Annotated in this window: 41 protein-coding genes; 32 read left to right on the top strand and 9 right to left on the bottom strand. The window is 34.7% G+C overall.

Annotation, left to right across the window (positions count from 1 at the left end):
- Positions 1 to 22 precede the first annotated feature (22 nt).
- Positions 23 to 1,228 carry a transposase gene (locus ACKI32_RS09750; protein ID WP_407415915.1) on the bottom strand — a complete coding sequence of 402 codons (1,206 nt, stop codon included), beginning with the start codon at positions 1,226 to 1,228 and terminating at the stop codon, positions 23 to 25.
- 214 nt (positions 1,229 to 1,442) lie between these two features.
- Here ACKI32_RS09750 and ACKI32_RS09745 point away from each other — a divergent pair, with 214 nt between their 5' ends.
- The gene (locus ACKI32_RS09745) at positions 1,443 to 2,081 is read left to right on the top strand and encodes a flavodoxin family protein (protein WP_407415913.1); all 639 of its coding nucleotides are present in this window, start codon (positions 1,443 to 1,445) and stop codon (positions 2,079 to 2,081) included.
- Positions 2,082 to 2,224: 143 nt separating this feature from the next.
- On the top strand, positions 2,225 to 3,013 hold the full coding sequence (locus tag ACKI32_RS09740; protein WP_407415911.1) for a hypothetical protein: 789 nt from the start codon (positions 2,225 to 2,227) through the stop codon (positions 3,011 to 3,013).
- 27 nt (positions 3,014 to 3,040) lie between these two features.
- Here the strand turns inward: ACKI32_RS09740 and ACKI32_RS09735 are convergent, their stop codons facing one another.
- The 3 genes from ACKI32_RS09735 to ACKI32_RS09725 form a co-directional block, all read right to left on the bottom strand.
- Entirely contained in the window at positions 3,041 to 4,960 is a 1,920-nt protein-coding gene (locus ACKI32_RS09735; RefSeq protein ID WP_407415909.1) for a glycosyltransferase, read from the bottom strand.
- 2 nt (positions 4,961 to 4,962) lie between these two features.
- On the bottom strand, positions 4,963 to 6,099 hold the full coding sequence (locus ACKI32_RS09730) for a glycosyltransferase family 2 protein (protein ID WP_407415907.1): 1,137 nt from the start codon (positions 6,097 to 6,099) through the stop codon (positions 4,963 to 4,965).
- A 128-nt stretch (positions 6,100 to 6,227) separates the two neighbouring features.
- Positions 6,228 to 6,716, bottom strand: a complete 489-nt coding sequence (locus ACKI32_RS09725; protein WP_407415905.1) for a DUF308 domain-containing protein — start codon at positions 6,714 to 6,716, stop codon at positions 6,228 to 6,230.
- 78 nt (positions 6,717 to 6,794) lie between these two features.
- Between ACKI32_RS09725 and ACKI32_RS09720 the strand changes: the two genes are divergently transcribed.
- Complete coding sequence (locus ACKI32_RS09720; RefSeq protein WP_407415903.1) at positions 6,795 to 7,955, top strand: MalY/PatB family protein; 1,161 nt, start codon at positions 6,795 to 6,797, stop codon at positions 7,953 to 7,955.
- On the opposite strand, the gene nudC is transcribed toward ACKI32_RS09720, so the two are convergent.
- Positions 7,935 to 8,726, bottom strand: a complete 792-nt coding sequence (nudC, locus tag ACKI32_RS09715; protein WP_407415901.1) for an NAD(+) diphosphatase — start codon at positions 8,724 to 8,726, stop codon at positions 7,935 to 7,937. The genes ACKI32_RS09720 and nudC overlap by 21 nt on opposite strands.
- 707 nt (positions 8,727 to 9,433) lie before the next feature.
- On the opposite strand from nudC, the gene ACKI32_RS09710 reads away from it, so the two are divergent.
- From ACKI32_RS09710 to ACKI32_RS09695, 4 genes are all read left to right on the top strand, one after another.
- Positions 9,434 to 9,934 (top strand): ferritin, encoded by a 501-nt coding sequence (locus tag ACKI32_RS09710; protein WP_407415899.1) that lies wholly within the window; start codon positions 9,434 to 9,436, stop codon positions 9,932 to 9,934.
- Positions 9,935 to 9,974: 40 nt separating this feature from the next.
- Positions 9,975 to 10,625 (top strand): adhesin, encoded by a 651-nt coding sequence (locus ACKI32_RS09705; protein ID WP_407415897.1) that lies wholly within the window; start codon positions 9,975 to 9,977, stop codon positions 10,623 to 10,625.
- A gap of 281 nt (positions 10,626 to 10,906) precedes the next feature.
- On the top strand, positions 10,907 to 11,890 hold the full coding sequence (locus ACKI32_RS09700) for a beta-ribofuranosylaminobenzene 5'-phosphate synthase (RefSeq protein WP_407415895.1): 984 nt from the start codon (positions 10,907 to 10,909) through the stop codon (positions 11,888 to 11,890).
- Positions 11,891 to 11,920: 30 nt separating this feature from the next.
- Positions 11,921 to 12,622 carry an alpha/beta hydrolase gene (locus ACKI32_RS09695; RefSeq protein ID WP_407415893.1) on the top strand — a complete coding sequence of 234 codons (702 nt, stop codon included), beginning with the start codon at positions 11,921 to 11,923 and terminating at the stop codon, positions 12,620 to 12,622.
- A gap of 20 nt (positions 12,623 to 12,642) precedes the next feature.
- Here the strand turns inward: ACKI32_RS09695 and ACKI32_RS09690 are convergent, their stop codons facing one another.
- Both ACKI32_RS09690 and ACKI32_RS09685 read right to left on the bottom strand, forming a co-directional pair.
- On the bottom strand, positions 12,643 to 13,083 hold the full coding sequence (locus tag ACKI32_RS09690; protein ID WP_407415891.1) for an acetolactate synthase: 441 nt from the start codon (positions 13,081 to 13,083) through the stop codon (positions 12,643 to 12,645).
- Positions 13,084 to 14,385 (bottom strand): phenylacetate--CoA ligase family protein, encoded by a 1,302-nt coding sequence (locus ACKI32_RS09685; protein WP_407415889.1) that lies wholly within the window; start codon positions 14,383 to 14,385, stop codon positions 13,084 to 13,086. It lies immediately after the preceding gene.
- Between the two features lie 242 nt (positions 14,386 to 14,627).
- Between ACKI32_RS09685 and ACKI32_RS09680 the strand changes: the two genes are divergently transcribed.
- The 8 genes from ACKI32_RS09680 to ACKI32_RS09645 all read left to right on the top strand — a co-directional run bounded on the left by ACKI32_RS09680 (position 14,628) and on the right by ACKI32_RS09645 (position 19,828).
- A complete protein-coding gene (locus ACKI32_RS09680) occupies positions 14,628 to 16,382 on the top strand; it encodes a hypothetical protein (protein WP_407415887.1) in 1,755 nt (584 codons plus the stop codon).
- A gap of 206 nt (positions 16,383 to 16,588) precedes the next feature.
- Entirely contained in the window at positions 16,589 to 17,299 is a 711-nt protein-coding gene (locus ACKI32_RS09675) for a DUF2162 domain-containing protein (RefSeq protein ID WP_407415885.1), read from the top strand.
- A 20-nt stretch (positions 17,300 to 17,319) separates the two neighbouring features.
- Complete coding sequence (locus ACKI32_RS09670; RefSeq protein ID WP_407415883.1) at positions 17,320 to 17,961, top strand: MotA/TolQ/ExbB proton channel family protein; 642 nt, start codon at positions 17,320 to 17,322, stop codon at positions 17,959 to 17,961.
- 11 nt (positions 17,962 to 17,972) lie between these two features.
- Positions 17,973 to 18,296, top strand: coding sequence for a DUF2149 domain-containing protein (locus tag ACKI32_RS09665; RefSeq protein WP_407415881.1), 324 nt, complete (start codon positions 17,973 to 17,975; stop codon positions 18,294 to 18,296).
- Positions 18,297 to 18,407: 111 nt separating this feature from the next.
- The gene (locus ACKI32_RS09660; protein WP_407415879.1) at positions 18,408 to 18,830 is read left to right on the top strand and encodes a hypothetical protein; all 423 of its coding nucleotides are present in this window, start codon (positions 18,408 to 18,410) and stop codon (positions 18,828 to 18,830) included.
- A gap of 29 nt (positions 18,831 to 18,859) precedes the next feature.
- Positions 18,860 to 19,282, top strand: coding sequence for a hypothetical protein (locus ACKI32_RS09655; protein WP_407415877.1), 423 nt, complete (start codon positions 18,860 to 18,862; stop codon positions 19,280 to 19,282).
- Between the two features lie 30 nt (positions 19,283 to 19,312).
- Positions 19,313 to 19,630: a transcription factor S gene (locus tag ACKI32_RS09650; RefSeq protein ID WP_407415875.1), complete on the top strand. Its 318-nt coding sequence runs from the start codon at positions 19,313 to 19,315 to the stop codon at positions 19,628 to 19,630.
- A gap of 9 nt (positions 19,631 to 19,639) precedes the next feature.
- On the top strand, positions 19,640 to 19,828 hold the full coding sequence (locus ACKI32_RS09645; RefSeq protein ID WP_407415873.1) for a hypothetical protein: 189 nt from the start codon (positions 19,640 to 19,642) through the stop codon (positions 19,826 to 19,828).
- A gap of 265 nt (positions 19,829 to 20,093) precedes the next feature.
- Here ACKI32_RS09645 and ACKI32_RS09640 read toward each other — a convergent pair whose 3' ends face one another.
- On the bottom strand, positions 20,094 to 21,104 hold the full coding sequence (locus ACKI32_RS09640) for a LytS/YhcK type 5TM receptor domain-containing protein (protein WP_407415871.1): 1,011 nt from the start codon (positions 21,102 to 21,104) through the stop codon (positions 20,094 to 20,096).
- Positions 21,105 to 21,261: 157 nt separating this feature from the next.
- Here ACKI32_RS09640 and ACKI32_RS09635 point away from each other — a divergent pair, with 157 nt between their 5' ends.
- From ACKI32_RS09635 to ACKI32_RS09585, 11 genes are all read left to right on the top strand, one after another.
- The gene (locus tag ACKI32_RS09635) at positions 21,262 to 21,837 is read left to right on the top strand and encodes a sugar O-acetyltransferase (protein ID WP_407415869.1); all 576 of its coding nucleotides are present in this window, start codon (positions 21,262 to 21,264) and stop codon (positions 21,835 to 21,837) included.
- 229 nt (positions 21,838 to 22,066) lie between these two features.
- Entirely contained in the window at positions 22,067 to 23,623 is a 1,557-nt protein-coding gene (locus tag ACKI32_RS09630; RefSeq protein WP_407415867.1) for a chloride channel protein, read from the top strand.
- Positions 23,624 to 24,124 (top strand): nitroreductase family protein, encoded by a 501-nt coding sequence (locus ACKI32_RS09625; RefSeq protein ID WP_407415865.1) that lies wholly within the window; start codon positions 23,624 to 23,626, stop codon positions 24,122 to 24,124.
- 166 nt (positions 24,125 to 24,290) lie between these two features.
- Entirely contained in the window at positions 24,291 to 24,971 is a 681-nt protein-coding gene (locus ACKI32_RS09620; RefSeq protein ID WP_407415863.1) for a hypothetical protein, read from the top strand.
- Positions 24,971 to 25,165, top strand: a complete 195-nt coding sequence (locus ACKI32_RS09615) for a hypothetical protein (RefSeq protein ID WP_407415861.1) — start codon at positions 24,971 to 24,973, stop codon at positions 25,163 to 25,165. Before ACKI32_RS09620 ends, ACKI32_RS09615 begins: the two co-directional genes overlap by 1 nt.
- A 123-nt stretch (positions 25,166 to 25,288) precedes the next feature.
- Positions 25,289 to 26,260 (top strand): methenyltetrahydromethanopterin cyclohydrolase, encoded by a 972-nt coding sequence (gene mch, locus ACKI32_RS09610; protein WP_407415859.1) that lies wholly within the window; start codon positions 25,289 to 25,291, stop codon positions 26,258 to 26,260.
- Positions 26,261 to 26,389: 129 nt separating this feature from the next.
- Positions 26,390 to 27,223, top strand: a complete 834-nt coding sequence (locus ACKI32_RS09605; protein ID WP_407415857.1) for a DUF4013 domain-containing protein — start codon at positions 26,390 to 26,392, stop codon at positions 27,221 to 27,223.
- Between the two features lie 107 nt (positions 27,224 to 27,330).
- Positions 27,331 to 27,876 (top strand): rubrerythrin, encoded by a 546-nt coding sequence (gene rbr, locus ACKI32_RS09600; RefSeq protein ID WP_407415855.1) that lies wholly within the window; start codon positions 27,331 to 27,333, stop codon positions 27,874 to 27,876.
- 94 nt (positions 27,877 to 27,970) lie between these two features.
- Entirely contained in the window at positions 27,971 to 28,516 is a 546-nt protein-coding gene (gene rbr / locus ACKI32_RS09595) for a rubrerythrin (protein ID WP_407415853.1), read from the top strand.
- Positions 28,517 to 28,654: 138 nt separating this feature from the next.
- Positions 28,655 to 29,632 (top strand): choloylglycine hydrolase, encoded by a 978-nt coding sequence (bsh, locus tag ACKI32_RS09590; RefSeq protein ID WP_407415851.1) that lies wholly within the window; start codon positions 28,655 to 28,657, stop codon positions 29,630 to 29,632.
- 114 nt (positions 29,633 to 29,746) lie between these two features.
- A complete protein-coding gene (locus ACKI32_RS09585) occupies positions 29,747 to 34,165 on the top strand; it encodes a C1 family peptidase (protein ID WP_407415848.1) in 4,419 nt (1,472 codons plus the stop codon).
- Positions 34,166 to 34,176: 11 nt separating this feature from the next.
- On the opposite strand, the gene ACKI32_RS09580 is transcribed toward ACKI32_RS09585, so the two are convergent.
- Positions 34,177 to 34,875, bottom strand: a complete 699-nt coding sequence (locus ACKI32_RS09580; protein ID WP_407415846.1) for a thymidylate synthase — start codon at positions 34,873 to 34,875, stop codon at positions 34,177 to 34,179.
- A gap of 318 nt (positions 34,876 to 35,193) precedes the next feature.
- Between ACKI32_RS09580 and ACKI32_RS09575 the strand changes: the two genes are divergently transcribed.
- The 6 genes from ACKI32_RS09575 to ACKI32_RS09550 all read left to right on the top strand — a co-directional run.
- Positions 35,194 to 36,057, top strand: a complete 864-nt coding sequence (locus tag ACKI32_RS09575) for a hypothetical protein (RefSeq protein ID WP_407415844.1) — start codon at positions 35,194 to 35,196, stop codon at positions 36,055 to 36,057.
- Positions 36,058 to 36,088: 31 nt separating this feature from the next.
- A complete protein-coding gene (locus ACKI32_RS09570) occupies positions 36,089 to 38,056 on the top strand; it encodes a hypothetical protein (protein ID WP_407415842.1) in 1,968 nt (655 codons plus the stop codon).
- Between the two features lie 336 nt (positions 38,057 to 38,392).
- Positions 38,393 to 38,701, top strand: coding sequence for a nucleotidyltransferase domain-containing protein (locus ACKI32_RS09565; RefSeq protein ID WP_407415840.1), 309 nt, complete (start codon positions 38,393 to 38,395; stop codon positions 38,699 to 38,701).
- A complete protein-coding gene (locus tag ACKI32_RS09560) occupies positions 38,691 to 39,080 on the top strand; it encodes a HEPN domain-containing protein (RefSeq protein ID WP_407415838.1) in 390 nt (129 codons plus the stop codon). Before ACKI32_RS09565 ends, ACKI32_RS09560 begins: the two co-directional genes overlap by 11 nt.
- Before the next feature lie 149 nt (positions 39,081 to 39,229).
- Positions 39,230 to 39,802 (top strand): helix-turn-helix domain-containing protein, encoded by a 573-nt coding sequence (locus ACKI32_RS09555; RefSeq protein ID WP_407415836.1) that lies wholly within the window; start codon positions 39,230 to 39,232, stop codon positions 39,800 to 39,802.
- Positions 39,803 to 39,960: 158 nt separating this feature from the next.
- Positions 39,961 to 40,885, top strand: a 925-nt coding sequence (locus tag ACKI32_RS09550) for an AMP-binding protein (RefSeq protein ID WP_407415834.1), incomplete at its 3' end; no start/stop codon positions are given.

The following is a 40,885-nucleotide window of genomic DNA, read 5'->3' as shown; positions in this document are numbered from 1 at the left end:
GAGTCTGTAAAATTTTATAGGCTTATTTGATTTTTATATGTTTTTGTGTCCAATTTTGCATTTGGAAGTCTAAAAATGTCAGAATTCCTTTTTTAGTTTTGTATAATTTCTTTATTATTTCTGGATTGGTTTGTCTGTAGTAATTTTCGACTTTATTGGATGTTTTTTCTATATTTTCATCATCTAGGTGTTCTACGTATCTATGGAAGTGATTGATAATGTGTTTTCTTATAAAATCTTTTAATACGACTGGAATGGCTCTGTAATTCTTTAAATATTGTTTAAATTGTTCGATTGCTTCTTGTTTCGAATTTTGTCTGAAGCAATTTTTTAATTCTTGCGCATTTTCGTAAATATAATCTCTTTTTTTACCATTTATCTTATTTCGCCTACAATACACTTTTAATTTGTGATTTATTGTTTGGAATAAATGAAATGTACATAATTGATGTTTTACTCCTATTTCATCTGCTACATTACGATACATTGGGAATAAATCTGTTGTTAAGCAAATAAATGGTTTATTTGCCGTTGAATCGAGGATAAATTTTTTCGTGTTTTTTGGTATTCTGCGTCGTACAATTCTTTCTGAGATTGGAACATTGAGTATTGCATCATATAATGTTAATCTGTAGTGTCTGACTCCATTGAGTCTTAAAAATTGCTCATCGTATAAATAGTAGCCAGAATATTCGAATTCCTCATTGGCGATTGTTTCTTCGTGATTTTGGTTTGACCAATTTCGGATTGTTTGGTGAGATATTCGTATTCCAAGGAATATTTGGAAGTATTTACTTATTTTACGTAGCGATTGATATCCAATTTTCATTATTTCTGGAATTTTATCAATTATTTCTTGTAAATAGTGTTTGTTGTTTTTTATTAGTGGATTGTTGCTTATTCCGAATTTTTTGTTGCATTTTTTGCATTGATATTGCTGTTCTCTGAATTCTATGATGTTTTCATTGATATTTTGTTTGTTTTTTGTTATTGTGCCTTTTTTGATTATTTTGTGGCTTCCACAAACTGGGCAAATTGGATTATCATATTTAAAAGTATTATTTTCATCTAAAAATAGTTTTTGATTTGTATTTTCAATTTTTGGGTTTTTATTTAGTCTTTCTGAAATGATTTTTTTATGATCAATTTTTTCGTCAGAAAAATCGTAAAGTTTAAGTTGTATGAAGTCTAAATTATTATTGAGGACGGATTTAGTTTGTTTGGTCATAAATTATTATTTGTCCTCACTTATTTAAGTAATTTACTATTTTTTAACAATTTATTTTGTAATTAAAGAAGAATTAGAACGAATTTTCATCGAAGTGAAATTTCAAGTGTAAAAAATTAAATTTGAAAGAAGCCTATAAAATTTTACAGACTCCTTTTTTTTAATTTTTTTATACTAGTTTTCACATAAACTTAATCATCTTTTAGGTGATTTGATGAAAACTATTGTGATTAATGCCAGTCCGAGAAAGAAATGGAATACTGCTGAAGTGCTGGAGTCAGCCCAAAAGGGTGCGGAGTCAGTTGGAGCTGAAACCGAGTTTATCAATCTATATGATTTGGTTTTTAAGGGTTGTAGAAGCTGTCTTGTATGTAAACTTAAGGATAAGCCAAAAGGCAAGTGCTATTACAATGATGAGGTCGCCCCATTAATAGAAAAGATTCTGGATGCAGATACCCTTTTAATAGGCTCTCCAATCTATTTTGGAGAACCCACCAGTGAGTTTCGGGCATTGCTTGAGAGATTGATTTTCTGTTTGATGTCCTATGATGATGGTTCAAGCTATTTCACAGGCAAGGTCAACGTTGGGATATTCTACACAATGAATGCACCTCGTGAGTTCTACGAGGAGTCCATGAAGGATAGTTTATCCAGCATTGAGTTTCTTTTTTCCTATCTTAATGGTGAAATTATCTCATATCCTGTTTGTGATACCTTGCAAGTTGGTGACTATTCCAAATACAACATGGCCGGGTTTTCACAGGAGCTAAAGGAAAAACAGCTTGTCCTTCAGTATCCAAAGGACATTGAAAAGGCATTTGAGATTGGTGCTGAATTGTCCAAGGGATTATGATTGTGGCTGACTTTAATAGTAATTCGGCCATTATTTTTTTCGTATACTTTTTTTAAAAATGAATACATTTATATACTACTTCTTTTCAATAGTATATTGTATACAAAAATCAATTTTGTAATACAAAATTATGGGGTGAAAAAATGACAAACCAAAAAAGAACTAATGACCCAAGAAAATTTGTATTCGGAAATGAAAGATTTGGAGGATCATACACTCCAGGAGAATTTGAATTCAATTTCCCTGAAGATATGACTCGTGAAGAATTCGAAAGAATGTTTACAAGAAAAATGAATGCATTCCACAAAAGAGGAAACGATTTTGCAGAAGAATTTTTCGATACAAAATCTAGAAAGGAAAAACTCAAACCATTAAGCATACGAGTAAAGCCACATACAAAGGAGTTTTTCAAAAAACATTCAATCCTCTCTGCAAGGGATGTCCTTGAGATGTATGAAAACTTCAACAACAGCAGTGATGCATTTATAAACTCTTTAATAGAAGATGAAAAACAGCTTGAAAAGGAATTGGCTGAAATTCAAGAAAAATTACACAACGCCAAACTTTTCAAAGAAAAATTAAGTGAAATGGAAATTGAAAGAGACGATTTAACTGATGAGGATAAGATCCTAAAATTAAAACAGGTCTATAAGGACTCAGAAGTAAAAATAATCGGAAATGAGATTTCACTTGGAAAAGCTCAAAGCGATATCATAAGAGACATTCAAATATACAATACTTTAATCATACGAGTATTTGCAAAAGAATTCTTAACAATTGGAGTATACACCAATGCAACACCAATTGTTTATTACTTTAAAAATGAATACTCAAATGATGATATCGAAGATATTTTAAATCGCATTGAAGAGTACTGCAGTGAACATGACATTGAATACAACGAAAATGAGATGTCATGCTTTGAAGAATAGGTGTGAATGACCATTCACACTTTCCAATTATTTTCTGCATTCAAAAATGTTCTCGTCTTTGATGAGGGCATATCTTTCTATTTTTTCATAACCTAACTTTCTGATGTAATCATCGGATTGGACTTTAAAGCCACATTCAATCAATCTGTCTTTAAAATCGGTACCATAAAGCCTTACATGGTCAAATTGGCCATAATATTTATCCCTAAGCTCCGGAGTATCATATGACTCATCCTCTACTGTTTTTGAAACGTCAAAAGGCATGTCAAATGCAACTCCATTAATCGGAACTAGAATTAATGCAGTTCCACCAGGTTTCAATACACGATATAACTCTCTTATAGCTTTCCTGTCATCCGGAACATGTTCAAGAATATGTGAGCAGTAAATCACGTCAAAATAATTGTCCTCATATGGAATGTCTTGGACATCAAACTGTTCAATTATGTAGGGATTTTTGGAGCTTATATCTACTGGATGATATTCCAAATCGCAACTTTTAAACAGCTTATTGAATGTCACTTCAGGTGCGAAATGAAGTATTTTGTTTCCCTTTTTAAGCAATTGTGGATTGTCCTTAAAGTATAACCAAAGTGCTCTGTGACGTTCATGGCTTTTACAGTTAGGACATTCAACTTCTTTATGGGTAATTAAAGGATATGGGGTGAAGTCAACGCCTTTATAACCACATATAGGACATTCCCTTTCATATTCCTTAAGTTTTGAGTTTAATTTTTTATTTGCGCTTTGCAATTCTTTATTTTGAGATTTCATGTGTTGGAAACTACCGCTTCTGTTTAATAAATAACCTTTAAAACTGAAATTGGATATTTTTCTAAATTTCTCTGTCATTTTCCAGCTATTGGAAGTTAATAGCTCTTTTTTAATAGTTTTTTGTTTTCTTTTTTCATTTTTGAGCTCTCTATTTTCATCCCTTAAGCCATCGTTGATTCTTTTAAGTCTCTCATTTATTTGCCTTAGAACTTCCAGTTTAAGGTTTTCCTGATAGATTTCAACTGTCAGTGAGTCAAAGAATACCTTAAACCTTTTTTTCATATTTTTTGAGATTTTTGGATTGTTACATACATCTATTCCATCTAAGGTGGATTTTGCTTTTTTAAAGTAATCCTCATCAAGTGACTGGTTAATGTGAGTGGTGATTTGTTTGACCTTGAAATATTCGTATTCGTCTTTGAATTCTTCAAGATATCTTTCTTTTTTTAGAAATTCATGGACGGTTTCGATAACCTTAAAAATCTCAGCATCAGAGCTTTCATCCTTTGAAAGTGATGATGGATTGTCTGTTCTGTAGTAATATAAATATTCGGGGATGAATGAAATCCTTGGGGCCCTCAATATAGATTTTATGTGGAAGAGAACGTCTTCATAAGGTAGTGTTTCGTCAAAGGTAAAGTCATCGTACTTTTCAAGAAACTCCTTCCTATATACTTTCATCCAAGGGGCAAAATATAGGTTCATCACGTATTTTCTTACGGATTCATAGTTAAATGTGTAATTGGAAAAGTCAATACTTCTGGTTGGCACTGAAAATATTTTATAAGGGTTTATATGAAGTTTTTCATCATTTTCGATGTTGCCGATTTTATACAATACGATATCTGAGTCATTGTCTGTAAGGTTTTTGTAAACCTTTTCAAGAAACATTGGATGAATCTGATCATCGGAGTCCATGAAGAATACATAGTCCCCGCTGCTTTCCTTAAGCCCACGGTTTCTGGTTGCTCCGACTCCCTTGTTTTCCTGTGAGATAACTTTGATGCGCCAGTCGGCATATTCATTTAAAATATTTAATGAATCGTCAATGGATCCGTCGTCAATACAGATGAGTTCAAAATCCTGAAATGTCTGATTAACAATGCTGTTTAATGTTTCCTTTATGTAATTCTCTGCATTGTAAACCGGCATTATTATTGAAATCTTTACCATTTTTAACCCCTGAACATGTTAGTTATTTTCCTTATAGGCTTTGTTATTTTCCAGCTAGTTGAGTTAAGGATATCATTATTGAATCGGGTAATCTTATTGACTTCCTGTTTTAACTGTGAGTTTTCGTTGGTTAGCTTATCATTATTCAACATGTAATTGTTATTTAGAACCTTAAGTTCATATTCCTTGTATTTTTCACACTCAAAAATGCAGTTGAAAATGAATTTGGCCTTGTCGTCCAGATTCTGGAACTCCTCATCAACATAGTATTCATCCTTATGGTTTATGAAATCCTCTTTCATTTTTTTGAAGAATCCAGGCTTATGCTCTTCGTTAAGTGCATGGAAATTGTTGAAAAGGTTCTTGATTTTGAAATTATAGGATTTTCTTATATAAAAAGGGTTTTTGGTGATTTTGGCTGTAATGTCACACACCATATTGAAAATCTCTATGTACTCAGCGTATCTGGGAGTTGAAACCTGTGTGATGGAATCTGATCTCACGCGTCTGTTGTACAGGTATTTATCATAAAAATACATCCTTTTTGCACTGAACATGGTTTGCGCATAAAATACGTTGTCTTCAAAAAGTAGGCCTTCGGGAAAACGCATGTCTTTAATGAATTCGTGGTTGTATAGTTTTCCGGTTGCTGTTACTGCAAGCTGAAAGACAATCTCTGATATTTTCTTATAATGAAATACCTTGTTTTTGACAATCCTTTTTAGGTAGGGCATGTCGAAATATCTGACCCTTTGCTTTTTTCTGGTTTCATCGTCAAAATTGATTATCTTAAAAATCAAAAAGTCCAGGGATTTTTTGGTTGCGATTTTGTAGGTTTCCTCAAGTGCAGTCAATTCAAGGTAATCGTCTGAATCTATAAAGCAGATGTATTCACCGCAAGAGTTATCCAAACCCACATTCCTGGAAGCTGAAAGTCCACTGTTTGGCTGTAGAATTAGTTTTATGCGGTTGTCCTTGTTTGCATAGGATTTTAATATTTCCGGTGTATTATCAGTTGACCCGTCATCAATGCAGATTATTTCAATGTCTTCTAATGTCTGATTTATGATGCTGTCGAGACATTCCTCAAGATATTCTTCTACATTATAGCATGGAACGATAACTGATATTTTAACCATAAATTTCACCAATTAAGTTAAATAAAACTGTATTTAGCATTTATAATATTTGTATTTAATAATATATAAAATTAAGTAATACTAATGTTTTTAAACATTTTTTTAAAAAAGAAAAAAGGAGTTTTACCCTAATCAGATAAGATTAAGGCTATTCCTTCAATGATTAAAACAATACCTATAATTATTGCAATATAGATTGGTTGGTCCATTGCAAAGATACCTAGGGCAAATGCAATGATACCCATAATTAAAACAAGTATTGATGTAAATTTGGAAAAAGTAGTAATTCCGGATATCAATCCGCTTATTCCAAACAGGACCATTATAAATCCTACAAGATAGAATTGTATGCCTATAAGGAATGGTAATGCATCGATATAGAATATGAATATGAATCCGAATATCACTGCAATTATCCCGACTATGATTTCAACCATACCCACTGTTTGATTTGCATGCCTTATGTTGGAGCCCAAAAATATTGTTGAAATACCAAAGAACAGTAGACTGAGTCCCACGATAATTGAGATGAGTTCTGTTGAAAACATTGGGAACAATATGAATATCAAACCAATAATTATTGTAATTATCCCTGAGGTTTTTTCAAAAGCCATCATGCCACCTCCGTTTGTTTAAGCTATATTTTATATATAAGTAATCTATTATTTATAATATGTCGAAAAGGGTGGAATTAAATGAAATATGATTTTGACAGTATAATTGAAAGAAAGGGTACCAATTCACTTAAATGGGATTTGTTTGATGACGATTTGCCGATGTGGGTGGCTGATATGGACTTCAGGGTTGCACCGCAAATCGAAAATGCAATACAAAAAAGGGTAGAGCATCCGGTTTACGGTTATAGTATTGTTCAGGACTCATTGTTTGGCTCTTACATAAATTGGTGGAAACGCAGATATGATTTTGAAATGTCACGAAAAGACATGCTTTATGCAACAGGTGTAATGCCTTCCATTTCATCCATGATTAGGTGCTTGACCGATGTCGGAGACAATATTCTGATTCAGACTCCTGTTTATCACGTGTTTTTCTATGTAATCGAAGACAATAATCGTAATGTTGTAGAAAACGAGTTGATATATGAGGATGGTGTCTATTATATTGATTTTGATGATTTGGATGAGAAATTATCCGAAGTTAAAATGATGATATTGTGCAATCCACACAATCCAGTCGGTAAAATATGGTCCTGTGATGACCTGGCAAAGATTGGTGATTTGTGCCAAAAACATGATGTCATTCTGATTTCTGATGAGATTCACTGTGACCTGACAGATCCTGGTGTTAAATACAATCCCTTTGAAACATCAAGCAGCTATGAAAAAGTAATAACTTGTCTATCTCCTTCAAAATCATTCAACATTGCCGGTTTTCAAAGTTCAATCGTTCACACCACAAATTCCGAGTTGTTGTTAAAAATCAAGACTCAGATGCATGTTGATAATTCCGATTCATGCAATGTTTTTGCCACAACTGCAGTAACTGCAGCATATGATGAGTCAGAAGAATGGTTGGAAGAACTAAGGGAAGTTCTATATGAAAACAAGCTGATTGTCAAGGATTATTTGGCCAATGAATTGCCGATTATAAAATTAATAGAATGCGATGCAACTTATCTCTTGTGGCTTGACTGCTCTGCTTTGAGTGTTCCTTCAAAGGTTCTTTCCGGATTTTTGCGTGAAAATCAAGGACTATTCTTGTCTGCCGGAATTGACTTTGGTAAAAGCGGTGACAATTTCTTGAGAATGAACATAGCATGCCCTCAAAAGCTATTGAAGGAAGGTTTGGGAAGGCTTAAGGCAGGAGTGACTGCATTAAGCATCATCAATGAATGACTGTATCAGCCAGTCGGATATGCTGATGTCTGAGTCATATCTTGTAATTTCATCCTTTTTAAACCATTTTGCATCTACTATCTCCTCACCATCCACTTTTATTTCACTGGAGTCATACTCTGCTGTAAATCCAAGCATCAGTGAATTAGGAAACGGCCAGGATTGGCTTTTTTGATATTTGAGGTTTTTAATTTTAATGCCTATTTCTTCAGCCACTTCTCTGTGGACGGTTTCTTCAATGCTTTCACCCATTTCAACAAAACCTGCAACAAGTGCATATCTGTCGGTATTGTGGTAGCTGTGTTTTGCCATGAGCAATTCATCACCTTTTCTAACTGCCACAATAATTGCAGGAGCGATACGAGGATAGTGCATTTGACCACATGAAGGGCATTTTAACATCATGTCCTTTTCATCTAACACGGTCTTGGTTGCACACCTGCCACAAAATTGGTTGGAGATATACCAGTCACGCACCAAAACTGCTCTTGTTGCCATTAAATAGATGTCCTTATCAATGCCATAAATTTCTTTTAAATCAAAAAATGAATTGTTGGTGTTGACATTAACGACAAAAGTGTCTTTACCTTTGTATTTTCCTATATATAATTTGAAATCAATATTACTCTTTATAACTTCTGTTGGTATTGTATTGTCCTTTGTCAGGTATAATTCTCTTTCATTGTTAAAAATTAAGTAATAAGCGTCATCACTTGTGTATGTGTCGCTGAAATCGATTTGGTAATCTTCGTAAATTGATTTTTCTATCATGGATAATAATTGGTTTTGAAATTTTATAAATTAATTGATTTTGAAAGAGGTGATGGCGTTGTATTATGTTGGGTTTTTTGGATTAGCTTGACTATGAAAAGTAATCTAAACACCATTCATTGAGTTTTCACCTCTTCTTTAAAAAATTATACAAAGTTCATCAAGACTCATTCCATTACTTTAGCCTAAGCCAAAGTAATTTTAAAAACCCAATAAATGTCTTAATAAAAAGACATAAAACCCATAATAGGTTCGCCATTGGCAACACCTCTTTTTTAATTACTTGTTGTTTAATTAACATATTTTCATCATAATGGTTATTAGGTTTTAAATCTCTTTTCAACAATATATGTTGTTTATTTTATTTATACATATTTATTAATGCTTTAAAATTAATTTTATTTGTTTATTACTATTTTATTGATGTAATATTGAAAAATTGTTTTCATATCATATTTTTGACTTAATTTCGTAGGATATTTTAAGTTTTAAATGATTTATGAATAGAATAGTTTAAATAATAGTTAGTTAAATATATTTAATCACACACCAAGTGTGTTTCTTGATTAATGAAAGTTTTTTAATTTTCATTTTTCATTGTATTGGTTAAATGAGATGGTTTTTTCCATCTCTTTATAATTAATTTTCTCTTTTTTTGCTTAAACTATATAAGAAATTATTTACATAGTTTATTATGGTGATATTTAATGGTATCTGAAAATATGGAAAAAGCTTTAAACGGTCAATTAAATGCTGAAGTCTACTCAGGATACTTGTACTTATCCATGGCAGCTTACTTTGAAGATGAAGACCTTGCAGGTTTTGCAAATTGGATGAGAGTACAAGCTGAAGAAGAATTAGAACACGGAATGAAATTCTATGACTACATCATAAGAAGAGGCGCTTCTGTAACTTTAACCGCTATTGAAGGTCCTCAAACCGAATGGGATTCTCCTGTAGCTGCATTCGAACATGTTCTTGAACATGAAAGAAAAGTTACCGGCCTTATCAACGATTTGGTCAACTTGGCTATTGAAGAAAAAGATCACGCAACCAACAACTTCTTGCAATGGTTTGTTGAAGAACAAGTTGAAGAAGAGGAAAACGCAATGGAATTGGTTGCTAAAATCAAACTCGCCGATGGCGACAACAGATTAATTTACGAATTGAACAAAGAATTGGGTGCACGTGCACCTTCCGCTGACTAGATTAAATTCTAGTCACATACTTATTTTTTTTGGTGTTTATATGAACTATCCAGATGAGCCTACAAGTCTTGCTCAGGTTGATTCAACTGATTTTGACTCTGAACTATTGGGTGAAAATGATTTGGGAAGTGTACATATTCACGGTCCTTTCGGAAATCTTGAGTCAAATGTTAAAATAGCCTATCTGATTGGTATGCATCCTCTTGAGAGCAAATCCCACAGGGCACTGTTCGACAAGCTGACTTCTAAAAAGGATTTGAAATACTGTTATTATGTCTATAACATCAATGTTTCAAATAAGACATCTCCCAGTGAGGGGCGTGATGAAGGCCAGCTATTGGCTCAGGAGTTTGTAGCACCGCACATTATTGATGAAAAATACGATTTGTTTTTGGATATCCACTCCAATAGGGGAGCTAATGGTCCGGGTGACTATAGGATAACCAACTTTGTCTTTGCACCGGGCTTTGATGACAGGTCAACTGAACTGATGAATGCTATTTTAGCAGATATTCCTGAAATCATGTATTATGCTCCGGAGTTTAGATCAAGTCCTCCATTCATTACCGAGCCGACATCTGCTGCAGGCATTCCGACAATCGTCTATGAATGCTATTCCTTTGAGCCGATTGATGTAAGTTATGATTTGGCTTTGAAACTGATTAATTCGGTTGATGGTCTTAGTTTTTAAAAAAAGGGAAAATGAGAACAGTGTTCTCAAAGGTTTTAGAATGCATAAATCAATGTAAATATCAATGGCAATATTAGTGTAAGGTATACTAGTGCTATTGTTACATCGATTTCATTCGATTTAGGAATATAAGTTTTGATATCCATAGTTATTATTATTGTAATATGATATATAAAATACTTTTTATTTTTTATAAAGTTTATTTGATTAAATATAATAACATTTATTATATATTGCAATCAAAAAATTAATTGTTTATTTAATTAAATGGAAGTGAAAAAATGATTATCAGAGCACCTGCAAGAATACATATGTCCCTCATTGATTTAAATGGGTCATATAGAAGAGTCGATGGTGGAATCGGTTTGGCACTAGCTGACCCACAGTTTGTACTTGAAATCGAGCAGACTGAAAGCGGCATCGTACTTGAATTTGCAGACACAGTAACAGATACAGAAGCTATAGCAGAATGTGAAGAAAAAATTCCTGATGCAGCTCAAAAGACAATTGAACATTTTAACATTGATTCTGGTTTTAAATTTACCGTACATCAAACATATCCTCCACATTCCGGATTTGGAAGTGGAACACAGATTGCAGTTTCAACAGCTCACTTGATAACAGAAACAATGGGAATCGAAGTTGAAAGTAAAGAATTAAGTACCATTGTAGGAAGGGGAGGAACCTCTGGAATTGGAACATACACCCACGATTTAGGCGGATTCATTGTAGATGGCGGTCACAGTAAAGAGGAAAAACCATTATTCTTACCTTCAGGTGCTTCAAAGGCAAAACCTGCAACACTGATTGCAAGATATGATTTTCCTGAAGAATGGAATATCCTAATTGCAATTCCTGAAATCGAAACCCACATGGAAGGAGACGACGAAGTTGATGTGTTCCAGACATATTGTCCTATTCCAAAAGAGGAAGTGGAACAGGTATCCCACTTGATTTTAATGAATCTCATTCCGTTCATGCTTGAAAAAGATATCAAAAACTTCGGATGGGCTGTAAGCAGACTTCAGGATGTTGGATTCAATAAACTTGAGCATTCACTTGACGCAACTTACTTGCCTACTATGAAAGCTATTGAAAAGGCTGGCGCATATGGTGTGGGTATCAGTTCATTCGGACCGGTATTGTACACAATATTTGATGAGTCAAATGCAGATATCGTAGAAAAAACCAAAGAAATCATTGGAGAAAAAGGTACTGTATTTGTAACAAAAGCACAAAACCATGGATACGTTATTGAAAAATAACCATCCACATTTTCTATTTTTTTAGGGATTATGAACAAGAAGATTAAAATTGCTATAATAATAGTCATTCTGCTTGTAGTTGGCTATGCAACATATTATTTCACTGATTATTATCATGCAGAGAGTACTGCAACTGATTATTTGAACGGAACTTCTAATGTTACTGTTTCAAAAATAGATAATGGATTGTTCTTGGACGGTCCTGGTTCTGATAATGCATTGATATTCTATCCTGGGGCAAAGGTTGAATATACATCATACCTGCCTATGTTTGTAGATCTTGCAAGTCAAGGTGTGGACTGCTATCTTGTGGAAATGCCATTCAATATTGCATTTTTCGGCCAGGACAGTGCAGATTCAATTATTGATTCATCCAATTACACACATTACTACCTTTCAGGCCATTCTCTTGGTGGTTTGGTTGCATCTTCATATGTGAACAGCACGGGTAATGGTGACGGATTAATCCTATTTGCTTCTTATCCAACAGATGAAATCAATAAACCTGTTCTCTCAATTTATGGAACTCAAGATAAAGTATTGAACGTAAATAAGTATGATGAGTCAAAATCCTTAATGGCTAATTTTACTGAAGTTGTAATAGAAGGGGCAAATCACGAGCAATTTGCTTATTATGGTACTCAAGAAGGGGATGGTGTAGCCAGCATTTCTCCTGAAAGTCAACAGAAACAGTGTGTTGATGCTATTTTAGAGTTTATAAATAAATTTTAATAAAAAAATAAGATTGAAGTTTACAAATTGTAAACTTCTTCAGCACTTACTATAACGATATCATTTTTCTTTAAGGCAGATATCAATCCATCAATGTCGTCTGCATGGAGCAGCAATATTGCCTTTCCGGCTTTTTCATGTGTAAATGCGTATAAATATTCCAAATCGATTTCGTTATCCTTAATGATTTTTAAAACGCTTGTAAGTCCGCCTGGTGCATCATTCATTTCAACACCAATGATTTCTGTAATCTTAACAAGGAAGTTGTTTTCTTCCAGGGCCTCTTTTCCCTTTTCGGGATTGTCTACAACGAGTCTTAAAATTCCGAATTCTGAAGTGTCTGCCATACACATTGCTCTTATATTAACATCGGCATCGGTAAGCACTTCCAGTGGTTTTGATAAGCTTCCCATTCTGTTTTGTAAAAATATTGATAATTGTTTGATTTTCATCCCTATCACCTAATGTAAGTTTCTCTTATCTATTACTCTTTTTGCCTTTCCTTCAAATCTTGGCAGAGTTTTCGGTTCAACAAGAGTTACTTTTACTCTGATTCCAGTTTCATTTTCTATGTATTTGCCGATTTTATCTTGGATTGCCATCATTTCTTTCACGCCATCAAAGAAGATGTCCTGTGACGCTTCCACTTTGACTTCGATTTCATCTAAAGTTCCAGGTCTTGTAACTATTATCATATAATGAGGCTCTACATCACCTGCCTTAAGCAGTGCTTTTTCGATTTGTGATGGGAAAACAGCTACTCCTTTAACTTTAATCATGTCGTCAGATCTGCCTGTGATTCTACTCATTCTTGCATGGGTTCTTCCGCATTCACATTTTTCATAGGTGAGTTTGGTTAAATCCTTTGTCCTGAATCTTATTACTGGCATTCCTTCACGCTGTAGGTTGGTTAGGACAAGTTCTCCTGGTTTTTCTGCTCCGATTACTTTGCCTGTGTTAGGGTCAATGATTTCCGGATAGTAGATGTCTTCTGCAATGTGGAGGCCTTTTTGGGCGCAGCATTCCACTCCGACACCAGGTCCCATGAGTTCTGTTAGTCCATAAATGTTGTATGCTTTGGCACCGAAGATTTGTTCGATTCTATCCCTCATCTCTTCAGTCCATCCTTCAGCTCCAAATCCAATTGCTTTAAGGCCTAACTCTTTTGGGTCGATTCCATCTTCAAGAGCTATTTCACCAAGGTGGATTCCGTATGAAGGGGTGAATATTAAACAGGTACTTCCAAAATCGCTCATGATTTCGACTTGTCTTCTGGTTTGTCCTGTTGAAATCGGTATGATTGCAGCTCCGATTTTATGTGATCCGTAGTGGACACCAAATCCTCCGGTAAACAGTCCGTATCCATGTGTGTTTTGGATGATATCGTTTTCACCAATTCCCATCATGGTGAGTCCACGTGCTATTGTTTCAGCCCATGTATCAAGGTCTTTTTTGGTATAGCCTGATACTACTGGTTTTCCGGTGGTTCCTGATGATGAGTGTAGTTCTTTGATTTCGGATATGTCAACTGCAAAAAGTCCGAACGGATAGCTTTCCCTTAGGTCATCTTTTGTTATGAATGGAAGTTTTTCGATGTCTTTTAGAGTTTCTATATCTTCAGGATAGACTTCTGCTTCACTGTATTTCTTATTATAATAAGGAATTTCATTAAATGCTCTTTTGACAGTACTTTGAAGCTTTTTTAACTGCAATTCTTCAAGGTCCTGCCTTGGCATTGTTTCTATTTCTTCGTTCCAATACATGTTTTGCCTCATTAATTTTTCAATATTAAATATATTTAGAATATTATGATTTATAATTTTTTCATCTCAATTTTTCCATTAACAGTAAATTTTTTTAATTACTAACTTCAATAAATTAAAGTGGTAATGCTGTTTGATATTTTCTTTTGTTCATGGGGAAGATATTGCATAAATGGGGTTACTGTAAATCTTTAGTGGGTATAATTGAGCATTTATTATATATCAAATTATTAGGGGAATTCATGAAAAGACATAGCTTAGCTATGGTTTTTTTATTGATTACAATACTAAGTTTGATTGGAGCTGTCTCAGCAAGTGAGAATCTCGCTGCCGTGGATGTTGACAGTTCTATATATAACGTTCAAGATTATGCTCAAATTGAAATATCTGACGAATACGTATCCGAAAGTGTCGGTGAGACTGTTTCGATTTCACATTGTGATGTAGAAAAGCTGGATGAGGCCTGTCAAAGGTCAGTGTCTTATAATAGCTATTCGCCACAATATCTTTCTTCAAGCGGTCAGGGACAATATTCGGATGAAGGCATTGATGACAATGTCGGTGAGTTTATTTCAATTTCAGGAGAAACGCTATCCTTTAGTGATAATGAAAATGACCTTTTAGTGTCATCTTACAATGATTTAGAAGGTATAAATCTTGATGATTCTATCTCGCACTTTCAAACGATAGGCCCTGATTCGACGGGTTTGGTCGGTGAATGTGAGTTTGGATATGGTATATCAAATATCTTAGGTAGCTTATTAGATTTAAACACTGCTAATGAAGTTTTAGATGTCACAATCGACTTGACTAAAATTGATAAATTGGCCATAGAAAATGTTTTAAATGAAATAATAAGTTCTTCTAATGGATATGTAAAAAATGGTTACGATAATCTTTTAGAATTATCCTCAATTAAAACGGGTTTAATAAATGTTAAATTTATTAAAGATGCTGGTCTTCTCACTATTTCATTATGCGATAAGAATGAAACAATTCTGTATAATGCTGGTCAGGAAATATCCGCTGGTCTTTGGGATATGATTATAGGTTCCTGGGCCAATGGAATTATAAAACCAAGTGATGTGCTTGGAAGTGATTCTGGACAAAGTGGTGATGAATCAAGCAGATTAACACGACATCCTACTGAATTTGATTTACCTCTTGAAGATACCTCCGATTATGTATTAGGTGTTCCAAGAGACTCTGATGCTGATGCCTTTATTTGGTCTGTAGATAATACATCAGGTAAAAGAGCGTGCATAGGTGTTGCTTTGGTAAATGAATCCACAAATGGATTGCTTAAATCAAGCCTTAGTGATACTGCTTTAGAATCGCAAAATAAAATTGATTTAAAACAGATTGGTGTTGATGCTACTAATAAAGCGTTAGCCTACTTTAAATCAATAGGCATTGATATTAAGAAGGGTTATCCGAAATTTTATGTTTTAACCTCTGCAAGTTACGTTAAAATTAAGGGAACAAGCACCGAAAGTGTTCTTAATGGAATTTCAGAAGTACTTGGATCTAAAAAGAATATTTATCCTATACATACTCCATTATGGAAGGATTTAGTATTTTATTACATATGGGTAAACAACGCTAATAATAGGGATATGTCATCCTATGCATTGGTATATGATGAATCCACTGGCAAATTCATTGTTTCAAGTGAGGCAAGAAAACAAGGAGATGACATGGCTTATAAGATGGGTTTATATGAGAAATCTCAGCCATATCACGGACATGGCCACAAAAGTATAATTAATCCATTCGTTGGAGATATCTCTTCAGCTGGTGTGGTTAATGATACAAATATCACAGGTAATTTGAAGGACAATGAGACTGTTAATGACACTGTTCTTGTTGAGATTTCCAAAAAAATTATCGATGATATGCCAAAGGCCGATTCAAATCCTTTAAGTATAGTGGTGGTTATATTATCGATTGTAGCGGTATACATATTCTTTAGGCTTAGTTATACTAGAAAAGATTAGTTTAAATATTTCACATTTGTGAAATATTTTTTTTATTTTTTTTTTTAAAGTTCTTGTTTTTGCAAAATATTTAAATTGATTGGATGTAATATATTATTGATGGTTGTTTTATTACACATCGCTTTTTAAAAGATTTATATATTTTATCAAACTAATAATAATTTGTAAATTATTAAAATTTATTTGAGTTACATGGAGAATTTAATATGGATATGATGAGTGTTTTATGGCAAGTGGGTATTTTTGCTTCAGTTCTTGTATTCGGTATAAAAGTGGGACTTGCTTCAGGATTAGCCAATTTGCCTAAAAAGTTGTTTGCAGTAATCTGTATTTCTTATGGTGGAGGAGTATTGATAATTTCATATATTGCTTCATTTTTCGCAGATCAACTGGTTCAGGCGATATACAGTTATAATACAATCTTTTATATTATAATGGCTTCAATCATGATTATTGCTGGTTTAGTTACAATAAGAGAATGGAAAATACATGATAAGAATACCTCTACAGCAACTTCTCTAGCTATTATTGCTCCTTGTCCATGCTGTTTTGGTTCTATAATCGCAAGCGTATTAATCGTTGCTCCAACAATCGGTGTCAGTTCACTTAATCTTAGTGGATATGCGGCAGCAGCCCTTGTTTTGGTCATGATTATAACTTATTTTGCATCCAATACCATTGTAAGGTTTATCAAACGTCCATATCCTGTTGTTTTGGGTAACTTCATGCTGCTTTTAGGTGCATATTTCCTGCTTTCAGCCATTGTAATTCCAAACATCGCAGGAGTAATGACAAAAACTTTAACTCCTGTTTCCATTAGTTCTCCTCAAGACATACTAATGATAGTTCTCGCATTTGCTATTTTGATAGTTGGGGGCGTAGTATTAACTAAAAGAGGTAGAAACTTCTTAGAATAAAAATTTTTGGTGAAAAGATTATGGTTTTAAATATTCCAGGCGGAGAATTTCTAACAGGATCTCTTGATGTTATCTCACAAAGCTTAACCATTCCAGTACTTGTTATTTTGCTTATTATTGTCATTATAAGTATTGTCACATTAGGGGGGGCCATTGCCGAGTATACCTCAAGAAAAAAGGTTCCAGTTGGAACAATCAGAGACTTGATTTATGACATTAACGCTGCAGAATCTGTAGATGCATTGCAGAATGTGATTTCTAAAGCTAAAATCCCAAAATCTCAAAAGAAGGTTTTAACAGAAATTGCATCTTCCCAAAAGTTGGGTTCCACTTCCAGGGAAGCTCTTGCTCGTAAGCTATTTGAATTTGAAGAAGAAAAAACTATGGAGTCATTAAAGAAAACAGACATCATTACCCGTATCGGACCGACTTTGGGTTTGATGGGTACATTGATTCCAATGGGTCCGGGACTTGCCGCATTGGGAGCGGGAGACATTAACACTCTTGCAAGTTCACTTACCGTTGCATTCAACACAACAATCGTAGGTATCGGGTCCGGTGCACTCTGTTATGTAATCGGTAAAATCAGATCAGGATGGTATGACAGATATCTGTCTGATTTGGATGCTTTAATCGATGCCGTTTTAGATAAAATGAATTAGACAGTGGTTTTATGGTTAGGAAAAATGGTAGGCGCAGGTCCAAAAGGGTAGAGGAAGACCCGATGGCAGGTACAGCAAACCTTGTTGATGCAATGCTTGTAATTGCAGTGGGCTTTTTGGTTTTTGTAATCATAAGCTGGAACATGCAGGCCATGATTGACCCTGATAACAGTATTCAGGAGCAAATGCAACAGCAGCAAGTCACAGAAGTGGACCAGGGCCAGCAACTGAACGAAACACCTGACACTTCAAACAGTTCAGGTCAAGGTTACACCGAAATGGGCAAGGTGTATAAAGACCCCGCAACGGGAAAGCTGATAATGGTGGAAGGTTAATCCTTTCACATTTAAACTTTTTTTTTAATTTTTACTAATTTTTAAATAGTATTATCAATATAGTAATACTATAGAACTTTATGATTTTTTTCCACATGTCGGTGATTTCTAATGAACAATAGTGAGTTTTCAAGGGTTATAATTATCAATTTCATTTCAGCACTAATTGTAACATTGGTAGCTTGCCTTTTTTTAGACTCATTTGATTTAATGGACATGATGTATGTTGCAAACATATTCGGTATTTACTTTTTGGTTGTTTACGGAATAGAGATGCTGGTCCAGTCAGGTCAAATACCAAACGATTACAGAAGGTTTATCATTGCCTTAATCTTTATAGTTATCTTTGATTTGATATTTCTATATCTGATTCCACTTCTCTTTGGAGCAGACGTGTTTTCCGCAGTAAACTATTTTTCAATGGATTTGGATGGATTTAAAATGAACTTCATTTTCAATGCAAAATTCTATCTAGCGGTATTTGCAATAATAATGCTGTACTTCAACTATAAGTTATTCAAAATCCACGAATGATTAGATAATTCTTTTTTTGGTGATTTTTTATGGACTACTATGGGTTTTCAAGGTTTATGTTAATTAATTTCATATCATCTATTCTAATAACAATTATAGTTTGGTTTTGTCTGTATACCATTCAACTTCCTGATGTAATGTATCTTGGAGCATTCTTTGGAATGTATGTGTTTGCATATTTCGGCGTAAATCTCATTGTGGATGATGAAATAATCCCGAATAATTATTATAGAGTGTTATTGGCGGCAATATGTTTGTTGATATATCTAATTGTATTCATGTATATGATGCCTTTAATCTTCGGTCCAGGTGTCTTTCCAGCAGACCATACAATATCAAGCATCATTCCTTATGGTGGTTTTGGAAGTGATTTCGTATTGAATACAAATCTTTATCTAGCAATATTCACAATAATAATATTGGCCCTGAATGTCTATCATATGGATTTTTAATTAATTTAATAATAAAAGGTGTTTATTTAAATGGAATTCTGTCCTGATTGCGGTGCGATGCTGATGCCTAAAAAAGGCAAAATCAAATGCAGATGCGGATTTGAAAAGTCCCTGACAAGCGAGGATATTGAAGAGCAATATCACATGGAAGGCGAAACCAATCCACAAGCAAAAGTTATTGTAACCGACAGAAATAACGTCGCACTTCCCACAACAACAATAACCTGCTATAAATGTGGAGGAACAAAAGGCTACTGGTGGACAGTGCAAACCAGATCAGCCGATGAAGCACCAACTAATTTTATACGCTGCGCAAATTGCGGAAACACATGGAGAAGTTCAAACTAGAACAATGTTATGAAAAACACAAAAGTTACTTTAACAGTTAATGGTAAGATATACTCTGCTAAAACCAACAGCAAAGGTGTAGCAACTTTCAAACTTACTAACTTGACTAAGAAAGGTAAATTTACAGCTGTTGTTAAGTATGTGGGTAATAGTTACTACAATGCTAAGACAGTTAAACCAAAAATAACAGTCAGGTAGGTACAACTTTACCTACAACTTTTTTTTATTTTAATTCTGGCCTAGACCATACCATCACTTCCCGTATTCCTGCTTAGAAGTTCTAAGAACATACTTTGGGTATAAATTAGTTTTCATAATAACTCCTGATGCTAATGAAACTGCAAAAATCGCATCAACTTTAAAATTCAATTAAAAATAAATTTGGAGATGAACCCTCCCTCTTTACTGATTTTTTTTTAAGATTATTGTGTTGTAAAAATGTTCATGGAGAGGTTCCAATTAGCTATTTTTTCAAATCTTCGATTTTACTTTCCAGCTTTTCAACTTTTTCATTGGTTTTTGCCAATTTATTTTCCAGTTTAAGGATTTTCTTTTCTTCAGGACTGAGTGATGGATTTGATTTTTGTCTTTCTTCCTTGATGACAATTGAAACCAGTATTATTCCTATAACGGATGCAAATAGCATTATTGGATAGACAGTATGAATAAAAGGGAATGAAATGTCTGGAGGACTCATTATAACAATCATCAGCATTTCAAAACCTGTAAAGAGAAACATCAAAAGGATTGCTGATAGGGTTTTAGGGAATTTTTTGTCATTCCACATGAAAATCAGACTTCCGATGATACCGCTTATAACTGTTGAAATGGCACAGGGCACGGCAGTGACTCCTCCCAGGGTGAATCTGTATGCTCCGGATATTAGCCCTACAGGTATTCCGATAAATGGACCTCCAAAAAGACCGCTGATCATGACTACCATGCATCTGACGTTTGCCGGAGTGTCACCGATATATGTGTGGTAATTTGAAGCGAAAAGCCCTAAGGCAGTAAATACTATTAAACATATAATCTGGTTTTTCTTAGTGAATTTTCCATGCAACATCTCTTTGAACGGTCTAAGTTTTGTTGCAAGAAGAATAAAGAGTATTATTACTGATAAGACTTTAAACATTTCCAAGAATGGTCCGAAAATCATTGTCTCATCAACATTGCTGTTAAAATAGGAAGTCATAAGGCCCACAACGGTAATTATGACCAGATAGCCTATGTCATATAAAGAACTGCCCCTTTCCCTTAATCTTGGAAGCCTTGATGAGATGAACGCTAAAATCAAGATTGTGGCAAGAATAGTGAAAAGATTGTCAATGGTTTCTATTTCAATTTTGATATTTACTTTTGAATAGTAATAGATTAATCCTATGACAAGCACAATATTAGAAATCAGCAATAGAAGATATATTAGAGTTATCTTTTGGAAATTCCTGTTGTTTTTCAGTTTCTCTTTTAGCATTTGAATCGTATTTGGAAATTTAGTTTTAAAAAATTGTATTCGTTCTTATTATATTGATGATAATATTAATACTTTTTTTTAATAAACTGTTTTTTATGCAGATTTTTATCTAATTTTCACGAAAATCATTAATATCAATACCCATATAGATTTCAACATGTTAGAACTTAATGAAATTCTCGATATTTTCAATTCAGGCAAAACCTTGCATATGGATGAGGAGGCTACTTTAACCTGCAATCATTATGCTGTGGAAGCTCAAAAGATAACATGTGAGTTAAACTATAAATATCATGATCTGGAAGAGATTCGCCAAATATTTTCTAAACTGATAGGAAAGAAAGTCAGTGATGACTTTAGAGTTTTTCCGCCATTTACAACTGATTTTGGAAAGAACATTCATTTGGGAAAGAACGTTTTCATCAATTCGGGCTGCAGATTCCAAGATCAGGGCGGAATATACATCGGCGACAACGTATTGATTGGCCATAATGTAGTCATGGCAACTCTAAACCATGAGGAAGATCCCAAAAAAAGAGGAAATCTTGTGCCTGCTCCAATTAGGATTGGAAATGATGTGTGGATAGGATCCAATGCCACCATACTTCCTGGCGTTACTATTGGGGATGGCGCCATTGTTGCAGCCGGTGCGGTCGTTACAAAGGATGTTGCTGAAAATTCTGTTGTTGCAGGAGTTCCTGCCCGTTATCTTCGTGATGTTAAATCAGATTAACCAATACTTTCTTTTTTTAACTGATGCCATTGCAAAAATGCACTAACAAAAGTTAAAGGATTCAAAAGATAAGCCAAAGATAATAGAATTGATGATGAAAAAATCAATTAAACAATAGCTGGAAGTCAAATTTTAATAGCACAACTCATCCAGTACAATAATATGATGGTACATATAATACTTCAAGTAATGAAAATTTATTATATGATTTGAAATAAATTATTATATGATGAAATCGGTTGAAAAAACATTGAAGTCCGTTGCTGAAAATCCGAGATATATCTTTAAACTGACCGTTCAGGGAGTGATGGTAGGTATATTTGCAGGATTGATGGTATGTTTATACAGATTTTTGCTTTACGGCTCTGAAAGTGTTTTGAGAAACTATTTGAAAATAATTCATGGAAACGTTTTTTATATTATATTATTTTTTATAGCCCTTGCCGTCATGGGTCTTTTGATTGACTGTCTGATTAAATGGGAAAGGGATTCTGCTGGAAGCGGCATACCTCAGGTATATGCCGAGGTAAAGGGTCATATGGAGGCTAATTGGGCGAAGGTATTGGTTTCAAAGGTTGTTTCTGGTGTCCTGACAGCTTTGGGCGGTCTTTCACTTGGTCCTGAAGGCCCTTCAGTTCAGATTGGTGGTATGGCCGGAAAGGGTGTTGCAAGATTATTCAAAGGGTCAAAGACAGACGAGCTGAGGCTGATTCTTGTAGGTTCGGCTGTGGGTATTACTGCAGCATTCAATGCACCTCTTGCAGGAGTAATCTTTGTTCTTGAAGAAATCAACCATGGATTCGACAAGACATTGGTCTTCATTGCTTTGGTATCGGCCATCGTATCTGATTTTATATCAAAGGCCATCTTTGGCCAGCAGACCGCATTGGCATTTCCAGTTGTCAACATCCCTCTTGAATCATACTGGATTCTGGTGGTTCTGGGCATTCTGATAGGCCTTTTGGGATACGTCTATAATGCAGGCATGATTAAATCATCAGACATTATGGACAATCTCAGGATTCCATCATGGCTCAAGTTCGTATTGGTGTTCATGATATCGGGTGTTGTGGCCCTTACAATACCTGAGATAAGTGACGGTGGACACTTCATGATGGATATGCTGGGCTTGGCCGTCCCGTCTTTGGGAGTTTTGCTTTTGCTGCTTGTATTAAAATACCTGTTTTCAATGTTTTCATTTTCATCCGGAGCTCCTGGAGGAATTTTTTTGCCGATTCTTGTATTGGGAGCATATATCGGGGCCATATTTGGGTCTGTTGCATGCCCTGCCCTGGGCCTTCATCAGGATTTGGTCTATAAGTTCATAATCATTTCGATGGCGGGATTTTTTGCAGCAACCGTAAGGTCACCTATTACAGGAATAGTTCTTCTTGCGGAGATGTCAGGCTCAACCGAATCCCTTGTTGCGATGGTAATAGTGTCATTAATAGCTTATGCGGTTCCGACACTTATGGGAAGCGAGCCTATTTATGAATCATTATACGACAGACTGCTTTTAAAGAAAAACAGGGAATATGTAAAGAAGCCTTCAGAGCATGTTTTAAGCGAATATATTGTTCCTTTGGATTGCGATTACATCAATTTCAAGATTAAGGACATTCCATTTCCGAAAAATGCAATAGTCGTATCTGTCATTAGGAACGGAAAGTATATTATTCCGAGCGAGGATTTCAACATCCAATATTCAGACCAGATTCACATCTTGAGTGATGTAAATGATTATCCTTTTGTTCGAGAAGAGATTGAGGAGTTGTTTGGTGGTTAGATGAGTTTGATATTCAAAAGACGCAGCGTTAGAAAGTTTACAGACGAAGAGGTAAGTGACGATTTGATTGAAAGCCTTCTTAAGGCAGGCATGCAGGCACCGTCCTCCTGCAATTCACAGCCATGGGAGTTTGTTGTCGTTTCAAAATCAGAAGACAAGCAGGCAATCTCTGAGATGCATCGCTTTGCAAAGCCAGCAGCCGAAGCGTCAAAGTTGATTGTTACTTTGGGAAACCTCAATGAAGCAAAGGTTATTGGCATGATTGAACAGGACTTGGGGGCCTGCAATGAAAACATTCTGCTTCAGGCAACTCATGAAGGCCTTGGATCCGTTTGGCTAGGGTTTCATCCTATTGAAGACAGGACATTAAGGTTGAAGGAATATTTGGATATTCCTGATTACTGCATTCCATTTTCCGTAATATGTGTTGGCTATCCTGCTCATGATGGTGAAGTGAAACTTAGATATGATGAGTCAAAGGTTCATTTCGATAAATATTAATTTTTTTTATTATTTTTATCTTATTTTTTCCTTATTCTATCTACAATTAAATCAAATATATTTTTTATTCATTTAAAGAAAATGTTGTCTGATTTTGTAAAATTGAAGTTATAAATAACTTGTTAATTTATTAATGGCAGATTATATAATATATTTTGGTGAAAAAATGAATTTTGATTATCTGTTAAATATTACAATTTTAATTAATTTAATTAAAAAGTTTCTAAGAAGTTTTGCAGAATGTTGGAATGATAATTCGGGGTCATTATTCCCAAAATCAGAGCCAGATTATGTTAAATATATGAATTTAAAAATTAACAACACAGTTAAATCAATTTCACGAAATGATTTGCCTTCGGATTTTTGTAAAAAAGCATGTCGAGAAATTGATATTTTTAGACGCAAAACTGCTGATGAACATGATGAATGGATGGTGTATATTGATATTGAAACAGGTGAAGTGTTGGATTATTTTAAAGGAATGGGTGGTGAGCTTATTGGTCAAATTATTGAATCTAGATATAACGACCGAAAAATTGTTGCTATTCATAATCATCCTAAAGGTTATCTCTCTCCTCCATCCTATGATAATTTTGGAATATTAAAATTCGCATTTCAGGATTATGAAATCATTTGTTCAGAAGATGTATTCTGGGTTTTAGAAGCAAAAGGTATTGCAAGTGAAAAACAGATTAATATGGTTAAAAAGAATGTAAAATTATTATATGATATATCAATAGATTATTCTAGTGATGATTCTTCTTTAAATAGGATGTATGGGGATAATTTATTGAAATATTTAAATAATAATAATGATATTAATTTAATTAAAAAGGAGTATAAGTAATGTCTTCTCGTAAATGTGGAATTAAAATTATTCGGGAAAATAAACCGCCGTTGTATGATACGACTTTGTGTGAAAAACCCATATCTTATCATAGACATCAATCTAAAATCAGAACAAAAGGCAAATCTAAAGATGAAATTAGGGATGACTTCATTAAAGTTTGCAGGCAGTTGGGATTTGAACCATCATTATAACTGGATACTTTTTCTTTCATTCAAATAGATTCCAATTCATTTAGTCAAGTTTAAATAATAATAAAAATAAAATTTTAATCAGTAACTTAAAAGTTATAAGTTAGAATTATTAGAGGTTAGACTATGGTAAGTGTAAACTTAGAAGCTAAAAAAACCGTAGATGTAATGATTGAAAAGGCTGATGAATTAAACATCGCTGTATCAACTTTAGAAAATGGCGCTACTGTTTTAGACTGTGGTGTAAATGTTGACGGAAGTTTTAAAGCAGGAGAACTTTATACTAAAGTTTGTCTTGGTGGACTTGCAGATGTGGGAATTTCAATTCCTGGAGACTTATCTGAAAAATTCGCACTTCCTTCAGTTAAGATTAAAACAGACTCACCTTCCATTTCAACATTAGGTTCCCAAAAGGCAGGTTGGTCCGTTTCTGTAGGAGATTTCTTTGCATTAGGTTCTGGTCCTGCAAGAGCAATTTCATTAAAACCAGCTGAAACCTATGAAGAAATTGGTTATGAAGATAAAGAAGCTGATTTAGCTATTTTAACATTGGAAGCTGATGTATTGCCTGGTGAAGATGTCGCTCAATACATTGCTGATGAATGTAATGTTGATGTTAAAAATGTATACTTACTTGTAGCTCCTACTTCATCTCTCGTTGGATCTATTCAAATCGCAGGTAGAGTAGTTGAAAACGGAACTTATAAAATGTTGGAATTCATCAAATTCGACGTAACCAAAGTAAAACACGCTGCAGGTATCGCACCTATTGCACCTGTTGATCCTGACGGACTCAAGGCAATGGGTAAAACCAACGATGCAGTGCTCTTCGGTGGAAGAACCTATTACTATGTAGAATCCGAAGAAGGCGACGACATTGCAGCTGTTGCAGCTCAATTACCATCTTCCGCTGCTGACGGATATGGTAAACCGTTCTTTGATGTATTCAAAGATGCAGGATTTGACTTCTACCAAATTGATAAGGGAATGTTCGCTCCTGCTGAAGTAGTCATCAACGATTTGACTACTGGTAAGATGTATAAGGAAGGATTTGTCAACGCTGAGTTGCTCAAAAAATCCTTCGGTGTAGACGAATAGATTTTCGTCTATTTTTCTTTTTCTTTTTTTCTTAAATTAGCTCTTTTTTCAATTAATTTTAAATACTTTAATTTTTAAATTAATAATTGTCTTAAAATGACAAACAAATTTTTTTAAAGGTGTATAATAATGGAAATTATGGATATAATTAAAGAGGCATTTGTTTTCCCTTCAGAAGATATCGGAAAACTTGCAATATATATTGTCCTAACAATAGTCGTAGGAGGCCTTGCTGTTGGAGGTGCAATCTCAACAATATTCAGTTTTATTGATTCCGGCGCATACGCTATTGTTGGAGTGATTTTATTTATCTTAGCTTTAATCTTAGGTTTCATCATCTCAGGTTATCAGATAGCTATTATCAAGTCAGGTATAGACAAGTCAGAAGCTCCTGAATATGAATGGAAGAAAAACTTGATTGATGGGGTTTACTGCTTGATTATAAGTATTGTCTACTTCATCATTCCTGCAATCATTGTTTTGATTGTCGGATTCATCACCAATGTACCGGGTAACTTACAAGCGGTCCTTCAGGAAGCAGTTGTCAATTCCGTTAATGCAACTGCAACTGCAAACACCACACTTCCTGCTGTTTCAACAGTTTCAGATGCTTTAATAGGTAACTTGGCTGTATCTATTGCAATCACTGCTTTAGTTGCTTTAATCCTATTCATTATCTTTGCATTTATTCAGACAATGGCTCAATCAAGATTGGCCAATACTGGCAGTTTAGGTGATGCATTGAACATTCCTGAAGCATTCAAGGACATAGGAAGAATCGGATGGGGAAAAGTAATAGCTGTTATTCTTTTGGTTATCATTATAACCGTTGTAATCAATGGTATTATCGGATTTATTACCAACTACATTTCAGCTATTGGTATAGTTTCAATTATTGTGACTCCATACCTCATATTCTTCGCATACAGAGCAGTCGGATTGTTATACTCTGATATTGCATAAGGAAATTAATCATTTCCTTACTTTTTTTTCTTTTTTTTTTCGAGAATCATTTAACAAAGTTTTTAACCAATGATATTAATATTAAATATTATTGGAGATGTTTATTTATGACTGATTTAAAAGGTACAAAAACCGAAGCAAACTTACAAGCAGCTTTTGCTGGTGAGTCCCAAGCACATACAAAATATCAATACTTTGCTGCAAAAGCAAAAGAAGAAGGATACGTTCAAATCCATGACATTTTCATGGAAACTTCCAAAAACGAAAGGGAACACGCTAAAATCTGGTTCAAACTTTTACACGATGAAGAAATTCCAGACACAGTAGCAAACCTCAATGCTGCAGCAGACGGTGAAAACGAAGAATGGACTTCAATGTACAAAGAATTCGCTGAAACCGCTAAAGAAGAAGGCTTCCCAATGATTGCATTTTTATTTGAAAAAGTAGGTGCAATCGAAAAAGAACACGAAGAAAGATACAGAACATTACTTGCAAACGTTGAAAACGATGCAGTATTCAACAAAGAAGCAGACATTGAATGGAAATGTGAAAACTGTGGATTTGTTTTCTCAGGACCAAACGCTCCTGAAAAATGTCCTGTATGCGGACTTCCAAAAGCACACTTCGAAGAAAGAGCTACTAACTTTAAATAAGCTCTTTAACTTTTTTTTATTTTTTTTAGTTACCTAATTCTCACCAAATATTTAAATACTTAATTTGGATATTGTTTAATTGGAGATGATAAAAATGGCTAATTTAGAAGGCTCAAAAACCCAAGATAATTTAATGGCTGCACTTGCAGGCGAATCTCAGGCACGTGTAAAATATGAATTTTATGCTTCTCAAGCTAAAAAGGACGGTTACGTGGAAATCAAGGACATCTTCCAGGAATCATCCGACAACGAAAAGGAACATGCAAAAATCTGGTTCAAACTGTTACATGGCGGTAAAGTACCTGACACTGAAACCAACCTTGCAGATGCTGCAGCAGGTGAACACCATGAATGGACTTCCATGTATAAGGAATTCGCTGAAACCGCTCGTGAAGAAGGATTTGATGACATTGCAGACTTGTTCGATTATGCGGCCGCAACCGAAAAGGCACATGAAGACAGATATAATGCATTGTCTGATAAGATAAAAGCAGGTAAAGTCTTTAAAAAAGACGAAGAAATCGCTTGGAAATGTAACAACTGTGGATACATCCATTATGGAAAAGACGCTCCTGAAGTATGTCCATTATGTGATCACCCACAAGCACACTTCCGTAAGAAAGATGAAAGTTATATCTAAAACTCTTTTTTCTTTTTCTTTTTTTTTATTTAAATTTAATATTTTCATGCTTTCTTATTTTACTTTTTTTAGGATAATTTTTATTACACATTAATTACTGAATATTATTTAAAGAATATTCTTTTGTGGTGATTAAATATGTGTACTGCAAGTAATTATATAACAGATTGCCATTATTTCGGTCGTAACTTTGACTATGAAATATCATACAATGAGAGAGTTACTGTTACACCAAGAAACTATGAATTCAAGTTCAGAAAAATAGATGATATCAAAACACACTATGCAATCATTGGAATTGCAGCAGGTATTGATGGATATCCTCTATATTATGATGCATGTAATGAAAGGGGATTGGCCATTGCCGGTTTGAACTTTGCAGGAAATGCGGTTTATCAGGAGGTCAGGGACGATATGGTTAACATAACTCCTTTTGAGTTGATTCCATACCTTCTAGGCAAGGCCTCAACTGTGGCCGAGGCACGTGAGCTCTTGGCAGAAATCAATCTGGTCAACATCAACTTTGCAGATGAGCTTCCATTATCTCCTCTTCACTGGATGATGTCTGACGGCAAGGATGCAATCGTCATAGAACCTATGGCCGACGGCCTTAAAATCTATGACAACCCTGTAGGGGTCATGACAAACAATCCTCCGTTTGACAAGCAATTGTTTTATTTGAACAATTATCGAAACTTGTCTAACAAAAATCCCGAAAACACTTTTGGAGGAGACATCGATTTGGATGAATATTCTAGGGGAATGGGTGGTATAGGCCTTCCTGGTGATTTGTCATCCGCTTCAAGATTTGCAAAGGTAGCATTCACCCGTGCTAATTCATATTCATCATCAGATGAGGCATCAAGCGTCAGCCAGTTCTTCCATATTTTGGGTTCTGTTGAACAGCAGAACGGCTGTACATTCATCTCAGATCCTAATTTATATGAATATACTATCTATTCTTCCTGCTATAACACAAATAAGGGATTGTTGTATTATAGAACATATAATAACTCACAGATTTGCTGTGTTGATTTGAACAATGAAGATTTGGATTCAACAGATTTGATAAATTATCTTTTGATTAATGAGGAACAATTTAACTTCATTAATTAAATTTTTCTCTTTTTTTAATAATAACTAATTATTTATATTATTAATCTCAAAAATATATTCACTTTATCATTTTAGTTTGTATTATGGCTAATTTGTTTGAATGGAGGTTAAATATTGAAAAAAATAAGATTCATGGCATTATTGTTAGTAATGTTATCCTTATTAATAGCAGTTCCAACAGCATTTGCTTTTGATAATGATACTGTTGTTTCCAGTGATGCTGGTTCTGTTGTTTTAGCAGATGATTATTATTTTGATGCTGATTTACCAAATGATGATGGAAACGGCTCAATTGATAATCCGTATAAGGATTTGACCTCCAATAGAATACTTGATAATTCAATCATTCACCTTAATGACGGTGAATACAATCTTGATTATTCAAAAACTGTTAGAAATGTTACTTTTATAGGTCAAAATACTGAGAATACGATTATTAACGGAAATGGGCGTATTTTTACAGTTTCAACATCATTTACACTTTGCAATGTGACCCTGATGAATTTGAAAATCAAAAATAACGGTGATTTGACAGCCACAGGTACAATATTTAGAGATTCAACTTCCTCAAATGGTGGTGCCATTGAATCTGCAGGAAATTCAAAAGTTTATTTGGACAATTGTACATTCCTGAATAACACAGCAACAAATGGTGGGGCAATATACAAGAAAGGTGGAAATTTATCAATTCAAGACTCCACATTCATCCTGAACAGTGCAGCTAACTATGGTGGAGCCATATACTGTGAGGAGCTTTATGATTTTTGTGTAAATGACACTTCATTTTCAGATAATCGTGCAATCAACTACTTTGGAGGAGCCATTTATTTATATGAATCTGATTTTAATGCTTTAAACATGATAATCACCAATTCTTCCGCCAACTTTGGAGGAGGAATAATGGCCCGTGATTCCTATTTGGATTTGACCAATTTGACTGCAACCGAAAACCGTGCTGAATACAATGGTGGAGCCATTTATACAATATATGGCGGACTATACATTTATGAATCTCTTTTACAGTCCAATCAGGCATTGAATGGTGGTGCCATATTCACAAACATGCTCAATGAATTTGAATGTCTTAACAATAACTTCACCTGTAATTTCGCCAATTACACTGGTGGTGCGGTTTATGATGTGTGTTCTGACATATTCATTGAAAACAATACATGCCTTGACAATCATGCGGGCGTTGATGATGACTTTTGCCTTCTTGATGTTCCTAACATGGTTATTGGAGATGCAAACTATACATTATTGAAAATCAACTCCACTTATGATGGGGATTTGCCAAGCCGTTATGATTTAAGGGAGTTGGGTCAGGTAACACCGGTTAAAAATCAGGGAAGCGGCGGTAACTGCTGGGCTTTTGCAATAATTTCAGCACTCGAATCATCAATACTGAAGGCAACTGGTATTTCCTATGACCTTTCTGAAGATAACCCGAAAAACCTTATGGCATTTTATTCAGAATATGGGTGGGCTATGGAAACCAATGTCGGAGGATATTTAAGGCAGGGATACGCTTATCTTACAAGTTGGTTAGGCCCAGTCAATGAGAGTGATGACGGATATAATTATAAGTCATTCCTATCTCCTCTTTTACATAGTTTTTTCCATGTTCAAAATATAATTTTCCTTGAAAGAAAAAACTACACTGACAACGATGAAGTTAAAAGGGCAATAATGAATTATGGTGCTGTGGGAACCTCTATTTATATGACTAGTACTATTTATCAATATTATACTGGAACCAGTCAAAATAACCATGCGGTCACTCTTGTCGGTTGGGATGACAGTCTGGAATTCAACGGAGCTCCAGGTCCTGGAGGATGGATTGCCAAAAACAGCTGGGGTCCCAATTCCCTGGACCACGGTTATTTCTACGTTTCATATTATGACGTTTCCTGTTTAAAACCTGAAACATCTGATAAACCATTTGCAATCATCCTGAATGATACAATAAGGTATGACAAAAACTACCAGTATGACATTCCTGGAGAGACTGATTACTTCTATAACACTACAAGCACTGTCTGGTACAAGACCAAGTTCACATCCACCGATGATGAGTATCTGGCTGCAGTTTCAACATACTTCAACAAGAAAACCAATTGGGATTTGAAGGTTTATGTAAATGATGAGTTAAAACTCACACAATCCGGATTCAACCTTGCAGGATATTATACAATAGACTTGAATCAAATGTTACAATTGCATGAGGATGATGAATTTGTAGTTGAATTTAAGATAACCGTTGACGGCGATGCAGGAGTACCTATATCTGAACCTGTCTCACTTAATGTTGATATGTATGGAGAAAACATGTCTTTTATAAGTTATGACGGTGAAAACTGGGCTGACTTTTACGGGTTGGAAGGAAGTTATCCTGATCACAGTTACTACTCACAAGTGGCATGCATAAAAGCATTCACAGTGTTGAATCCTATCAAAACCTACATCAATATGACTGTTTTGGAATATTCAAATCCAGTTTTGATTGAAGCTGTCGTATATGATGAATATGGAAACGTTTTCAATTCAGGCGAGCTTACATTCACAACCGATGGAAATTCATATACTGTAAACATTGAAAATGGCGTTGCACGCTTTTCATATGCATATTCCACATTCGGTGACAAGTCCATTCAGGCAAATTTCCATAAATTAGGTTATGAAAACGCATCCAATGAAATCATTGTTCCTGTAAACGATAAGGGCATTGTGGAAGTTCATGCTGATATCACAGTTAATTATACTGATGTATTGATTAAAATCACACTCTCAAGACCGTTGAATGAAAGAGTTCATATTGCTGTCAACGACGATGATTATGAAATTAACACAACAGAGGGTGTTGGTTATTTAAGCTTAGATGATTTGTACTATGGAAGTTATTTAGTTATTGCTTATCCACTTTCCGATAGTTACATAAGCATCAGTTCATACAATTCATTTTCAATTAACTATTACAACACTTATATTCTTGTTTTCAATACCGAAGACTATTATGGTGAAGATTGCGCTTTCAATATTGCTTTAGTCGATAAGCACATAAATCCAATTGCAGACAAGAACATCACCTTTACAATCGATGACTTTTCTGACACCACAACAACAGATGAATATGGAAGGGCATTTTTAATATTCAGAAACGTAATGGGAACCTACAATGTCAACATTGCCTTTGACGGTGAGGGCAGTTACTTGAATACCTCAGCAAATGTCACATTCACAGTCCTTAAAAGTGATGTGGAGGTTCACACTGACATTACAGTCAACTATACCGACGCTTTTATTAACATTACACTTTCAAAGCCAATCAATCAATGGGTCTATGTTTCAGTCAATGGCGAGGTTCATTCGGTTTATGTAACCGGCGGTGTCGGATCATTAAGTCTACCTGCACAGTATTATGGAAATTACACGGTTGACACTTATTTTGTCTCTCCTTATTATAATTGCATCGGTTCAACAGATTCATTTGAAATAAGCTATTATAACACTTTCATAGGTTATTATTATACTGAGGTTTATTACAGCGGAAACTGCACATTCAAGGTAATGCTTGTTGATTCGAAATTGAATCCGATTCCTCATAAAAACATTACTTTTATAATTGGGAATTCATCAACTGTTATGGAGACTGATGATAACGGAATGGCCTTAATGGAATTCAAGAATGTTTTGGGCACTTTTGAAATTGAAGTGGTGTTTGATGGGGATGGGCCTTACTTGAGTACAAGTGCAGGCATAATATTTACAATCAAACCAACAATAATCCTTCCGGATGAAAACAGATATGCCTACAATTCAAAATATGTGGTCTATCTCTTGGATAGTGAAGGAAATCCTCTTTCGGATAGGAATGTCACTGTTGGGCCTTATGGTGAGGTTTTAACTACTGATTCCAATGGAATGTTGTCCCTGAATATTGATTTTGCACCGGGCAACTACACAATGTCAATTGTCAATCCGCAAACCACAGAACTTGCATATCAGGACATTCAGGTGGTTTCCAAGATTACTGAAAACTCCAATCTCATCATGTATTACGGTGCCGGAAAATCCTATACTTTAAGGGTCTGTGATGATTATGGCAACTTCGTAAAAGGTATTGGGGTAAAAATCAAACTAAATGGCAAGACTTATACAAAATACAGTGATGAGAATGGTTATGTGTCTTTAAAAATCTCTTTAAAACCTGGAAAATATACTGTTACAGCTGATTCCAATGGTTATAAGGTTTCAAATAAGATTACCGTTAAGACAACCATCGTAACCAAGGACATTACTGTCAAGAAGGGCAATAACATCAAGTTCAATGCAAAAATCCTAAATTCCAACGGAAAAGTCTTGAAAAACAAGGTTGTAACCTTCAAGTTCAAGGGCAAACTCTATAAGATAAAAACCAATTCCAAGGGTATTGCAAAATTGAACATCAAAAATCCGTATAAGGTTGGTACCTATAAGATATACACTAAATATGGAACTTTGACTGTTAAAAATAGTATAAAAATTGTAAAATAAGGTTTAAAACCTTATTTATTTGTTTTTATTAATTTACGGGCTGCTTTTAAGTCAGTATTATAGATGTGGCCTGAGGTTGAGTGGTAGTGTACTCCACCGAAGTTTAGTTTTTCACCCATAATCTCTTTGTTGACTTCTTCTTTCATTTTAATTCCCAAATATGCTATAAAAAACATGTTTGAGTAGAATGCACCGAAGATATCGTTGCTTCTGAATATGCAGTGGATTGTGAGTTCATTATCCCTTACAATGCATTGCAGGAACTGAAGGCAAGGTATGTCTTCTCTATCAGCGTCAAGTTCAGGGTCGATTGTTACTGCAACAGCACGGTTTGATCCTGTTGCGGTTAGGATTCTTTCCTTCATTGTGTTGAACTGGTCAATGTCAAAGTGTGCAAATATACGATTTGGGTATGTATAGACAAATCCCTGGTCGTCAGGGTTTTCTGCGGATTTTACGTATTCATATAGTGCATCGCTTTTTATTGGACATCCTTCCATGTCGAATCTGCCGGATTTGATGTCGTCAAGCATCATTTGGGTGGTGTAGTGTTGGTATTTTGCCCTGAATTTCAAATCCAGCGGGTCATCGATTATGTAAAAGTTACCTAAGCTTTCCATCAAATGATGATTTGAGTCCTTATAAGTTTCCTTTCCTTGTTTTAGAATTTTATCTACAAAATCCAAATAGCATTGATTAATTGTTAACATATTGCAGCCTCTTTAAATTAATTAAAATTATGTATGGTATATTATATAATGTTAATTATTTGAGAAATCATGCTTTGATTTGGTGTTGATGTATAATTGGCCGTTTCAATAGGATATTTTTCATTTGCCTATTTGATTATATTCCTTTTTCCTATGATAATTTCAATGGTTGGTTATCAAACTTATGATTTAATTTGCGCTTTCGCCAAGCATTCGATAATTAATTTTTCTCTCGTTTGAAGGGGCATGAATTCTAAAAGATGTTTCAAATATTTATATTGGAATTTACAAAATAGTACTATAAACGGGGAATCTAAAATGAATAAGCATATAACAATAATGTTCAACGGTACAATATGGGACATGTTAGGGGAATATCTCTACTTTTTAAAAGAAATCTTTCCTGAACTTAAAGACTTCTGTGGCAAGCACGCAATAGATTTGGAATACATTGACAGCTCCTATGAAATGCCGATTGAAGACGCACTACACCAAAGGGCGCTTCTCGACTATCTGGAATTCATTGACATGGACAGGACATTTTTCGTATGCTTTAGAGGTCAACGCTACGGCTGGATACCAACCGCAGGAGATGTTGACGGATTGACACTGGACATTTACCCCGAACTTGTAAAGTATGTAACAAGCATTTCAATAACAGACATTGCAATGCTTCATGCACTCAGGCCGTTTTGTAAAATCGAGGACGGCGAGGAAATCAGGATGGATCCCGTCAAACATGCATTTTTTTATTACAGGAATGCCGATTACGTGAAGGATTTGAACCATTGTCAAAAGTTAATCTATACCAATCTTTCAATGGGTGATGACGAGGACGTCGGTGACATAAACCTTGCAAAGGCAAAGGATATTGTCTTTGAGATTAAAAGGGAATTCGCCAAAATAGAGGGGTGCGAATCAGAAGTGATTGTCAGGCATTACGACGGTATTTGGGACAATGATTTAAAAATCGCTGATGTTTTGAGAGAATATACAACAGAATATGCCAAACTCAGAGGCCAATCTCCAAAGCATTTGATGAGATTGTATGAGCATGAAGACTGCAAAGGAACAAAAGGATGCTTTGTTGATTTTAAATTTGAAGACAAGTCAGTAAAAGACATTGTCATTGATGACTTTAAAAAAGCTCTTGTGGCTGAGTTTCCAGAATACTTTAAATAATTTTTTATTTTATAATTAAATTGGTGTGAAAATGAGATATATGAAGGAATTCCTCATTATATGTTCTATAATCTGCCTTTTCACCATTGCAAGCGTATGCGCTGGTGATGTGGATGATGCAATTGGAACAAGTGATGATGTAATCGCAGTTGAAATGAATGATGAGGTAAATGTTTTAGAAGGAAATAATGCAGTAGGAACATTTACAGAATTAAATAATCTTATAAAAGGTCAAAAGGAAAATGTAAAGTTATATAAAAATTATACTTTTTCTAAAGATGTGGATGCTGATTTAATTGATGGTATAGTTGTTGAAAATTCCATACAGATTGATGGTAACGGATTTACTATTGACGGATCCAATCAGGCAAGAATTTTCAGAGCATGCAATTATACTGTCTTCAATAATTTCAATTTCATAAATGCAAATTCAGATAATGGTGGAGCCATTATAGGCACAACAGATATGAGTTTTGCTGTTTTAAACTCTAATTTTACAAATAACCATGCAACAATATTCGGTGGTGCCATCTATAACGGTCATGCTGAAAACTGTATTTTTAAAGACAATACAGCAAGTGCCTGTGGCGGTGCGATATATATGGGGCATGCTGAAAACTCTCTGTTCATGAATAATGTTGCAATGGATGGGGGAGCAATCTATGAGGTATATGCCATTAACAGCGCATTCATATCAAATCTTGCAACCGACTCATGCGGAGCAATGCATGGCAATTCAGCAGTAAACTGTACATTTACCAAAAACTCTGCAAAAAACCGTTCAGGTGCATTGGGCTATGGTTATGCTTTAAACTGTACTTTCACACAAAATAATGCAAATAAATCCGGAGCTATGGAATCAGGTGAGGCATATGATTCTACCTTCATCAACAATTATGCCGTTGAGGGTGGAGCAATGTCCGGCGGTGATGCAATTGGCTGCAGATTCATTTCAAACTCCGCTGAAAGCTATGGAGGTGCACTTTATGGAACTTCAGCTAAAGAATGTTACTTCGAATCCAACAGGGCAAAATTCGGAGGAGCAATATCTTCAAATGCCACAGCACTTGATTCAGTATTCATAAGTAACATTGCTGAGGTAAGCGGCGGTGCAAAATTCGAATCCTATACTGGAGGATGTACTTTTGAAGGTAATTTGCCGATATATCATTTCTACGCTTCAAACCTAACTGCACTTGAGGACTTTGGCCTAAACATTGTTGTTAATCTCTCAGACTCCGACAACAACTATCTTGTTGATGAAAACATTACATTAGACATCTACAACAGCAATGGCTCATTAGTCAAATCCTACAGTGCAAGAACCGGATATAACTCATTTGAGAATTTGCCTGCAGGTACATACAGGGCCGTAATCAGCGCAAACAACAACTTCACCGATGTTAATCCTATTGAAATTTCAATAATTATCAAGAAATCCACTTTCGTTTACGGAGAAAATGTCGTTACTGCATATAATGGGGGAAAATCCCTAATCATCAACCTGCACGATTCCAAAATCAAGCCTTTAAAAAACACTAAGATTAGCGTAAGTCTTAACGGCAAGACCAAAAACTACACTACAGATAAAAATGGTCAGGTTTTCGTATCCACTGATGGATTGGCTGTTGGAACTCATGATGCAATAGTAAAATATGATGGAAACTCTCTTTATGCCGAGTTGACTAAAACCATTAATGTTAAAGTTAAAAAGGCAACTCCAAAACTGATTGTCTATAAAAAAACATTTAAAGTTTCACAGAAAACCAAAAAGTACACTGTCACTTTAAAAACTCGTCAAAATAAGCTAATTAAAGGGGAATGGATTACCTTAAAAGTCAACAAAAAGACTTACAAGGTCAAAACCAATTCCAAAGGACAGGCAACATTCAAGATTACCAACTTGAAGAAAAAGGGTAGCTTTACAGCTGTAGTTCAGTTCAAAGGAAGTTCAAACTACAACGCTAAATGTGTAAAAACAAAAATAATTACCATGTAGATGATTTTTCATCTACTTTTTTTCAATTTTCTAGCTATTTTTCTTTTTATTTTTAATATAAACTGTTTTTTATTATTCAAATTTATTTTAGATAATAAATTGTATGAAATTATAAAATTTAGGTTATTTATAACTGCTTAATTTATAAATGAAGAGTGAAATATTTGTTATTATCAGATTGAGGTGTTAATGCTCTATAAAAAATTTTTCACCTTAATTAAAATATGGAATTCTTTTGAATCAAATGATGTTTAAGAGTCATGATATGGCATATCAAAAGTATTTAATATTTGTATGCCATAGTTATTATTAACAAAATTTAATTTGGTGAGGTGTATGAACAACAGAGTAGAATTAGCTCGAGAATTTGCAGAAACTATAAATTCTAAAGATATTGAATTAATAGTTCTTTTTGGTTCTGTAGCTCGTGGTGATGATACACAGGATTCAGATATTGATATTCTAATTGTTTCTCCAATTGCCCACCAAATTAGAAAAGATATTAATAAACTTGTCGCTGAAATAGTTGTTGATAAACAAGAATTAATCTCCACTCATTTAATGACTGTTAAACATTTTAATGAAACAAAGGATTATCCTTTTTTAACAAATGTCTTAAATGAGGGTGTTATACTTGTCGGATAATGAAGATATTAATTTTAAAATTGATGCCGAGTTAGATTTAGCGAATTATGAACTTAAATCAGCAAAAATTCTATTGGATGCAGGCCAATATCGTGATTCTATTACTCATTCTTATTATGCTATGTATAGTTCTGCAAAAGCATTATTATTAACAAAAAATTACATTACAAAAACTCATGAAGGACTTATTATGGTTTTTGGTCGTGAATTTGTTCGTGATGGTGATTTTAGTAGTGAAATCTTTGCATATTTAACTGATGCTAGGTCAATGAGAAAAGATACAAGTTATGATTCTTTAGCTAAATTTTCTAAGGATGATGCTGAGGAAAAATATTTCAATGCATTAGAGTTCATTGCAGAGATTGAGAAATTTTTATAGTATTTTATTTATTTTTTCATTTTTTATTTGATAATTACAAAATTTTTCACTAAAAACTCTGATTTTAAGTTAGTTTTAAATATCTTGTTGAATATAATATTAATGCTTAAATTATTTTAAGTGTAAATTCAAAAAAATGTGTGAAAAACATGACAAACGAAGATTTCGCAAAAAAGATTAAAGATATTAGAGCTAGACAGGACATGTCTATAGAGGACCTCGCCGAGAGAAGCGGCGTGAAAATAGAAGTGCTACAGGCAATGGAAGACGGTGAAGTCATTCCGTCACTTACACCATTAACAAAGATGGCAAGGGCATTAGGAGTTCGCCTCGGAACCTTTTTAGATGACACACCGGAACTAGGGCCGGTAGTTACCCGTGGCGGTAAAACCGAAAACTCACTTTACTTTTCAGGTAGAGAAGACGTTACAAACGCAACCAACCTTGAGTTCCACTCATTAGGCGCAGGTAAAATAGACAGAAACATAGACCCGTTCATGATTGACATCAAATATGAAGCGGGCGAAAAGGAGCTTTCCTCACACGAAGGAGAGGAGTTCATCTATGTACTTGAAGGTGAAATAGAAGTCATCTACGGAAAGGACACTTTCACAATCGGTGAGGGTGACACAATATTTTATGACTCCGCAGTACCACATCACCTCCATGCAAGCAGCGAAAAAGACGCTAGAATCCTAGCAGTACTATACACTCCATACTGAGGTTGATAGGATGAGTAAAATAACTTTAAAGCCAAAAATCGACAGATTTTACACAGCTAGTTTGGATTTACACACATTGACATTGCAATTGGGATTGCATTTATGATTTGCATATTGGGTTTTATAAGTTATTTTATTAAAAAATAGAGGTGATTAGTATGAGTGAATTATTTACAGAACTTCCGTTAGGGAAATTTTACGAATCAATGGTTGAAAAACAGCCTGATCATGAATTTATCGTTTATCCAGACAGAAACTTAAGATTTACATACAAGGAATTTGACGAAAGGGTCGACAATCTCGCAAAGGGAATGCTGGCCATTGGAATTGAAAAGGGAGACCACGTCGGAATATGGGCAAAAAACGTCCCGGAATGGCTGACCTACATGTTTGCAACTGCAAAAATTGGCGCAACAATCGTAACAGTAAACACAGCCTACCAGTCCCACGAACTGGAATACGTGCTTAAGCAATCTGACATGAAGGCAATTGCCATGACCGATGGTTTCAGGGACACAAGCTACTTTGACATCATCCATGGACTTGTTCCTGAGATGAAAAACTGTGCTCGTGGTAATTTGGTCTCTGAGAAATTCCCTCATTTGAAATTTATTTTCCACGTTGGACAGGAAAAGCACCGTGGAATGTACAATACCAATGAACTATTGCTTTTGGGTATGAACTACGATGATGACGAGTATCAAAAAGTTAAGGATTCCGTTACACAGCATGACGTTATCAACATGCAGTATACCTCAGGAACCGAAGGATTCCCTAAAGGTGTAATGCTGACCAGCCGTAACATCGTTAACGACGGATACTATATCGGCGAGAACATGAACTACACACCTGATGATAGGTTATTATTGCAGGTGCCTCTTTTCCATTGTTTCGGAACAGTTTTAGGTGTGATGGCGGTTATTACCCACGGTTCAACCATGGTTGTCCTTGAGGAATATGATCCTTTACTTGCTATTTCCTCCATTCAGAAAGAGAAATGTACATCAATCTACGGCGTTCCAACAATGTTTATCGGAATGATGAACCATCCTATGTTTGAGATGTTTGACATGAGTTCTCTAC

It is taken from the genome of Methanobrevibacter sp., from assembly GCF_045611865.1.
Lineage (GTDB): Archaea > Methanobacteriota > Methanobacteria > Methanobacteriales > Methanobacteriaceae > Methanocatella.
Note: the sequence above shows the minus strand (reverse complement) of the source record. Positions and strands in the feature narration are given on the sequence as shown.

Bases quoted from the DNA above. Each gene is read 5' to 3' on its own strand.
- ACKI32_RS09750 (WP_407415915.1), bottom strand. From the start codon at position 1,228: ATGACCAAACAAACTAAATCCGTCCTCAATAATAATTTAGACTTCATA.
- ACKI32_RS09745 (WP_407415913.1), top strand. From the start codon at position 1,443: ATGAAAACTATTGTGATTAATGCCAGTCCGAGAAAGAAATGGAATACT.
- ACKI32_RS09740 (WP_407415911.1), top strand. From the start codon at position 2,225: ATGACAAACCAAAAAAGAACTAATGACCCAAGAAAATTTGTATTCGGA.
- ACKI32_RS09735 (WP_407415909.1), bottom strand. From the start codon at position 4,960: ATGGTAAAGATTTCAATAATAATGCCGGTTTACAATGCAGAGAATTAC.
- ACKI32_RS09730 (WP_407415907.1), bottom strand. From the start codon at position 6,099: ATGGTTAAAATATCAGTTATCGTTCCATGCTATAATGTAGAAGAATAT.
- ACKI32_RS09725 (WP_407415905.1), bottom strand. From the start codon at position 6,716: ATGATGGCTTTTGAAAAAACCTCAGGGATAATTACAATAATTATTGGT.
- ACKI32_RS09720 (WP_407415903.1), top strand. From the start codon at position 6,795: ATGAAATATGATTTTGACAGTATAATTGAAAGAAAGGGTACCAATTCA.
- nudC (WP_407415901.1), bottom strand. From the start codon at position 8,726: ATGATAGAAAAATCAATTTACGAAGATTACCAAATCGATTTCAGCGAC.
- ACKI32_RS09710 (WP_407415899.1), top strand. From the start codon at position 9,434: ATGGTATCTGAAAATATGGAAAAAGCTTTAAACGGTCAATTAAATGCT.
- ACKI32_RS09705 (WP_407415897.1), top strand. From the start codon at position 9,975: ATGAACTATCCAGATGAGCCTACAAGTCTTGCTCAGGTTGATTCAACT.
- ACKI32_RS09700 (WP_407415895.1), top strand. From the start codon at position 10,907: ATGATTATCAGAGCACCTGCAAGAATACATATGTCCCTCATTGATTTA.
- ACKI32_RS09695 (WP_407415893.1), top strand. From the start codon at position 11,921: ATGAACAAGAAGATTAAAATTGCTATAATAATAGTCATTCTGCTTGTA.
- ACKI32_RS09685 (WP_407415889.1), bottom strand. From the start codon at position 14,385: ATGTATTGGAACGAAGAAATAGAAACAATGCCAAGGCAGGACCTTGAA.
- ACKI32_RS09680 (WP_407415887.1), top strand. From the start codon at position 14,628: ATGAAAAGACATAGCTTAGCTATGGTTTTTTTATTGATTACAATACTA.
- ACKI32_RS09675 (WP_407415885.1), top strand. From the start codon at position 16,589: ATGGATATGATGAGTGTTTTATGGCAAGTGGGTATTTTTGCTTCAGTT.
- ACKI32_RS09670 (WP_407415883.1), top strand. From the start codon at position 17,320: ATGGTTTTAAATATTCCAGGCGGAGAATTTCTAACAGGATCTCTTGAT.
- ACKI32_RS09665 (WP_407415881.1), top strand. From the start codon at position 17,973: ATGGTTAGGAAAAATGGTAGGCGCAGGTCCAAAAGGGTAGAGGAAGAC.
- ACKI32_RS09660 (WP_407415879.1), top strand. From the start codon at position 18,408: ATGAACAATAGTGAGTTTTCAAGGGTTATAATTATCAATTTCATTTCA.
- ACKI32_RS09655 (WP_407415877.1), top strand. From the start codon at position 18,860: ATGGACTACTATGGGTTTTCAAGGTTTATGTTAATTAATTTCATATCA.
- ACKI32_RS09650 (WP_407415875.1), top strand. From the start codon at position 19,313: ATGGAATTCTGTCCTGATTGCGGTGCGATGCTGATGCCTAAAAAAGGC.
- ACKI32_RS09645 (WP_407415873.1), top strand. From the start codon at position 19,640: ATGAAAAACACAAAAGTTACTTTAACAGTTAATGGTAAGATATACTCT.
- ACKI32_RS09640 (WP_407415871.1), bottom strand. From the start codon at position 21,104: ATGCTAAAAGAGAAACTGAAAAACAACAGGAATTTCCAAAAGATAACT.
- ACKI32_RS09635 (WP_407415869.1), top strand. From the start codon at position 21,262: ATGTTAGAACTTAATGAAATTCTCGATATTTTCAATTCAGGCAAAACC.
- ACKI32_RS09630 (WP_407415867.1), top strand. From the start codon at position 22,067: ATGAAATCGGTTGAAAAAACATTGAAGTCCGTTGCTGAAAATCCGAGA.
- ACKI32_RS09625 (WP_407415865.1), top strand. From the start codon at position 23,624: ATGAGTTTGATATTCAAAAGACGCAGCGTTAGAAAGTTTACAGACGAA.
- ACKI32_RS09620 (WP_407415863.1), top strand. From the start codon at position 24,291: ATGAATTTTGATTATCTGTTAAATATTACAATTTTAATTAATTTAATT.
- ACKI32_RS09615 (WP_407415861.1), top strand. From the start codon at position 24,971: ATGTCTTCTCGTAAATGTGGAATTAAAATTATTCGGGAAAATAAACCG.
- mch (WP_407415859.1), top strand. From the start codon at position 25,289: ATGGTAAGTGTAAACTTAGAAGCTAAAAAAACCGTAGATGTAATGATT.
- ACKI32_RS09605 (WP_407415857.1), top strand. From the start codon at position 26,390: ATGGAAATTATGGATATAATTAAAGAGGCATTTGTTTTCCCTTCAGAA.
- rbr (WP_407415855.1), top strand. From the start codon at position 27,331: ATGACTGATTTAAAAGGTACAAAAACCGAAGCAAACTTACAAGCAGCT.
- rbr (WP_407415853.1), top strand. From the start codon at position 27,971: ATGGCTAATTTAGAAGGCTCAAAAACCCAAGATAATTTAATGGCTGCA.
- bsh (WP_407415851.1), top strand. From the start codon at position 28,655: ATGTGTACTGCAAGTAATTATATAACAGATTGCCATTATTTCGGTCGT.
- ACKI32_RS09580 (WP_407415846.1), bottom strand. From the start codon at position 34,875: ATGTTAACAATTAATCAATGCTATTTGGATTTTGTAGATAAAATTCTA.
- ACKI32_RS09575 (WP_407415844.1), top strand. From the start codon at position 35,194: ATGAATAAGCATATAACAATAATGTTCAACGGTACAATATGGGACATG.
- ACKI32_RS09570 (WP_407415842.1), top strand. From the start codon at position 36,089: ATGAGATATATGAAGGAATTCCTCATTATATGTTCTATAATCTGCCTT.
- ACKI32_RS09565 (WP_407415840.1), top strand. From the start codon at position 38,393: ATGAACAACAGAGTAGAATTAGCTCGAGAATTTGCAGAAACTATAAAT.
- ACKI32_RS09555 (WP_407415836.1), top strand. From the start codon at position 39,230: ATGACAAACGAAGATTTCGCAAAAAAGATTAAAGATATTAGAGCTAGA.